This window comes from Kitasatospora phosalacinea, assembly GCF_000717185.1.
GTDB classification, from domain to species: domain Bacteria; phylum Actinomycetota; class Actinomycetes; order Streptomycetales; family Streptomycetaceae; genus Kitasatospora; species Kitasatospora phosalacinea_A.
In genome coordinates, this window is record NZ_JNYE01000012.1 from 56310 (window position 1) to 113241 (window position 56932).

Here is a 56932-nt window from a genome sequence, read left to right on the forward strand (position 1 = left end):
GCGCGCCGACGTGCTGGGCCCGACCGCCACCCCCGGAGCCTGCACGACCGGCTACGCCTGCGGGTACGTCCGCGCGCTGATGGCGCCGGAGAAGCGCTGCCCGGCCGACGACGCGATCACCGACGAGGAGCGCCGGGCGGCGACGGGGGACCCCCGGTGCGTCGCCATGCGGAGCCTGCCCGACGAGCTGACCAGCATGTTCGGCGACGTCCTGGTCGGCGACCCGGCACTGCTGCACAACCTGCTCGACCTGCACGACCCGGCCGCCGAACAGGCCCTGGCCGCGGGCAAGGCCCTGGTGCTCCGCCACGACCGGGTGACCGGCGGCAAGGTCACCCTGCGGGCCGAGGAGGAGCCGACCAAGGCCCAGATCGACGCGGGCGACTACCGGGGCACCACCCGGGACGTCGACGTGGCGGCCGTCGAGGTGGACGCGCCGCTCCCGTTCGCCACCGTCGTGATGAGCCGGGAGGCCGCGCAGCGGGCCGGACTGGGCGTGCGCTCCCTGGGCTCGCTGTGGCGACCCGCCGCGGCGCCCTCGGACGGCAAGGTCCAGAAGACCAGCGACCACCTCGGCAAGCTCGACGACACCGTCTACCTGGACGTCGAACGGGGCTTCCAGGCCGAGCGGAGCGTCAAGATGGTCGGCCTGACCGCCTTCGCCGCCCTGGTCGCCCTCGGCGCGGCCGGCATCGCCACCGGCCTGGCCGCCGCCGACTCCCAGCAGGACCTGGCCACGCTGGCCGCGGTCGGCGCCTCCGGCGGCATCCGGCGACGGCTGTCCGGCTTCCAGTGCGGGGTGATCGCCGCGATGGGATCGGTGCTCGGCCTGCTCTGCGGGACCGTCCCGGCGGTCGCGCTGCGCCTGCTGGAGGCCCGCAACACGCAGGTCTGGGTCAACGGCACGCCGGTCGGGCACGAGGACGCGGTCATCGCCGTCCCCTGGGCCGACCTGGCCGCCCTGCTGGTCGGCCTGCCGGTGGTGGCGGTCCTGCTGGCCGCGCTGCTCACCCGCTCCCGGGTCGGGCTGACCCGCCGGGCCGGCTGACCCGCCACCGCGGCGGGAGCGGTTCGCCGGGGGAGCGGTTCGAGGGGGAGCGGTTCGAGGGGGAGCGGTTCGAGGGGGAGCGGGGCGCGGCGGGTGACCGTGCTCACGGCCGGGGGAGGCCGTGGGCACGCACCCACCCGGGCGAACTAAAGTCGTCCGTATGACGAAAACGCCGGACAGCGCCGTCCGCTCCTTCATCGACCAGCACGAGGACGCCTTCCTGGCCGACCTCGCCGACTGGCTGCGCATCCCCTCGGTCTCCGCCGACCCGGGCCGGGCGGGCGAGGTCCGCCGCTCCGCCGAGTGGCTGGCCGACAAGCTGCGCGCGACCGGCTTCCCGGTGGCCGAGGTGTGGGAGACGGACGGGCTGCCCGCGGTGTTCGCCGAGTGGCCCTCCGGCGACGAGGGCGCGCCGACCGTGCTGGTCTACGGCCACCACGACGTGCAGCCCGCCGCCCGCGAGGACGGCTGGGACACCGACCCGTTCGAGCCCACCGTGGTCGGCCGCCGGCTGTACGCGCGCGGCGCCGCCGACGACAAGGGCCAGGTCTTCTTCCACACCCTGGGCCTGCGCGCCCACCTCGCCGCCACCGGCCGCACCGCGCCCGCCGTCAACCTCAAGCTGCTGGTCGAGGGCGAGGAGGAGTCCGGCTCGCCGAACTTCGCCGCCCTGGTCCGCCGCGAGGCCGGGCGGCTGGCCGCCGACGTGGTGATCATCTCCGACACCGGCATGTGGTCCGAGACCACCCCGACCGTGTGCACCGGCATGCGCGGCCTGGCCGACTGCCAGATCGACCTGTACGGCCCGGACAACGACATCCACTCCGGCTCCTTCGGCGGCGCCGTCCCCAACCCGGCCGACGCGGCCGCCGCCCTGGTCGCGGGCCTGCACGACGCCGACCGCCGGGTCGCCGTCCCCGGCTTCTACGACGGCGTGGTCGAACTCACCGACGAGGAGCGGGCGCTCTTCGCCGAACTGCCCTTCGACGAGGCGCAGTGGCTGAAGGTCGCCAAGTCGTACGGCACCCAGGGCGAGGCCGGCTACACCACCCTGGAGCGGGTCTGGGCCCGGCCGACCGCGGAGGTCAACGGCATCTGGGGCGGCTACACCGGCCCCGGCGGCAAGACCATCGTCCCCGCCGAGGCGCACCTGAAGCTGTCCTTCCGGCTGGTCGCGGGTCAGGAGGTGGAGAAGGTCCGGGAGTCGGTGGCCGCCTGGGTTTCCGCGCAGGTCCCGGCGGGCATCCGGTACGAGATCGTCTTCCCCGGCGCGACCCGCCCCTGCCTGACGCCGCTGGACCACCCCGCCCTCCGGTCCACCGTCCGCGCGATGGAGCGGGCCTTCGAGCAGAAGGTCCTGTTCACCCGCGAGGGGGGCTCCGGCCCGGCCGCCGACCTGCAGGACGTGCTGGGGGCGCCGGTGCTGTTCCTGGGCATCTCGGTACCCTCGGACGGCTGGCACTCGATCAACGAGAAGGTGGAGCTCGACCTGCTGCGCAAGGGCGTCGAGACCTCCGCCCACCTGTGGGGAGACCTCGCGGAGAACTTCCGGCGATGACCGTTCCTCATTGCCACCACAGCCGCATCGAACGCGAAAGCGAACGGGGATGGACGAGTTGAGCAGCGCACCCGACACCAAGCACCTCGCGCTGGCCCGCGCCGGGGTGGACCGGGCGGCGCACCGCCGGCTGGACGAGCCGTGGCTGGCCGCGGCCTGGAGCCACCCCACCACCCGGGTGCTGCCGATCGCCGGGGGCGAGGCCTTCGTGGTGGACACCGCCACCGGCAGCGAACTGGTGCTGCTGCCCTCCTTCGAGGCCCCCGAGACCGGCCACCGGTACTTCCTGGGCACCGACGAGGACGGCATCCACTACTTCGCGCTGGACTGCGAGTCGCTGCCCGGCCGGCTCGACGGCGACGCCCGCCCGGCCGGCCTGCGCGAGGTCGGCGGCACGCTCAGCGTCCGGGACGCCGGGCTGCTGGTGCACGCCGTCGCGCTGGAGCACTGGCACCGGCTGCACTCGTTCTGCTCCCGCTGCGGCCACCCCACCGAGAAGGCCGGGGCCGGCCACCTGCGCCGCTGCACCTCCTGCGCGGCCGAGCACTACCCGCGCACCGACCCCGCGGTGATCATGCTGATCACCGACGGCGAGGACCGCTGCCTGCTGGGCCGCCAGGCGCTCTGGCCGGAGGGCCGCTGGTCCACGCTGGCCGGATTCGTCGAGCCCGGCGAGTCCATCGAGCAGACCGTCGTCCGCGAGGTGTGGGAGGAGGCGGGCGTCCGGGTCGGCGAGGTCGAGTACGTGGCCAGCCAGCCCTGGCCGTTCCCGTCCAGCCTGATGCTCGGCTTCTTCGGCCGGGCGCTGCCCGACGGCACCGGGATCACCGTGGACGGCGAGGAGATCTCCGAGGCCCGCTGGTTCAGCCGGGAGGAGATGCGGGCCGGGATGGCCGCGGGGGAGATCCTGCCGCCGTCCGGCATCTCGATCGCCCGGCACCTGGTCGAACTCTGGTACGGCGAACCGCTCCCGGCGGCCACCCGCTGGTGACCGACCGCCGGTGACCGCCCCACGACGGGGGCGCGCGTAGGTGTTCCGCGCGCCCCCGTCGTGCGTCGGCCGGTCGGCGGGTCGCGGACGGCCGCGGGGGCCGGGCGGGGCCCGGGGAGCGGCCGGGAGGCGGCGGCGGGGTTTCCCGTGCCCCGAACCCGGGCCGGGTTGGCGGATTCCGCTGAAACCCCGCGAACCCACTGGCTACATTCGCTCGCGTGACGATCCACCGCGGCGGCACCGCCCACCAGCCCAAGTACCAGCGGCTCGCCACCGACCTGCGCCGCCGCATCGAGTCCGGCGAGTGGACGGGCGGCGGCCGGCTCCCGGTCGAGACCGAACTGGAGGGGCAGTACGGCGTCGCCCGCAACACCGTCCGGCTCGCCGTGGACGTGCTGGTCAACGAGGGCCGGGTGGTGCGCGTCCAGGGCAAGGGCACCTACCTGCGCGAGCCCTCCCGGCACGACCACCGGGTGCACTCCCGCCCGCCCCGCCCCGCCCGCCGCGGGCCGCTCACCCCCAGCGCCGAGGTGTACGCCGCCGAGGCCGAGGCCGCCGGGCGGCAGCTCACCGTCGACTTCCAGGTCGCCGCCGTCCGGGCCCGCCACGACATCGCCGCCTGGCTCGGACTGCGCCCCGAGGAGACCGTCATGATGCGCCGTCAGCTCTGCCGGGTCGACCAGGAGCCGTACGCCATCGAGGAGAGCCACTACCGGGCCGGGCTGGCCGCCGGGACGCCGCTCATGCAGGACCAGCCGGTGCCCGGCGGCGACGAGCGGATACTGGCGCAGCTCGGCCGGACCGAGACCGCCGCCACCGACCACCTGACCGCCCGGATGCCCGACCCGGCCGAGGCCGCCTGGTTCGGCCTCGGCCCCGGCGTGCCGCTGCTGGTCAACACCCGGATCAGCAGCGACCGGCGCGGCCCGATCCGGGTGGTGGAGACCCGCTACGCCGCCGACCGGGCCCGGCTGCTCTACGAGCTCGGCGACGGCGCCCCGGCGCCCGACTGAACCGGGCGGTCGGCCGTCCCCGGGCCGACCGTCCCCGGGCTGACCGGGCCCTTCCGGCCGACCGGGCCCTCCCGACCGGCCGCGGGCCGGTCAGACCAGCGCGGACTGGACCTGGCGCAGGCTCGGGTTGGTCATCACGCTCTGCTCGCCGGAGGCGGAGACCACCACGACCGTCGGAACCGTCTGGTTGCCGTCGTTGACCGACTCCACGTACGAGGCCGAGGCCGGGTCCTGCTCGATGTTGATCTCGGTGTAGGCGATGCCCTCGCGGTCCAGCTGGCCCTTGAGGCGGTTGCAGTAGCCGCACCAGGTCGTGCTGTACATCGTGACGGTGCCGGACATGGCGAGGTGCTCCTTCGGTCGACGGACGGTGGCCGGGCGGCCGCCCGGTGCAACGTCCGGCGGCCCGGGCCCATTCCGGGACGGGTGTTGGTGTGACGATCCGACCATCACAGGCCGCCTGTGGACAAGCCCGTCCGAACTGTCCGGAGCGCCTGCGAGGATGGAGGGCATGCAGGAAGACCTCCTCGGGTTCGACGACCCGCACGCGCAGTACGGCCACGCCCCCGTCGGAGCGGACGCGGTGCTGGCCGGGCTGGATCCCGAGCAGCGCGCCGTGGCCACCGCCCTGCACGGCCCGGTCTGCGTGCTGGCCGGGGCCGGCACCGGCAAGACCCGCGCGATCACCCACCGGATCGCCTACGGCGTGCGCAGCGGCGTCTACCACCCCGCCCAGGTCCTCGCCGTGACCTTCACCGCCCGCGCGGCCGGCGAGATGCGCGGCCGCCTGCGCCAGCTCGGCGCGGACGGCGTGCAGGCCCGCACCTTCCACTCCGCCGCGCTGCGCCAGCTCCAGTACTTCTGGCCGCGCGCCGTCGGCGGCGAACTGCCCCGGCTGCTGGAGCGCAAGGTCCAGCTGGTCGCCGAGGCGGCCGGCCGCAGCGGCCTGCGCGTCCAGCGCACCGAACTGCGCGACCTGACGGCCGAGATCGAGTGGGCCAAGGTCACCCAGGTCGTCGCCGACGACTACCCGGCCGCCCTGGCCAAGTCCGGCCGCGAGGCCCCGCGCGACCCGGCGGAGATCGCCCGGGTCTACGCCGCCTACGAGGCCGCCAAGCAGCAGCGCAACGTGATCGACTTCGAGGACGTGCTGCTGCTCACCTCGGCGATCCTGGAGGAGCGCCCGGAGATCGCCGAGCGGGTCCGCTCCCAGTACCGGCACTTCACCGTCGACGAGTACCAGGACGTCTCCCCGCTCCAGCAGCGCCTGCTGGAGCAGTGGACGGGCGGCGACGGCGGCGCCAGCCTCTGCGTCGTCGGCGACGCCAGCCAGACCATCTACTCCTTCACCGGCGCCACCCCCGACCACCTGCTGAACTTCCGGCACCGGCACCCCGAGGCCACCGTGGTCAAGCTGGTCCGGGACTACCGCTCCACCCCGCAGGTGGTCCACCTGGCCAACGGGCTGCTCTCGCAGGCCCGCGGCCAGGCCGCCCAGCACCGGCTGGAGCTGGTCTCCCAGCGCGAGGCGGGCCCCGAGCCGGTCTACCGCGAGTACCCGGACGAGCCGACCGAGGCCGAGTCCACCGCCCGCCTGATCCGCGACCTGCTCGGCACCGGCGTGCGGGCCAGCGAGGTCGCCGTGCTGTTCCGCACCAACAGCCAGTCCGAGGTGTACGAGCAGGCCCTCGCCGACCTCGGCATCGCCTACCAGCTCAAGGGCGCCGAGCGGTTCTTCGAGCGCCCCGAGGTCCGCGAGGCCGGCGTCCTGCTCAAGGGCGCCGCCCGGGCCGCCGACGACCCGCTGACCTCCGGTGCGCCCGACCTCGCCGCCCAGGTCCGCGCCGTGCTGGCCACCCGCGGCTTCGCGCCCACCCCGCCGGCCGGCTCCGGCGCCGTCCGCGAGCGCTGGGAGTCGCTGAACGCGCTGGTCCGGCTCGCCGAGGAGTTCGAGGCCGCCCGCACCGCCGCGGGCGAGAGCGCCGACCTCGCCGCCTACGTCGCCGAGCTGGACGCCCGGGCCGCCGCCCAGCACGCCCCCGCCGTCGAGGGCGTCACGCTGGCCTCGCTGCACGCCGCCAAGGGCCTGGAGTGGGACGCGGTCTTCCTGGTCGGCCTGAGCGAGGGCACGCTGCCGATCATCTACGCCAAGACCGACGAGCAGGTCGAGGAGGAGCGCCGCCTGCTGTACGTCGGCGTCACCCGGGCCCGCCGCTTCCTCACCCTCTCCTGGTCGCTCTCCCGCTCCCCGGGCGGCCGCGCCTCCCGCAAGCCCACCCGCTTCCTGGACGGGCTGCGGCCCGGCTCCGGCAGCTCCGGCGCGCGCACCCGCGGCGGGCGCGGGGGCGTCGAGCCGGGCGCGGAGCGCTCCGCCGCGCGCCGGGCGCGCGGCCCGGTCAAGTGCCGGGTCTGCGAGCGGACCCTGACCGACGCCGTCGAGCGCAAGCTCCGCCGCTGCGAGGGCTGCCCGTCCACGATGGACGAGGCGCTGTACGAGCGGCTGCGCGAGTGGCGCTCGGTCAAGGCCAAGGAGCAGGGCGCCCCGGCCTACGTGGTGTTCACCGACGCCACCCTGACGGCCATCGCGGAGGACGTGCCGGGCAGCCTCGCCGAGCTGTCCCGGATCTCCGGGGTGGGCGCCATGAAGCTGGACAAGTACGGCTCCGACGTGCTGTTGTTGTGTGCGGGGGAGAGTCCGGAGCCGGTGGGGGAGACCGACCGGGAGCCGGAGCCCGCCCCGTCCGAGGGCGAAGCCGAGATCCAGGCTGAGAACGAGGCCGAGAACTCGCCGGAAAAATAGTTTGCGCGCCGCGTGTACGGCGCAATAGCCTGCCGGAGCGGTCAAGGGGACGAGGCCGCGAAGCTCGCAGAGGGCTTGTTTCTGCGTGCGCTGACCATCAACCAGATATCGGAGCCCGGGCGACCGGGCACCGCGAGACGCCGAGAGGAGGCGAGTGCAGTGGAGACCAAGATGATCACCAAAGTGACCGACCTGATGACCACCCTCGCCATGCCCTCGCGCGTCAGCGCGTCGGTTCTGGGTCTTGGCACGGCCGGCGGCAACGCCGGAGTCCAGCTGTCCGAGCACTGCCTTGTCAGTGATCTGGGCAATGCTGAGGGCACCCGTGTCGAGGCAGGTCTCTCCCGTGACTGGGCGCTGTTCGTCGACGGCATTTCGCTGTCCGACGAGCGACCGACCCAGGCACCGAAGGCAGTAGCGGCAGAAGCCCGGCATGGGCGCTATGCGGCCGCCGTCGGTGCCGGAACCAACAAGCAGGACCAGCAGATCTCCCTGGCCGAGGCCGCCGTTCGCGGCGCCGGAGCCGGTAGGAAGCAGGCTTTCCGCGGGCCTGGACCCTGGAGCGAACGACCCTGACTGAACCAGTCACGGGCGGTGCCTCCAGGGCCGCGGAAACCCAGCAACCGGGTTCCGCGGCCCTTCTGTTTTGTCCGGTACGCAAGACCCACCCAGGCCCCCCGGGGCCTCCGGACCGATCCGAACAACGGAACGGCCGGATCCACATCGAAGACGAGGAAGACGCCCACAGTGTCCACGGTCATCACACCGCCGCCCCTCCCGTCCGTACCGACCGACAAGACCGTCAAGGCCAACCAGGCCGACCCCCCGGAGGTAACACTCATGCAGCTCACCGCCATCGACGAGGCTGACTCGCTCGGGCTCCCGATCCCGTGCCGGGCCTTCGACCCGGAGGTCTTCTTCGCGGAGACCCCCGCCGATGTCGAGTACGCCAAGTCCCTGTGTGGCACCTGCCCCGTGAAGGCCGCCTGCCTCACCGGCGCCATCGAGCGCCGCGAGCCGTGGGGCGTCTGGGGCGGCGAGCTCTTCGTCCAGGGCGTCGTCGTCGCCCGCAAGCGTCCGCGTGGCCGTCCGCGCAAGACCGAGGTCATGGCGTGAACCCCGCAGCCACGGCCGACCGCAGCGGCACCGGAGCCGTCCGCAGGGGAGAGCAGCCCCCGCTGGACGCCGCTCTGCGCCACTCGGTACGCATCGCGGCCGCCAAGGCCGACGCAGAACTGACCCGTCCCTTCCCGAGCACGCACCACGAGCAGGACCACCACATGAACCCCGCCGGCATCGACCCGACCGTCCGCTCCGAGCAGACCACTGAACTCCAGATCCAGAACAGGACGCTTGAGATGAATCTCCTGCAAGAATCCCTGGCGCGCGCGCATATGCAGCAACGCCTCCACGAGGCCGAGGAGCAACGCCTCGGCCTGCGGGTGATGCGCGCGGCGCGACTGCGCCGCAAGGCCGAACGTGCCTCCCTGCGCGCCCGCAAGGCCCTCGCCGTCGCCCTGATGTGACGGACGCACCACCCCGCCGGCCGGCCGCGAGGCCCCGCCGGTGACCCACCCCTGAACGCCGACGGCCGACTCCCCGCCCCCGGGGAGCCGGCCGTCGGCGCGTTCCGGCACCGCCGTTCCGGCCGCCCGCCGGGCGGGTGCGGAGCGGGACCGGAACGACCCCTGGGCGAACCCGGGCACCGTCTGCCCCGTTCCGTCGCATTCATTCCCCCGCCCCAAGACCGCACTTGCGCACGGCTGTTCGCCACTCGAACTGATCGTGCAAGGATGGGCGCCATGTGGCCCTCCCTCCCGCTCGGCGAGAAACTGCGCACCGCCCTCGGCCCGCCGCGCAAGGTCCGCCGCCTGGTCAGCAGCCCGCGCTCCCGGGTCTGGCGGGCCGAACTCTCCGGCCGCTCCGTCGTGGTGAAGCAACTCGTCGACTCGCCCGGCGCCGACCAGCGCTACGCCCGCGAGGCCGCCGCGCTGGCCCTCGCCGCCCGGCCCGGCCGCCCCGGCCGACCGGTGGTGCCCGCGCTGATCGCCACCGACCCGGCCAACCGGCTGCTGGTGCTGGAGCGCCTGGAGGACCGCACCCCCGGCCCCGGCTGGCAGGCCGACTACGCCACCGCGCTCGCCGGGCTGCACGCGAGCGCCCCCGCCGACCTCGACGACCTCGCCGGGACGGCCCCCGGCACCGACCTGCCCACCTGGACCGGCCCGACCGAACGCGACCTCGGCTGCTTCATCGCGCTGGCCCGGATCCTCGACGTGCCCGCCCCGCCCGGCGCCCGCGCCGAGGCCGAGGCCCTGGTCGACCGGCTCTCCGCCACCCCCGCCCGGCACGCGCTGCTGCACGGCGACCCCTGCCCCGGCAACGACCTGCACACCGCCGACGGCGTCCGGTTCGTCGACTTCGAGCAGTCCGCCCTCGGCCCCGGCGCGGTCGAGTTCGCCTACCTGCGGGTCGGCTTCCCCACCTGCTGGTGCTCCACCACCCAGCCCGCCGCCGCCCTGGCCGAGGCCGAGGCCGCCTACCGCACCGCCTGGCGCGCGGCCACCGGCACCGAAGCGGCCGGCGCCGCCGAGCTCGCCGACGCCTGCGCGGGCTGGCTGATCCGCGGCGACGCCCTCGTCCCCGCGGCCGAACGCGGCACCGCCGACCACCTGGCCCGGCTCCACCACGGCGACTGGACCTGGGGCAACGCCACCGCCCGCCGCCGCCTCCTGCACCGTCTGCGGGTGGTCGCCGAACTGGCCGACGCCGACACCGCCCTCCCGGTCTTCGGCCGCTTCTGCGCCACCCTCGCCGCCCGCGCCCGCACCACCTGGCCCACCGCGGGCCCACTCACCACCGAACGGACCTGACGGCCCTGGCCGGTCAGGCCCGGACGACCGTCACCCCGTGCTGCTCCAGCATCCGGGCCAGCTCCTCCGGGTAGCCGAGGCCGGTGGCCGGGTCGCGTTCCGCTGCCAACTCCCTTTCGGTGGCGGCGAAGTCGTGCCAGTGCAGGGTGAACGGCGGGACGACCCCGAAGCCGCCGCCCAGGCAGTCGCGCAGGCCGTTCCACTCCCGCCCGTAGTAGCCGCCCGGGCCGTTCACCGCCTCGCCGAGCGCGCAGTGCAGGCCCGTCCCGTCCTCCACGCCCCTGCCGTCCAAGTGGTACTCGCCGCCGGAGCGGTCCGGCCCGGGCTCGCGGAGGTACAGCGCCAGCGACTGCCAGGCTTCCTTGGCGGCGGTGCTCAACCCGCGCCAACTGCCCGGCCGCTGCGGAGGCCCGGCCTGCCAGCTCCGCCAGACCCCGCGGGCCGCCGATCCCGGCAACTGCTCCGGGGATACCGACAGTTGCACGTCCAGCAGCCCGCCGCCGAGCACCGACGGGCCGGTCCGTTCGACGGCCAGCCCGGTGGAGACGCGGTCCAGCACCCGCCCGCCGTCGTCCAGCGCCCACAGCTCGGTGTACGCGGGCCAGTTCCGGTGACCGGCGGCCAGCCGGGCCCGCAGCGCTTCGGCGAGCTCGCAGCCGACCAGCCGCACCGGCAGTGGCCGCGGCGGCTCGCGGTCCACCAGCAGCCCCGTGACCTCCGAACACGCCGCCAGCAGCTCGTCGGTGGGCCGACTCGTCGTCAGCTCGAAGCGTTCGCAGGGGTGCTGCGCCAGCCGGAAGGCGTCCACCGCGCCGATCGCCGCCCCGACCACCACGTCGACCAGCGCCGGATCGGCGGCGTGCGGCCCGACCGCGAGCACCTCAGCGTCCAGGAGCTCCCACCAGTGGCTCCGCCCGGAGCCGGTCCGCCCCTCGATCCAAGCCGCCCCGACCCAGCCGGCCACCACCCCGGGCGCGCAGCCGCGCATGACCAGCACCTCCCGCGGCGGCGGGGGCGGGTCGGCGAACAGTCCCTCGACGGCCGCGCACCGGCCCAGCAGCAGTTCGCCGCCGCCCTCGTCCTCGGCTTCCCCGACGACCAAGTACCGCACCGGGAAAGCCCGCTCCCACCGGGCGTGGTCCTCCGCCCGCACGTGGTCCACCCACACCTGGTCCGACAACTGCGGCCCCCCTTCGAGGACCTCAGCGTGCACCGGGTGCCCCGGCCAGGGCAAAGGGTTTCGCGGGCCGGGGCGCCCGGACTCAGTCGGCCTCCGGGTCGGCGAAGCCCGGCAGCCAGCGGACCAGCTCCTCGTGCAGGCGGACGGTGGCGCCGAGCTGGCAGAGGACGCCGATGGTGGAGAGGGTGACCCGGTGGATCAGCAGGTAGGAGGGCGGGAGGTTGAGCCGCTTGCCGAGGTTGTAGGCGGGGGAGCGCGGGTCGGCGATCCGGGCGGCCTGGGTGCGCATCCAGTCGCGGCTGAAGGTGAACTGCTCGGCGCGGGTGGGCTCGATGATCGGGAGCAGGTAGTCGAGCACCGCGTCCGGGTCGAGGGTGATGCCGGAGCGGATGAAGTTCTCCTGCCGGAGCAGGTCGTGCACCGCCGTCGCGTCACCGGCCAGGGCCAGGCGCAGCGAGGTGCCGATCGGGAGGGGCAGGCCGCCGGGGAGGCGGTCGACGGTGCCGAAGTCGAGCACGCCGAGCTTCCAGCTCGCCGCGGTGCGGCCGGTCTTGACCAGGCGGAAGTTGCCGGGGTGCGGGTCGGCGTGCAGCAGGCCGGTGCGGCTCGGGCCGGCGAACAGGAAGCGGGCGAGCAGCTGCCCGGCCCGGTCGCGCTCGGCGCGGGTGCCGTCCGAGACGACCTGGGAGAGCGGCTTGCCCTCCAGCCACTCGGTGACCAGCACCCGCCCGGACTGGGCGACCACCCGCGGCACCAGGATGTCGGCGTCCCCGGTGAACTCCTCGGCGTGCAGTTGCTGGGACTCCGCCTCCAGCCGATAGTCGAGCTCCTCGGTGACCCGTTCGCGCAGTTCGGCGATCAGCGGCTTGATGTCCACGCCCGGGATCAGCGGGCCCAGCACCCGGGCCAGCCGGGAGAGTTGGCCGAGATCGCTGAGCAGGGCCTCGCCCGCGCCCGGGTACTGGATCTTGACCGCGACGTCCCGTCCGTCCTTCCAGACGGCGCGGTGCACCTGGCCGATCGAGGCGGCGGCGGACGGCTGGTCGGAGAAGGACCGGAAGCGGTCGGCCCAGTCGGCGCCGAGGTCGTCGGCGAGCACCGCGTGCACGGTGCGGGTCGGCATCGCCGGTGCGGACTCCTGGAGCTTGGTGAGCGCGGCCCGGTAGGGGCCCGCGACGTCCTCCGGGAGGGCGGACTCGAAGACCGACATGGCCTGCCCGAACTTCATCGCACCGCCCTTCAACTTGCCGAGGGTCGCGAAGAGTTGCTCGGCGGTCTGGGCCTGCAGCTCGGCCGCGACCTCCTCCGCGGGCCGCCCGCCCAGGCGCTTGCCCAGGCCGAGGGTGGCCCGCCCGGCGAAGCTCAGCGGCAGGGCCGCCAGCCGGGCCGTCCGGGAGACCGCCTTGCGGGGCATCTCAGACATCCGCCGCCCCCGCCCGGTCGGTGCGGCCGGTGACGGCCGGGGCCGCCCCGGCACGCGGGCGGGCGACCGGCCGTGCCGTGCCGGTTCCTGCCTTGCGCGGTAGATCGCTCACCGGACCTCCTGATCCTCCGGACCGACCGGCGCCCCGCCGGCGGTCGGTACAGCGGCGTCCCGGAGCCCGCCCGGCGCCCGGCGACCTCCGCCGGGCGCCGCCGCCCGATCCGGGGGCGGTGCCCCGGGCGGGCGGTGGCGGGCGGATCGGTCGTGGACCACCGGACGGGCTCACGGCTCGTCCTAGGCCATTGTGCCCGCTCGCCCCGGCGCGGAGGACTGCCACAGGCAACCGCAGTCCGGGTGACTGCGCAGCCGCAGCCGCCGCACCATGCCGTCGGCGGCGGACAGTTCGCACCAGCCGTCCACGCTCGGCGGCGGCGCCCCGTCCAGGTACAGCTGGACGTGCAGGGCGGCGAGTCCGGCGACCGCGGCCGCGACCGCGCCGTCGCAGGCCGGGAGGCGGGCCCGGCCGGGGCCCTCGTCGATCAGCTGGGCCAGCAGCCGCGGCCAGGCCTCGTCCTCGTCCCGCCGGGCCAGGGTGGCGCAGCTGCCGCAGGCGGAGGCGCCCGGGACGACCAGCGGGCCGACCACGCCGAGGTGTTCGAGCACCCCCGTGTACAGGTGCGGGATGCCGGCCCGCATCAGCTCCTGGGCGTCGACGGCGGCCCCCGTGTACGCGGCGGAGCCGTCCCGCGGGGCGAGCACCACCAGGGCGGGCGGCGGTGGCGCGCAGCCGCCCGATGTCGCCCGGCGGGAGGCCGCCGGGCGCGCAGTCCCGGGCGGTGACCCGGCCGCGGTCCAGCACCGCGACCTCGCCGATCCCGCCGGCCGCCAGCGCGGCCCCGACGGCGGCTCCGATCCGCCCGGCGCCGCGCACCTCGACCCGGGCCCGGGCCCGCCCGTGCAGCACGGCCGCGGCCTCGCCCGGTGCCGGGTGCACCAGGGAGAGCGAGGCCAGGTCGGGGCCGAGCAGGTCGCGCCGGGCCGGCGGGTACAGCTCCAGCACGTCCCGCAGGGCCTGGGCGTCGTCCAGCAGTTCGCTGCTGCCGAGCGAGTCGAGCACCGCCCGGCAGTACTCGGCGCCCAGGCCGAGCTTCTGCCCGGCGGCGATCACCGCGGGGCCGTCCCGGCTGCCGTCGATCAGGTCCAGGAAGTCGGCCAGCCTGCGGTCGACGCCCTCGATCAGCCGGGCGTGCCGCCGCACGGTGCCGAACTGCAGGGTCTGCTTCTCCCGCCAGAGCCGGGACAGGGCGGGCTTGATCACGGGGCGCATGCGGGTTCCTCCCAGGGTCGGGCTCCCGGCGTCGGGACCGCCGGTGACCGCAGCTTGCCCGCCCGTCCGGAAGCGCGGAAATCCGTTGTCCACAGCCCCGGTAGGACGATCGGCTCATCACTGTGCACAGCCTGTGGACAACGCGCCCGGGTGGTCCCGCGGGCCGCGCCGCCCCGGTGCCGGACTTCTGTCACGGGGACGGGGTAACGTCCTGTGCCATGGCAGCCGAACGGGACTCCCACCGGTCGGCGTCGCGTCGGCGCGTCCGGGCAGCCTCCGGACCGGCGGCCGCGGCGCCGGGTGCGTACGCCGGCACCGAGGCCGACTGCGAGCACACATCCGACCGCGAGCACGCGTCCGACCCGTGCCACGCGTCCGACCCGCGCCGCACCCCCGGTCCGACCCGCACCTCCGGTCCGAGCCGCGCGCCCGACCAGGCCCGGGCGCCCGAGCGCGCCGCCGTCGACCGCAGCAAGGTCGAGGTCCGCCGCAGCGCCCGCCGCAGCCGCACCGTCTCCGCCTACCGCGAGGGCGACCGCACCGTGGTGCTGATCCCGGCCCGGATGTCGCACGCCGAGGAGCAGCGCTGGGTGGCGCAGATGCTCGACAAGCTGGCCGCGCAGGAGAGCCGCCGGACGCTCGGTGACGAGGCCCTGCAGGCCCGGGCCCGCGAGCTCTCCCTGCTCTACCTGGACGGCCGGGCCGTCCCCGAGCAGGTCCGCTGGGTCACCAACCAGAACTCCCGCTGGGGCTCCTGCACCCCCAGCGAGCGCACCATCCGGCTCTCCCACCGGCTCCAGGGCATGCCCGAGTACGTGGTCGACTACGTGCTGCTGCACGAGCTGGCGCACCTGCTGGTCCCCGACCACGGCCCCCGGTTCTGGGCCCTGCTGGACGCCTACCCGCGCACCGAACGGGCCCGCGGCTACCTGGAGGGCGTCGCCTCCGCGGCCCGGCTGCCGCACGTCCCGCCCGCCCGCGCGACCTGAGCCCTCGCCCGGACGACGGACGAGGCCCCGGACGACGGACGAGGCCCCGGCCGCCCTCCCAGGAGGGCGGCCGGGGCCTCGCGGCGCACCGGGAACGGCGGGTCAGAGCAGCGTGCGGGCCCGTGCCACCAAGTCGCGCACCGAGCGGTCGGTGTCGGCGGGCAGCTCGTCCCAGCCGAACCAGCGCAGGTCGAGCGACTCCTCGCTGATCAGCTCGCGCGCCCCGGCCGGGGCCAGGGCCACGTACTGCACGTCCAGGTGGGTGTTCTCCGGCCGGTCCTTCCCGGCGCAGCGGACCTGGTGCCGGTCCAGCTTCACGGGCGCGGTGCGGCCGTCGGTGGTGAGCAGCGCGAGGTCCGCGATGCCGGACTCCTCGACGGCCTCACGGAGTGCGGCCGCGGCCAGCGTGGCGTCGCCGGGCTCGCAGTGGCCGCCCATCTGCAGCCACCGCCCGACCTTCGGGTGCAGGGTGAGCAGCACCCGCCCGCCCTCCGGGTCGACCACCAGGGCGCTGGCGGTGACGTGCCCGGGCAGGCAGGCCCGCCACATGCCGTCGGGGCGGTCGGCCAGGTGGGCCAGGTAGTCCCGGCGCAGCTCGTCCTGGCCGGCCCCGTCGGGCGTCCAGTCGGTCAGGGCGCGGACGGCGTCCTCGTGCAGCGCGGTCACTTGGCGGTGCCCTCCGGCCCCTGCTCGCCGTCCTTGCCCGCGTCCGAGTCCTCACCCGAGCCCGAGCCCGCGTCCTTGTTCGAACCCGAGTCCGAGTCCGAACCCGAGTCCGGAGCGTCCTCGTCCGGGGCAGCGTCCGACGAGGTGCCCGACGGGGCGTCCTTGCTCAGGTCCGTCTTGCCGCCGCCGCTCGTGCCGCCGCTCGCGCCCCCGCCCGCCGCCTCGCCGAGCAGCTTGTCGAGCGCGTCGAAGTCGAAGCCGCCCTCGGCCACCGGCGCGGTGTCGCGGTGCACGAAGCCGTCCGGGTCGTCGAGGTCGGCGGCGGTGGGCAGCATGTCGGGGTGGCTCCACAGCGCGTCCCGGCCCTCGACGCCGCGGGCGTCGGCGAGCGAGGCCCACAGGCGGGAGGCGTCGCGCAGGCGGCGGGGGCGCAGTTCGAGGCCGACCAGGGTGGCGAAGGTCTGCTCGGCGGGGCCGCCGGAGGCGCGGCGGCGGCGGAGCGTCTCGCGCAGGGCGGCGGCCTGCGGCAGGTGCGGGGCGGCGGCGGTGTGCACCACGGCGTCGACCCAGCCCTCGACCAGGGCCAGCGCGGTCTCCAGCCGGGCCAGGGCGGCCTTCTGCGCGGGGGTGTCCTCGGGCTGGAGCAGGCCGCCGGCCAGCGCCTCCTGGAGGGCCTCGGGGTTGGCCGGGTCGATCTGGCCGACCAGCTCCTCCATCCGCGAGGTGTCGACCTTGATGCCGCGGGCGTAGGCCTCGACGGCGCCGAACAGGTGCGCCCGCAGCCACGGCACGTGGGCGAACAGGCGCTGGTGGGCGGCCTCGCGCAGGGCGAGGTAGAGCCGGACCTCCTCGGCGGGCACGCTCAGGCCCTCGCCGAACTCGGCGACGTTCTGCGGCAGCAGCGCGGCCTTCCCGGCGGGGGCGAGCGGCAGGCCGACGTCGGTGGAGCCGACCACCTCGGCGGCGAGCGCGCCGAGCGCCTGCCCGATCTGGGTGCCGAACATGGCGCCGCCCATCGAGCGCATCATGCCCATCAGCGGCCCGGCCATGGCCTGCATCTCCTCGGGCAGCACGCCGCCCATGGCGTTGCCGACCCGCTCGGCGACCGGGTCGACCAGGTCCTTCCAGACCGGGAGGGTGGCCTCGATCCACTCGGCGCGGCTCCAGGCGACCGCGGCGGAGGAGGTGGAGGGGAACTCGGTGGCGGAGTCCAGCCAGAGGTCGGCGAGCCGGACGGCCTCGGTGACGGCGGTGCGCTCGGCCGCGCCGACCGAGCGGTCCTTGGACCTGCCCTCGGGCTGCTCGGCGACGACGGTCTGCCGGGCGATGTTCTTGGCGAGCTCCCAGTTCACCGGGCCGCCCTCGAACGAGAGCATCTGCCCGAGCTGCTGGAACGCGGCGCCGAGGTCGTTGGGGTTGAAGCCGCCCATCATCGCGGCGAACGGGTTGTCCCCGCCCTGCCCGCCGCCGGGGCCGCCCGCGCCGAAGAGCGCCCCGAAGGGGTTGCCGGTGCCGAAGCCGAAGGGCGGCTGCGGGGTCGAGTCGCCCTGCTCGCCGTCCTTCTTGCCCTTGTTCTCGCCGTCCTCGGGCTCCTCGGGGGGAACGCCGAATCCGAAGGGGAGGTCGCTCACGGGGTCCTCGATCTGATCGGCCGTCACGCGGGTGGTGTGGCGGGAAAGTCTGCCGCCCGGGGGCTCCGAGCGGTTTCAATGGTCTCGCGGCGACCGCGCCGGGTGCACCGCCGGGGCCGAGCCTCGGGCAGGATGGTCGAGTGCGTGACACTCGTACGTCCGCACTTAAGCTAACCGTGGAGGATGGCCGGTGAGTTCCCCGCCTTCGGACGTTCGCTCTGGGCTGACCGAGGGCGAGGACGCGCCGACCGACGCCGGATCGCCGACTCCAGCCTACGGCGGCAGGCCGCTGACCGTGGCCGTCACCGGCGCGGCGGGCGTGCTCGGCGAGCGCGTCGCGCAGCGGCTGGTGGACTCGCCGCACGTGCGCCGGGTGCTGGCGCTGGACGAGCGGCGCGGCGAGGTGCCCGGCGTGCAGTGGCGGGTGCTGGACGTGCGCGACCCGGCGGTGGCCGAGCGGCTGGCCGGGGTGGACGTGGTGGTGCACCTGGCGATGGACCTGGGCATGGAGTCCGACCCGCGCACCCGCAGCGCGTACAACGTGCGCGGCGCGCAGACCGTGGTGACCGCCGCCGCGGCCGCCGGGGTGCAGCGGGTGGTGCTGTGCACCTCCGCGATGGTCTACGGGGCGCTGCCCGACAACGAGGTGCCGCTGGCCGAGGACTCCGAGCTGCGGGCCACCGAGGAGGCCTCGCTGGTCGGCGACCTGCTGGAGATCGAGCGCCTGGCCCGCCGCGCCCCGCGCGCCCACCCGGGGCTGCAGGTCACCGTGCTGCGCCCGGCGGTGGTGGTCGGCCCCGGCATCGACACCGTGCTGACCCGGCACTTCGAGGCCCCGCGGCTGCTGGTGGTGGCGGGTTCCCGGCCGTGCTGGCAGTTCTGCCACCTGGACGACCTGGCGGCGGCGCTGGAGTACGCGGCGCTCGGGCTGGTGGAGGGCGAGGTGACGGTCGGCTGCGACGGCTGGCTGGAGCAGGAGGACGTCGAGGAGCTGTCCGGGATCCGCCGGATGGAGCTGCCGGCCTCGCTGGCCCTGGGCACCGCGGCCCGGCTGCACCGGCTGGGCCTGACCCCGGCCCCGGCCGGGGACCTGGCGTACACCATGTACCCGTGGGTGGTCTCCGGCAGCCGCCTGCACGAGGCGGGCTGGCGGCCGCGGCACACCAACGAGGAGGTGCTGGCCGAGCTGCTCGCCCAGGTGTCGGGCAAGCACGCGGTGGCCGGGCGCCGGCTGGGCGGCAAGGAGGCCGCGACCAGCCTGGGCGCGGCGGGGGCGACGGTCGCGCTGATCGGCACCGCGGCGCTGGTGCGGCGGGCCCGCAGGCACCGGCGGATCTGATCACCTTCTTTTCGCATGGCGGAATTACCGCATCGTGATACGAAAATCCTTGCGGCCGGTCGACGGGCATGCGGAATGATGGTGGGCATGTCCGAGAACCACGACCCGATCCGCCTGCTCGCCGTCCGCGAGGCCCCGCTCTCGCTGGACGAGGTCCACGCCGCGGTCGGCGACGACGCGGCCGGCGGCACCACCCTGTTCGTCGGCACGGTCCGTGACCACGACGGCGGCAAGCCGGTCGCCGCGCTGGAGTACAGCGCCCACCCGACCGCCCTGCGCGAGCTGCGCCGGATCGCCGAGGAGGTCTGCGCGGACTTCCCGGTCCAGGCGCTGGCCGCGGTGCACCGCACCGGCCGGCTGGAGATCGGGGACGTCGCGGTGATCGTCGCGGTGTCCTGCCCGCACCGCGGCGAGGCGTTCGCGGCCTCCCGGCGGCTGATCGACGACCTCAAGCACGGGGTGCCGATCTGGAAGCACCAGGTCTTCGCCGACGGCGAGGAGGAGTGGGTCGGCGCGGGCTCCTGCTGAGGCCCCGTGTCCCCGCGGGGCGGCGCTCGTTGCCCGTTCGGCGGTACCCCGTCGTGGTGAAGACCGGGCCCGTCCCGTAACCCGGATGCCGCGCGCGCCGTTCCCCCTACAGGCGGTTAATCTGCTGATACACATGACGAGCCTGTGGGGAGTTCGAAGATGGCTGCGCTCGCCTGGTTGATCATTCCTGTGGTGGCCGGGGTCCTGGCCGCGGTCTGGGCCACCTGGGCCGCCCGCCCGCCCCGTGCCATGACCGACCCGACCTCGCTCGCCGAGCACGAGCGCTTCCGCGCCGCGATGGAGCGCAGCACCGGCGTCCGCGACTGACCGCGGAGGGCCTCCCGGGCCGGTGTCCGCACCGGTCCGGGGCCCTTCCCCGATCGGCGGTGCGGGCCGCGGCCCAGCGGTACACCCCGCCCGGCACTTCCCGTACTGTCGTGGCATGCCACGCCGATCGGCGACGATGCTCGCCGCCACCCTGCTGCTGATAGGCCTGCTCTGCGCCTCGGTCCTGTTCAAGGTGCCCTTCACCGAGATGAGCCCCGGGCCGACGTACAACACCCTCGGCGTGCAGGACAAGACGGGCACCCCGGTGATCACCATCACCGGGCACGAGACCTACCCGACCAGCGGCCACCTGAACATGACCACCGTCCAGGTCACCGGGGCGAACTACCAGCCCAGCCTGGTCTCGGCGATCGTCGGCTGGATCCGGGACGACGTGCTGGTCGTCCCGCACGACAACGTCTACCCGCAGGGCCAGACCGACCAGGAGGCCCAGCAGGAGAACGCGGAGCAGTTCGCCTCCTCCGAGGACAGCGCCAAGACCGCGGCGCTCAAGCAGCTGGACATCCCGGTCGGCACCGAGGTCATCGTCTCCGCGGTGACCGCGGGCGGGCCCTCCGAGGGCAAGCTGCACGCCGGTGACCAGATCGTCGCGGTGGACGGGGTCGCCATCACCGACCGGGCGCAGGTCGCCGAGCAGGTGACCAGGCACCAGCCCGGCGAGACCGTGGTCTTCACCGTCGTCCCGCACGCCAAGGCCAGTGCGACGCCGGACCCGGCGGACGAGGTGCAGGTGCCGGTGGTCACCGCCAGGTCCGAGGACGACGGCCCCGAGCGGGCGGTCGTCGGGATCACGCCCAGCGTCGACCACGTCTACCCGTTCAAGATCGACATCGGCCTGCAGGACGTCGGCGGCCCCAGCGCCGGGCTGATGTTCGCGCTCGGCATCGTCGACAAGCTGACCCCCACCGACCTCACCGGCGGCAAGTTCGTGGCGGGCACCGGCACCATCGACGACGACGGCGCGGTCGGCCCGATCGGCGGCATCCAGATGAAGCTGATCGCCGCCCGCGACAAGGGCGCCGAGTACTTCTTCACCCCCGCGGACAACTGCGCCGAGGCGAGCAAGGGCACCCCGTCCGGCCTCACCCTGGTCAAGGTCGAGAACCTGGACGGCGCGGTGAAGGCGCTCGACAGCATCCGCAGCGGCGACGGGGCGGCCCTGCCGAGCTGCGGCAAGTAGCACCCGCGACGGCGGAGGGCCCCCGGCCGGGGGCCCTCCGCCGTCGCGGTGCGGGGCCGCGGGACGCTCAGGAGAAGGTCGCCAGTAGGGCGTCGGTCAGGTTGGGGACGAGCTCCGGGCCGGTGAGCACCTCGCGGGCGACGTCCTTCTCGCGCAGGCGCAGGGCGACCTCCTTCGCACCGTCGCGCAGCACGGCCGCGGTGATCCGGACCTCCTGGCGCTGCGGGTGGGTCGCCACCCACTCGTTGATCTCCTGCTCGGTGGCGTTCTTCGGCCGGGAGGCCTCCGCGCCGGGCGGGAGCATCAGCCGCTCGACCACCAGGGCGCAGCCGACCACGCCGTCGGGCCAGGCGATGGTGCCGAGGAAGCGGTCGAGCTCGGTGCCCGGGGGGATCTCCTCCTGCTCGACCGGGGTGAGGCCGGTCGGGTTGTCGTCCAGGCCGAGCTGCGAGGCGAGCCGCGGGTTGGCCTTGCGCATCTGCGCGTTGTCGACCAGGGCGAACAGGCGGGCGGGGAGGTCCCAGCCGAGGGTCGCGGCGTGCTCGTCGATCTCCAGGGCGGCCCGGGTGAGGGGGGTGGCCGCGGGGAGGCCGGAGGCGGCGGCGGTCAGGTCAGGGGAGTCGGACATGGGCCAATCCTCACATGCCCGGGGGGCCCCTCTCCAACTCCGACGCAGCCGCCGGGAACTCAGGTAAAGACTGATGAAGTTGCATGGGAGACCGCTGTCCGCCATGGTGCGGCGGCACGCAACTCCGACGACGACAGCTGAGGTGGCGCCTTGACCTTCCAGATGCCGGACCGCTCAGGTCCGGGTACCCGAGCGAGAGTCGGGCCGCCGTCGCGCCGGACGAAGGTGCTGCTGCTGACGCTCGGCGTGCTGGCGGCGCTGTTCCTGCTGTTCGTGATGTTCGCGGGGCTGTGGACCGACTGGCTGTGGTTCGACTCGGTGCACTACGGCTCGGTGTTCACCTCGCAACTGGCCGCCAAGACCGGCCTGTTCGCGGTGTTCGGGCTGCTGATGGCGCTGGTGGTCGGCTTCAACCTGTGGCTGGCGCACCGGCTGCGGCCGCCGCTGGCCGCGATGTCGGTGGAGCAGCAGAGCCTGGACCGCTACCGGATGGGCGTCGCGCCGTTCCGCAAGTGGCTGCTGGTCGGCCTGTCGCTGCTGGTCGGCCTGGTGGCGGGCGCCGCCGCGGGTGCCCAGTGGCGGACGTGGATGCTGTGGGTGAACGGCACCCCGTTCGGGGTCAAGGACAGCCAGTTCCACAAGGACGTCTCGTACTACGCGTTCAAGCTGCCCTGGTACGAGTTCGTGCTGGGCTTCGCGTTCAGCGCCGTGATCGTCTCGCTGCTGGCCGCGACGGCCGTGCACTACCTGTACGGGGGCCTGCGGCTGCAGGGGCCCGGGCGGCGGGCGAGCGCCGGGGCGCAGGGCCACCTGGCCGTGCTGCTGGGCGTGTTCGTGCTGCTGAAGGCGGTCGCGTACTGGCTGGACCGGTACGCGCTGGTGGTGAAGAGCGAGTCGTACAAGAACGTCGACGGCTGGACCGGCCTGCGCTACGTGGACGCGAACGCGTTCCTGCCGGCCAAGACGATCCTGTTCTTCGTGGCGGTCATCTGCGCGCTGCTGTTCTTCCTGACGCCGATCCGGCGGACGTGGGCGCCGGCGCTGATCGGCTTCGGGCTGATGGCGCTGTCGGCGATCCTGGTCGGCGGGGTCTACCCGGCGCTGGTGCAGCAGTTCCAGGTCAAGCCGAACGAGCAGGCCAAGGAGACCCGCTACATCCAGCAGAACATCGACGCGACCCGGCAGGCGTACGGCATCGCGGACGCGGCCGAGCAGCAGTACGCGCCGACCGACTCGACCGACGCCGGGAAGCTCGAGCAGGACGCGCAGACCATCGCCGACATCCGGCTGCTGGACCCGAACGTGGTCATGCCGACGTTCCAGCAGAACCAGGCGCTGCGCAACTACTACGCCTTCCCGAAGACGCTGGACGTGGACCGGTACGGCAAGCAGGACACCGTGCTGGGCGTGCGCGAGCTGGACATGGCGGGCGTGCAGCAGCGCAACTTCATCAACGACCACTTCAAGTACACCCACGGCTACGGCGTGGTGGCCGCCAAGGGCAACCAGGTCGACCAGAGCGGCAACCCGGTCTACACCGAGCAGTCGCTGCCGACCACCGGCGACCTGGGCACCTACGAGCAGCGGGTGTACTACGGCGAGAAGACCACGATGTACTCGGTCGTCGGCCCCGGCATGGACGAGATCGACTACACCCGGGACGGCCAGCCCGACCAGACCTCCCAGTACGGCGGCGGCAGCGGCGTCTCGATGGACAACCCGCTGACCAGGGCCGCGTACGCGGTGAAGTTCGCCGAGCCGCAGCTCCTCTACTCGGGGGCGATCAAGGACGGCGCGAAGATCCTGTACGACCGCACCCCCAAGGAGCGGGTCGAGAAGGTCGCGCCGTGGCTGTCGATCGACGCCGACCCGTACCCGGTGGTGCAGGGCGAGCGGCTGGTGTGGGTGCTGGACGGCTACACCACCTCGGACGGGTACCCGTTCTCGTCGAAGACCACCTTCGGCGACGCGACCAAGGACTCGATGACCGACCAGCGCGGCCGCACCCTGACCGCCGCCAACCAGGTCAACTACATCCGCAACTCGGTGAAGGCCACCGTGGACGCGTACACCGGCGAGGTGACGCTCTACCAGTGGGACGAGGCCGACCCGGTGCTGAAGACCTGGATGAAGGCGTTCCCGGGCACGGTGAAGGCGAAGGCGGACATCCCGTCCGCCCTGCTGCCGCACCTGCGCTACCCGCAGGACCTGTTCAAGGTGCAGCGCGACCTGCTCGGGCAGTACCACATGACCGACGCCACGGCGTTCTTCAACGGCACCGACATCTGGGAGGTGCCGGAGGACCCGACGGTCAACACCCACGAGGTGCAGCCGCCGTACTACCTGACGGTGCGGATGCCGGACGCGCCGGAGGCCAGCTTCTCGCTGACCACCTCCTTCGTGCCCTCGGGGCGCAAGAACCTGGCCGCGTTCATGGCGGTGGACGCCGACCCGGGCCCGGACTACGGCAAGCTGCGGATCCTGCGGATGCAGTCCGGCTCGGGCGCGCTCGGCCCGGCGCTGACGCAGGCGAAGTTCAACTCCGACTCCGAGGTGGCCCGGCAGCTGACCCTGCTGAGCAACGGCGACGACTCGGGCCTGGTCTACGGCAACCTGCTGACCCTGCCGGTCGGCGGCGGCATCCTCAACGTGGAGCCGGTGTACCTGGTCGCCCGCGGCGCCAAGGTGCCGGTGCTGAAGAAGGTGCTGGCGGTGTACGGCGACCGCAACGTGGCGCTGGCCGACACCCTGGACGAGGCGCTGGCCAAGGTGCTCGGCAGCGCGGCGGCCGGGGCCACCACGCCCACCGCCCCGGCCCGGCCGGAGACCCCGGGCAGCCCGGACCAGCCGACCACCACGCCCACCGCCCCCGCCACCCCGACGCCGGAGAGTCCGGAGCTGCAGAAGGCGCTCGCGGACGCCCAGAAGGCCTTCGACGACGGCCAGGCTGCCATGAAGAACGGCGACTGGGCGGCGTACGGCAAGGCCCAGGAGGCGCTGAAGAAGGCGATCGCCGACGCGATGGCCGCCGAGCAGCAGGGCGGCGGGAGCGGCGGCGGCACCCAGCCGGGCGCCTCCCCGTCCGCCTCGCCGCCGGCCTCCCCGCCCGCTTCGCCGACGGCCCCGCCCACCGGCTGAGCTGCGGGAACCGGTTTGTTGGTCCACCCCGTGATCGTGATACAGTGGTTTCACCGACGCGGGGTGGAGCAGCTCGGTAGCTCGCTGGGCTCATAACCCAGAGGTCGCAGGTTCAAATCCTGTCCCCGCTACTCAGTAGCGAAAGGCCCGGAGGCATCAGCCTCCGGGCCTTTGCCATTCCTTGGGTCTCCGGGTGATTGACACCCCATGTGGTCCAGTCCAATCTGAGTCATGCCCATGACGGGCGGCCCCCACCGCCCGTCCTGATGCGCTGCAACTCGCATGCCAGAAACGAGAGTTGATCACGTTCTGGCTCCGTCTGTCGCTCTCCCCGACCGGGTGTCGGACGGCGTTCCTGCATCCCCACGTGACAGGAGAGAGGCACATCCGCATGCATCGCAACAACCGCAGGGCCTGGGCCGTCACGGCCGTGGCCGCCACGCTGCTCGCCGGGGCGGTGTCGCTGCTGGGAGCCCCCAGCGCGAGCGCCGGACCGGGCAACACCACCGGGGCCCCCGCCACCAGCGGCGGCATGAAGGTCGCGTACTTCGACCAGTGGTCGATCTACTCGAACGCCTTCTACCTGAAGAACGTCGACACCAACGGCATGGCCGGGAAGCTCGACTACCTGCTCTACGACTTCGCCAACATCGACCCGAACAACCTGACCTGCTTCGAGCCCAACTCGGCGGCCTCCCAGGACGAGAACAACCCGAACGCGGGCGACGGCGCGGGCGACTACTACGCCGACTACGCGAAGACCTTCGCCAACGGCAACAGCGTCGACAACACCACCGACACCTGGAACCAGCCGCTGGCGGGCAACTTCCACCAGCTCCAGGAGCTGAAGGCGAAGTACCCGAAGCTCAAGGTGCTGATGTCGATCGGCGGTTGGACGTACTCCAAGTACTTCTCCGACGTGGCCGCCACCGACGCCGCGCGCAAGAAGTTCGTCTCCTCCTGCGTCGACATGTTCATCAAGGGCAACCTGCCCGCGCAGGGCGGCTACGGCGGCCCGGGCACCGGCAAGGGCATCTTCGACGGCTTCGACATCGACTGGGAGTACCCGGGCGGCGGCGGCCACCTCGGCAACCACGCCTCGCCGAACGACAAGCAGAACTTCACCGCCCTGCTGGCCGAGTTCCGCAGCCAGCTCAACACCCAGGGCGGCGCCGACGGCAAGACCTACGCCCTGAGCGCGGCGCTCCCGGCCGGCCAGGACAAGATCCAGTACATCGAGACCGACAAGATCGGGCAGTACCTGACCTTCGCGGACCCGATGACGTACGACATGCACGGCGGCTGGGAGGCGCAGGGCCCGACCAACCACCAGACGCCGGTCTACGAGAACCCGAACGACCCGATGAACGACGTGCCGCCGGGCGACGCCAAGTACTCGATCGACGAGGCGGTCAGGGCGTACACGGTCGGCGACCCCTCGTACGGCATCCCCGGCGGGTTCCCGGCGAACAAGCTGAACATGGGCGTCCCGCTGTACTACCGCGGCTGGACGGGCGTGGCGGCGGGCGCCAACCACGGGCTGTTCCAGCCCGCCAGCGGGCCGGCCCAGGGCGCGCCGAACTCCGGCAACGTCAACGGCGTGCGGATGTACAAGGAACTGCTCGGCACGGTGGACAACCCCAACTACACCTACTGGGACCCTGCCTCGCAGGCCGCGTACTTCTACGACGGCAACAACTTCTGGTCCGGCGAGAACGCCAGGTCGATCCAGGCCAAGATGGACTACGCGCACTGCAACGGCCTCGGCGGGTCCTTCGTGTTCTCGCTGTACGACGACCCGAACGCGGCGCTGCTCAACCCGCTGATGACGGCCACCAACGGCTCGGCCGCCTCCTGCCCGGCCCCGCCGACCGGCTCGCCCAGCGCCAGCGCCTCGCCGACGAAGTCCTCCTCCCCGTCGCCGTCGACCAGCCCGTCGACGAGCCCGTCGACCTCGCCGTCCACCAGCCCGTCCTCCTCGCCCAGCTCGCCCGGCGGCATCGTCGCCAACCCGGGCCTGGAGTCCGGCGCGCTCAGCCCGTGGACCTGCGCGGGCAGCGGCGGCGCGGCGGTCAGCGGCGGCCACACCGGCTCGTACGCCCTCCAGGGCAACGTCAGCGCCGGGGACACCGCCCAGTGCCAGCAGGTGGTGACGGTCAAACCGAACACCACCTACACGCTGTCCGCCTGGGTCAAGGGCAACTACACCTACCTGGGTGTCACCGGCTCCGGCGCGGACAGCTCGACCTGGACCCCCGGCGGGAGCGCGTGGACGAAGCTGTCCACCAAGTTCACCACCGGCTCCTCGGTCACCTCGGTGACGGTCTGGGTGCATGGTTGGTACGGACAGGGTGCTTACCAGGCCGATGACTTCAGCGTCAGCTGAGCCTGCGTCAACCCTGTTTTAAGGAAGGCCCGGAGGACTCCGTCCCCCGGGCCTTCGCCCTTGCGGGCGCGCGGAGTTGATCGACTCCGGTACGATGCGTGGCCGGGGTTTGTGGGGCTCAAGTGTCGGGAAATCGACAAAGAGCCGAAGCGATCTCGCCGCGCTTCGGCCCCGCTCCGCCAAAACGGACGGAGCAGGTGTACGCGGTGTGCGGGTGATGCGACGATGGACCACGAGGGGGACGCGGCACGGCCACTGACGGGCCGTCCGCTGCGACGTGCCCCCGGGGGGACGCGCCCCCGGCCGACGGCCCGGGGCGGATGCCGCGACACTCGGGGGGAGCGGGAGTCGGCATGAAGCTCATCGGCAACAGCGGGACGGGAGAACGACTGGCGGCCGGCACCACCGCGGACACCGACACCGGCGTCCGACCCACCGACCAGTCCACCGGCAACCTGCCCGCCCAGCGCACCACCGCGGGCGGGGACGTCGACGTGACCGGGTACGGCCCGGAACGCCTGGTCCACCTGACGGCCGACCGGGTCGCCGCCGCCTCCACCCGCGACCTCGCCGACCCGGCGGACCCCGCCGACGGCACCGACGGCACCGGGGACAGCTTCGAGACCGCCCTCGCCGCCCGCGAGCAGGCCGCCCTCGAAGCCCGCCACCGCGGCTCCGCCGACGCCGGCGACCCCAACGCCGCCAGCCAGCTCGGCGCCCTCCTGCTGCGCCGCGGCGACCTGCGCGACGCCGAACCGTACCTGCGCTCCGCCGCCGCCGCGGGCCTGCGCGCCGCCGCCAACAACCTCGGCGTCCTGCTCCACCAGCAGGGCCACCGCACCGAGGCCGCCCAGTGGTGGCGCCAGGCCGCCGTCGCCGGGTCCGCCCCCGCCGCCCACGCCCTCGGCCTGCAACTGCGCGACCAGGGCGAGGAGGAGGCCGCCGAGTACTGGCTGCACTTCGCCGCCGAACAGGGCCACCCGCTCGGCGCCTACGCCCTCGGCGACCTCATGGAGCACCGCCGCGACGTCCGCGCCGAACGCTGGTTCAAGGCCGCCGCCGACTCCGGCCACCGCGAGGCCGCCTACCGCCTCGCCCGGATGCGCGAGGCCGCCGGGGACAAGGACACCGCCGAGACCTGGTACCGCACCGCCGCCGCCCGCAGCCACGCCCGCGCCGCCCTGCGCCTCGGCGTCCTGCTCGAAGCCCGCGCCGACCTCGACGAGGCCGCCCGCTGGTACCGGCAGTCCGCCCAGAACGGCGAGGCCCGCGCCGCCTGCGCCCTCGGCTTCCTGCTCCGCGACACCGGCGACCTCTCCGCCGCCGCCGAGTGGTGGCAGGAGGCCGCCGAAGCGGGCGACGGCACCGCCGCCAACGCGCTCGGCGCCCTGCACGCCGGCCGCGGCGAGAACGCCGTCGCCGAACGCTGGTACCGCGCCGCCCTCGACGCGGGCGACCACAACGGCGCCTTCAACCTCGGCCTGCTGTGCGCCGGAGCCGGCCGCGAGGCCCAGGCCGAGCAGTGGTACCGCCGCGCCGCCTACGCCGGGCACCGCGAAGCCTGCAACGCGCTCGCGATCGTCCTGCTCCAGCGCGGCGACGAGTCCGGCGCCGAACCCTGGTTCTCCAAGGCCGCCGAAGCGGGCTCCGTCGACGGCGCCTTCAACCTCGGCGTCCTGCACGCCGGCCGCGGCGAGACCCGCCAGGCCCAGGAGTGGTACGCCCGCGCCGCCGCCGAGGGCCACGGCGAGGCCGCCCTGCAACTCGCCGTCGCCCAGGAACAGCGCGGCAACCTCGCGGGCGCCCTCGAACGCTACCGGCAGGCCGCCGACGGCGGCTCCGCGGAGGGCGCCTTCCGGCTCGCCTCGCTGCTCGACCGCCGCGGCGACGCCGACACCGAGGCCGAGCACTGGTACGCGACCGCCGCCGACGCCGGACACCGCCGCGCCCAGGTCCGGATGGGCGTCCGCGCCGCGGAGCGCGGCGCCCTCCAGATCGCCGAGAGCTGGTACCGCCGCGCCGCCGAGGGCGGCAGCCGCAGCGCCGCCTTCAACCTCGGCCTGCTGCTGGCCCGCCAGGACAGCGAGGCCGAGGCCATGCTCTGGTACACCCGCGCCGCGGACGCCGGCCACGGCCGGGCCGCGCTCCGGCTCGCCCTGCTGGCCCTGCGGCGGGGCGAGGCCGTCCAGGCCGAGAACTGGTGCAAGCGCGCGGCGGAGTACGGCCCGGCGGAGGTCGCGGAACGCGCGGGGCGGCTGCTGGGGGCGCTCGACGCGGAGCTCTCCGCGTAGCGCTGCGCTCGGCGGGAATCGCACGTCAGCAAGATCGCGGGATAGTGCAAGTGCGTGTCCTGCGTCGCGATCTTGCTGTGCGTGCTGGGTCGGCCGCGCAGTTCCCCGCGCCCCTGGCGGTGCGCTTCCCGGCGGTGCGCCCTACACGCTGAGCGAGCGCAGCGCGGCCTCGTGGAGGACGCCGTTGGTGGCGACCGCGTCCGCGCCGGTGGGGCCGTCGATGCCGTCGAGGCCGGTGAAGCGGCCGCCGGCCTCCTGGACGATGACGCAGGGGGCGGCCATGTCCCAGAGGGAGAGCTCGGGTTCGGCGGCGATGTCGACGGCGCCCTCGGCGACCATCATGTAGGACCAGAAGTCGCCGAAGGCGCGGGTGCGCCAGCAGATCCGGGTGAGGTCGAGGAAGGCGTCGAGGCGGGCGCGCTCCTCCCAGCCGCTGATCGAGGAGAAGGAGAGCGAGGCGTCGGCGAGGCGGGAGACCTTGGAGACGTGGATGCGCTGGGCCTTGGCGAGGCTGCGCCCGGCGAACGCGCCGAGGCCCTTCGCGGCCCACCAGCGGCGGCCGAGCGCCGGGGCGGAGACGATGCCGACCACCGGGACGTGCTCGCCGTCGGGCTGCTCCTCCAGCAGGGCGACCAGGGTGGCCCAGACCGGGACGCCGCGGACGTAGTTCTTGGTGCCGTCGATCGGGTCGATCACCCAGCGGCGCGGCCCGGAGCCCTGGAGGCCGTACTCCTCGCCGAGCACCGCGTCGCGCGGGCGGGCCCGCTGCAGGACGGAGCGGACGAGTTCCTCGGCGGCCTTGTCGGCGTCGCTGACCGGGGTCAGGTCGGGCTTGGTCTCGATCTTGAGGTCGAGCGCCTTGAAGCGCTCCATGGTGATCGAGTCGGCCGAGTCGGCGAGGACGTGGGCGAGTCGGAGGTCGTCGTGGTAGTCGGCCATGCACGGAACCCTAGCGGACTCAGTGTCCCGAGCCGCTGAGCTGCAGACCGATCACTCCGGCGATGACCAGGGAGACGGAGACCAGCTTCAGGGTGGAGGAGGACTCGCCGAGGAAGACCATCCCGTACACCGCGGTCCCGGCCGCGCCGATGCCGGTCCACACCGCGTAGGCGCTGCCGACCGGCAGGGACTTCAGGGAGAGGGTGAGCAGCCCGAAGGAGCCCAGCGCGAAGAGCGCGAAGCTGATGGTGGGCCAGAGCTTGGTGAAGCCGTGGCTGAGCTTGAGGTTGACCGCGAATCCCGTTTCCAGCAGACCGGCGAGGATCACCATGGCCCATGCCATCGGGTTGACTCCCTGTCAGGTAGGAAGGTGTGACCTTCCTATCGTTACCCAGCGAATCGGCCCCAGCGACTCGTGATCGCGCCGAATCTCAGTCCCCCTCGGAGGCCTCCCTGGTGGCCAGCAGGCGGCGCAGCGAGTAGAGCCGGGCCGGGTCGGCACGGCCGTCGGCGACCCAGGCGTCCAGCGCGCAGTCCGGCTCGTCGTGCGAGCAGGCGCGCGGGCAGTCCTCGGTGCCGGGCTCCAGGTCGGGGAAGGCGTGGATGACCCGGGACGGGTCGATGTGGGACAGGCCGAAGGAGCGGAAGCCCGGGGTGTCGATCACCCAGCCGGGGTCGAGCGCCTTCTTCGAACCCGGCTTGGCGCCGGGCGGCGGCGGCAGCCGCAGGGCCAGCGCCGAGACGGTGGTGTGCCGCCCGCGGCCGGTGACCGCGTTGACCCGGCCGGTGCTCCGCCGGTGCTCCGGCACGAGCGCGTTGACCAGGGTGGTCTTCCCGACGCCGGAGTGCCCGATGAACACGGTGGTGCGCCCCCGCAGGTGCGCCCGGACGGCCTCGGCGCCGGCCGTCCCCAGCTCGTCCGCCCGGGTCACCACGTAGTCGATGCCGAGCGCCGCGTACGACTCCAGCAGCGCGTCGGCCGGCGCCAGGTCCGACTTGGTGAGCACCAGCAGCGGCTCCATCCCGGCGTCGTACGCGGCCACCAGGCAGCGGTCGATCAGCCGGGGCCGCGGCTCGGGGTTGGCCAGCGCGGTCACGATGGCCATCTGCTGGGCGTTGGCGACCACGATCCGCTCGTACGGGTCGTCGTCGTCCGCGGTGCGGCGCAGCACCGAGCTGCGCTCCTCGACCCGGACGATCCGGGCCAGGGTGTCCGGCTCGCCGGACAGGTCGCCGACCACGCTGACGGTGTCGCCCACGACCACGCCCTTGCGGCCCAGCTCGCGGGACTTCATGGCGACGACCTGGCGCTCGTCCTTCGTACCGCCGTCGACCAGGCAGGTCATCCGGCCCCGGTCCACGGTGAGGATCATCGCCTCGGCGGCGTCCTCGTGCTTGGGCCGGATCCGGGTGCGGGGGCGGGAGCCCCGGCGGCCCGGGCGGCTGCGGATGTCGTCCTCGTCGGCGTTCTTGTCGTAGCGGCGCATGCTGTCCTTCCCCCGTCAGCCGCGGCCGAGGAGGTCGGCCCACATCTGCGGGAAGTCCGGCAGGGTCTTGGCCGTGGTCGCCACGTTCTCCACCAGCACGCCGTCGACCGCCAGGCCCAGGACGGCCGCCGCGGTGGCCAGCCGGTGGTCCTCGTAGGTGCGGAAGACGCCGCCGTGCAGCGGGCGGGGCCGGATCCGCAGGCCGTCCTCGGTCTCCGAGACGTCGCCGCCCAGGGCGTTGACCTCCCGGGCCAGCGCGGCCAGCCGGTCGGTCTCGTGCAGGCGCAGGTGCGCGATGCCGTACAGGTGCGACTCGGAGTCGGCCAGCGCCGCCACCGCGGCGATCACCGGCGTCAGCTCGCCGACGTCGTGCAGGTCCGCCTCGATGCCGTGGACCTTGCCGGTGCCGGTGAACCGCAGCCCGTCGTCCGTGAACTCGCAGGAGCCGCCCATCGCGGTGTAGATCTCGCGCAGCTGGTCGCCCGGCTGGTACGTGTGCTTCGGCCAGTCCCGGACGGTCACCCGGCCGCCGGTGACCAGCGCCGCGGCGAAGAACGGGGCCGCGTTCGACAGGTCCGGCTCGACCACCAGGTCGCGGCCGATCAGCGCGCCCGGGGTGACCCGCCAGACGTCCTTCTCGCCGCCGTCCTCCGGCGCGTCGACCTGGCCGCCCGCCTTGCGGACCATGTCCACGGTCATCCGGATGTGCGGCAGCGAGGGCACCGGCCCGCCGGTGTTGCGGATCTCCACACCGTGGTTGAACCGGGCGCCGGAGAGCAGCAGCGCCGAGATGAACTGCGAGGAGGACGAGGCGTCCACCTCCACCGCGCCGCCGTCCAGCGCGCCCGCGCCGTGCACGGTCAGCGGGAAGCCGCCCCGGCCGCCGTCCTCGATCCGGGCGCCCAGCGCGCGCAGCGCGTCGATCACGCCGTGCTGCGGGCGCTCGTGGCTGCGCGGGTCGCCGTCGAAGTGCACCGGGCCGTCCGCCAGGGTCGCCAGCGGCGGCAGGAAGCGCATCACCGTCCCCGCGTTGCCCACGTCCACCTGCGCCGGACCGCGCAGCCGCTCGGCCGGGATGACCCGCCAGGCCTCGCCGCCGCCGGTGCCGCCGGACGCCGCGTTCACCGTCTCCTCGACCGTCACGCCCAGCGCCCGCAGGCCGTCCGCCATCAACTGCGAGTCGCGGCTGCGCAGCGGGCGGCGCACCCAGCCCGGGCCGTCCGCGAGGGCGGCCAGCACCAGCGCGCGGTTGGTCGCGGACTTCGAGCCGGGGATGGTCACGGTCGCGTCCACGGCGGCGGTGGCGACGGGAGCGGGCCAGAGGGAGTCGGTCATGGCGCCAGTCTATGAGGCGCACCGCCGCTACCGGGGCAGCAGCCAGGCCGCCCCGAGCCCCAGGCAGGCCAGCGCCACCGCCAGGAACACCACCACCCACAGCGCCCCCGGCACGCCCGTCAGCCGCGCCAGCTGGTCCGCGTCCGAGCCGGGCGCGCCGCCGCGCCGCCGGGTCACCCACAGCTCCAGCATCGGGCGCACCCCCGCCAGCAGCAGGAACCACACCCCCAGGTAGGCGAACGCCCCCTGCCATTCGGCCGTCCCGTACCAGGACACCGCGACGAACGCCCCGCCGGTGACCAGCACCGCCGCCACCCCGAACAGGTTGCGCAGCGTCAGCAGCATCGCCGCCAGCAGCGCGATGCCGATCCACAGCAGCGCGGTGATCCGCCCCGCCGCGAGCAGCGCCGCCCCGCCCAGGCCCAGCAGCGAGGGCGCCGGGTACCCGGCCGCGGCGGTCAGCACCATGCCCGGGCCGGTCGGCCGCCCGGAGGAGACGGTCAGCCCCGAGGTGTCCGAGTGCAGCCGGATCCCGGACAGCCGCCGCCTGGTCAGCAGCGCCGTCAGCCCGTGCCCGCCCTCGTGCGCGATCGTCACCACGGTGCGGGTCCACGTCCACACCGGGCGCACCGCCACCGCCAGGAGCGCCGCCGCCGCCGTGCCCCACACCAGCCAGTGCGGAGGGTCCGGCTGTACGGCCGTCACCCGGTCCCACAGTTGCGCGAAGTCCATCGCCGCCGACCTCCGATCACCGTCGCTTCCCCCGCCCGGGGCGGGCAGCCTCCCACGGGAGGACGGGTCGCCGGTAGCCGGTGGTTCTGGTCCGCCGCGCTCTGGCAAGCTGGGCCCCATGTGCGGACGCTTCGCCTCCTCCACCGACCCCGCCGAGCTGGTCCGCCTGTTCGGCGTCCAGCAGTGGGACCCGACCGAGACGATCGCCCCCAGCTGGAACGTCGCCCCCACCGCCCGGACGTACGCCGTCCTCGACCGGGCCCCGCGCGGGCAGCGCCGCCCCGTCCGCCAACTGCACGTCCTGCGCTGGGGCCTGGTGCCCGGCTGGGCGGGCAGCGCCGAGACCGCGGTCAAGATGATCAACGCCCGGGCGGAGACCGTCCACGAGAAGCCCGCCTACCGCCAGGCCTACGCCTCCCGGCGCTGCCTGATACCCGTCGACGGCTACTACGAGTGGCAGACCGCCCCCACCGACGACGTCTCCCGCCCGCCCCGCCGCCCCTACTTCGTGCACCGCGCCGACGGCGCCCCGCTCGCCCTCGCCGGGCTGTACGAGTTCTGGCGCGACCGCGAGCGCCCCGGCGGCCACCCCGAGGCCTGGCTGGTCACCTGCACCATCGTCACCACCGCCGCCGAACCCCTGCTCGCCCCCGTCCACGAGCGGATGCCCCTCTACCTCGGCCCCGACCGCTGGGACGCCTGGCTCGACCCGCACGCCGAGACCGCCGACCTCACCCCGCCCCCGCCCGGCGACCTGCGCATCCACGCCGTCCCCGACGAGGTCGGCAGGATCCGCAACAACCACCCCGGCCTGACCCGGCCGCTCACCGAGGACGACCGCACCACGCTGTTCTGAGACCGCGCCCCGGGGGCGCCCTCCGGGCGGGCTGCACCGGGGCCGTGGGGGACGCGTCCTCCGGGGGCCGCGGTGGCGGGGCGGTGCCCCTCTATACGCTCTGCGGCATGCAGCGGATCGTCGACACCCCTGCCGGGGACGCCCGGCTCCACTGGTTCCGGGCCGTCGGGCCGCGGGCCGTCCTGCTCCTCGGGCACGGGGCGGGCGGCGGCGTCGAGGCGCAGGACCTGCGGGCGCTCGCGGCCGCGCTGCCGGCCGTCGGGGTCAGCGTGGTGCTGGCCGAGCAGCCCTGGCGGGTGGCCGGGCGGAAGCTGGCCCCCGCCCCGGCCGCGCTCGACGCCTGCTGGCCCGCGCAGTTCGCCGCCGCGGCCGAGGAGGGCCTGCCGGTCTACGCGGGGGGCCGCAGCGCGGGCGCCCGGGTCGCCTGCCGGACCTCCGCGGCGCTCGGCGCGGCGGGCGTCCTGGCGCTGGCCTTCCCGCTGCACCCGCCGGGCAGGCCGGAGCGGACCCGGGCGGACGAGCTGCTCGGCACCGCCCTGCCCACGCTGGTCGTCCAGGGCGGCGCCGACACCTTCGGCACCCCGTCCGAGTTCCCGGCGCTCCCGGACGGCCACCGCCTGGTGGAGGTCCCGCACGCCTCGCACGGCTTCAAGGTCCCGAAGCGGGCCCCGCTGACCCAGGAGGCCGCCCTGGAGCTGGTCACCGCCGCGGTCGCCGACTGGATTCCGCGGTCCGGCGGGTGAGTCGCGCCCCGGGGCGGTGCCCCGGGAATGCGGGGGCGGTCCGCGGGGTTGCACGAGGCGTCAGAACATGCCCCCGGTGGAAAGGCAGCGTCCATGGGTTCGATCGCGTGCCGCGAGCGGCCGGAAGAGCGGGCTGCGCAGTCTGCGCTCCTGCCCGATTGGTCGGAGTGGGTTGTCGCGGGCGAGAAGCCGGTCAGCCCGATATCCTCGCTTGCGGGTCGGCCCGAGGTGGGCCGTGTGCAGGTTTCCGAGGAGGTGGGTCCGGTCGTCGGGACCGATGACGCGGCCGTGTCGGGCGCTGCTGGCGCCGACCAGGGCCGACCGGAGGGCGAACAGCTCACCGGCGACGAACTGGCCGAGGCGATCGGCGAGGACACCTTCCGGGTGTCCGAGAACGAGAGCGAGGAGGCCAGGCGCGAGCGCTTCGAGCGCGACGCGCTCGGCTTCCTGGAGCCGATGTACTCGGCGGCGCTGCGGATGACCCGCAACCCGGCCGATGCGGAGGACCTGCTCCAGGAGGCGTTCGCCAAGGCGTACGCGTCGTTCCACCAGTTCCGCGAGGGCACCAACCTCAAGGCCTGGCTGTACCGCATCCTCACCAACACGTTCATCAACTCGTACCGCAAGAAGCAGCGCGAACCCCAGCGCACCGCGGCCGAGGAGATCGAGGACTGGCAGCTGGCGCGCGCCGAGTCGCACATGTCGACCGGCCTGCGGTCGGCCGAGACGCAGGCGCTCGACCACCTGCCGGACAGCGACGTGAAGGACGCGCTGCAGGCGATCCCGGAGGAATTCCGGATCGCGGTGTACCTCGCGGACGTCGAGGGCTTTGCGTACAAGGAGATCGCGGACATCATGGGTACACCCATCGGTACGGTGATGTCCCGACTGCACCGTGGCCGCCGTCAGTTGCGCGGCATGCTGGAGGACTACGCCCGCGAGCGGGGGCTGGTCCCGGCCGGTACCGGCGCAGGGCAGGAAGCGAAGGGCACGGGCTCATGAGCTGCGGAGATCCGCACGAGACCGAGTGCGGCGAGGTGCTCGACCACCTCTACGAGTTCCTCGACAACGAGATGGCCGAGGGCGACTGCGCCAAGCTGCGGGTGCACTTCGACGAGTGCTCGCCCTGCTTGGAGAAGTACGGCCTGGAGCAGGCGATCAAGGCGCTGATCAAGCGCTCCTGCGGGTGCGACGACACCCCGACCGACCTGCGGGCCAAGGTGCTGGCCCGGATCGACTCGATCCGCACCCAGCGGTCCGGGGAGGTGGACACCTCGGTGATAGAGGTGTCCGCGGTGAGCGTGGAGGTGACGGTCGAGGGGGCGGCCGGGCACGGCTCGGCGGTCGCGACCGCCGAGTAGCGCTCACCCGATCGGGTGAGCTGTCGCTGCTCCGGCTGCGGTGATGCGCGATCGTGCGCCGCGTCCGTCCGGGCGGGCCCTATTCTCTGACGAGTCCTCACGTCGGAGGGCCCGGGACGGGCGGGGGAGGCCGAGATCGCCAGCGAGAGCGAACGCGAGCACCGCGCCGTCCTGCCGGGGCGGGCCTTGGGCTACCTGGCCGTCGTCCTGGTGGCCGCGTTCGCGGTGCTGCTGCCGCTGGCCGTGACCGGGCCGCGGCCGGACTGGCCGCGGATCGGGCTGCTGGCCCTGCTGCACCTGTGCCTGGAGTCGCTGGCGCAGGGCGCCCGCACCCCGTGCGCCCGGGTCTGGCGCTGGCTGCGCGGCCGCGGCGTCGACGAGGGCGCGGCCGACCCGCGGGGCAGCGGTTTCTTCCCGGTGCTGTTCGCGGGCGTGCTGATGCTGCCGCCCGCCGCGGCGGCGCTGGTCGCACTGCCGGGGGCGCTGCTCGGGCCCGCCGCGCACCCGCGCGGGCTGCGCCGGGTGTGGAACGCCGCCCAGTTGGCGCTGGCCGCGGCCGCCGCCGCGGAGGTGTTCCGGCTGCTCGGCGGGGCCCGGCTGCTGCTCGGCACCCGCTTCCCCGGGGCGGCGTACGGCGCGCTGGCCGCGATCCTGACGTTCTGCCTGGTCAACGGCGTCCTGGTGGCCGGGATGATCCGGCTGAGCTGCGGCACCGCGGGCCCGGGCGCGCTGCGCGGGCTGCGCCGGGCCGCACCCGCGGCGCTGCTGCACGGCGCGGGCGGGCTGATGATCGCCGTGCTGTGGCAGGGCCCGTACGGGGCGTTCGCCGCGGTGCTCGGGCTGCTGCCGCTGACCATCACCGCCTGGCTGTCCGCGCAGGGCCACCGCGAGCGGGCCGCGCACCGGGCCACCGTGCAGGCACTGGTCCAGGCCGTGGAGATCAAGGACGCGTACACCCGCGGCCACAGCGAACGGGTCGGCCGGGCCTCGGTGCTGATCGCCCGCCAGCTCGGCCTGGCCGAGGACCGGGTGCGCACCCTGCACTTCGCCGGGACGCTGCACGACGTCGGCAAGCTCGCCGTGGCCACCGAACTGCTGCGCCGCAACGGGCCGCTGACCGACGCGGAGCGGCGCGCGGTGGAGGTGCACCCGGTGTTCGGGCACGAGCTGGTGCGGCAGCTGGACTTCCTCGGCGAGGGCCGGGACGGCATCCTGCACCACCACGAGCGGATGGACGGCCGCGGCTACCCGTACGGGCTGGCGGGGGAGCGGATCCCCGAGTTCGCCCGGATCATCTCGGTCGCGGACGCCTTCGACTCGATGACCTCGACCCGTTCCTACCGGCGCGGCCGCCCCGTCCCGGAGGCGGTGGCCGAACTGGAGCGGTGCGCGGGCAGCCAGTTCGACCCGGTGATGGTCACGGCGCTGGTCGCGGCCGTCGCCGAGCACGGCTGGCAGCCCGAGCCGCCGCCGCCCGGCGGCTGGGACGGCGAGGTGCCCGACATCCCGCTGGGCGTGCCCGAACCGGCCCGGCTGCCGCAGCAGTCCGGCACCGGCCTGCCGACCGGGGGAGCGGCGTGAGCACCCGCCGCCGACCGGTCCCGGCCGACCTGCTGCTGGCCGCGGCCGTCGCGCTCGGCGCCGCGGGCCTGCTGCACGCCCTCGCCGACGGCGTCGCCCAGCGCGGCGTGGCGCTGGCCTTCGCCGGGCTGGTCGCGCTCGGCCAGTGCGCCGGGCCCGCGCTGCCCGGCGACCGCGAGCCCGCGCCGGTCGCCACCGCCGTCGCGCTCGCGTACGCGCTGCTCGGCCCGCTGCACGGGCTGCCCACCACGCACGGGGTGCTGCAGGTGGTGGCCGTCACCGCGGGCGGCACGCTGGTCGGCCTGGCCGTGCAGCGCACCGGGCAGGCGGCGCTGGCCGCGGCCCGGCACCGGCCGCGCGCGGGGCGCCGGACGGCGCCCCGCCCGGCCGGGCGCCCGCGGCCGCGCACCCTCCCCGCCGGTCAGCCCTTCGACGCGGCGGCCCGGCGGCTGGTCACCGTCGGGTTCGCCGCGCTGCTGTTCCAGCCGCTGTACAACGCGGGCGTCACCGACCGGCTGCCCGGCCCCGCGTACGGGGGCCTGCTGGCGGGGGTGGCGGCGCTGGCCGCGCTGGGCGACGCGGTGCTGGCGGCCGCCCAGCAGTGCACCAGGACCGGGCTGCGGTACGCCGCCGCACTGGACGACCAGCTGCACGCGCTGCTCGGCATCGGTTCGGCGCAGGTCGCCACCGGGCTGCTGCTGAGCCTGCTCGCCGGGGAGGCCGGGCTGTGGGCGCTGCCGGTGTTCTGCCTGCCGCTGCTGCTGGCGCAGGCCTCGTTCCGGCGGGCGGTCGCGGTGCGGGCCACCACCGGGCAGACCATCGAGACGCTGGCCCGGGCCACCGAGATCGCCGGGTACACCACCCCCGGGCACGCCCGCCGGGTCGCCGACACGGCGTGCGCGCTGGGGCGCGAACTCGGGCTCGGCAGCCGGGAACTGACGCTGCTGGAGTACGCCGCGCTGATGCACGACATCGGGCAGCTGTCGCTGGTCGAGCCGGTGCCGGGCGGGGCGACGGCGCTGCTGCCGGAGGGCGAGCAGCAGCGGATCGCCCGGCTGGGCAGCGAGGTGATCCAGCGCACCGGGGTGCCCCGGCAGGTGTGGCAGCAGGTCGCCCGGCTGGCCGACCCGTGCCGCCTCGCCGACGGCCGGCACGACCCGACGCTGCCGCTGGCCTCCCGGATCATCCGGGTCGCCAACGCCCACGACGACCTGCGCACCGCCGCCGCCGACCGCCCCCGGGCGGGAGCCCCGGGCGCGCTGGACCCGCTGGAGCACCTGCGGCTGGACGCCGGGCACGGCTACGACCCGGTGGTGCTGGACGCGCTGGCCCGGCTCGGCCGCCGCGGCCACCGGGCGGCGGCTCCCCGCCGGGCCGCGGGCCGCCCGGCGGCCTGAATGGCCGCGCGGGGCGCGCGGCCGGGGGCGGGCGTGGTTGGATGCGGTCGTGGCGGGAAGACCCGGAGGCGGGGCGACCCGGTGACGACCGACGGCAAGGGACCAACGTGAGGATCTTCCACCGCGCACGGCACCGTCCGTCGGCGACCTGGCGGCAGACCACCGACCGTGCGTTCACGCTGATCGGCGACGGCCGCTACGAGGACGCCGGGGCGCTGCTGGTGATGGCCGCGGACCTGGAGCCGTGGCTGTCCGACTCCTGGTTCAACCTGGCGCTGCTGCACAAGTTCCGCCGCGACTGGGAGCAGGCCCGCTCGGCCGGCCTGCGCGCCGTCGCGCTGCTCGACCGCCAGCACGGCGCCCCGGACTGGTGGAACCTCGGCATCACCGCCACCGCCCTGCAGGACTGGCCGCTGGCCCGCCGGGCCTGGCAGGCGTACGGGCTGCGGCTGCCCGGCGGGCCCGCGCTGAACGGGCCGATCGAGCTCGACCTGGGCACCACCCCCGTGCGGCTGTCCCCGGACGGCGAGTCCGAGGTGGTGTGGGGGCGGCGGCTGGACCCGGCCCGGATCGAGGTGCTGTCCATCCCGCTGCCGTCCTCCGGCCGCCGCTGGGGCGAGGTGGTGCTGCACGACGGTGCCCCGCACGGCGAGCGGGTCGCCGACGGCGTCGCCTACCCGGTCTTCGACGAGATCGAGCTGTGGGCGCCCTCGCCGGTGCCGACCTGGGTGGTGCTGCTGCAGGCCGCGACCGCCGCGGACCGGGACGCGCTGGAGAAGACGGTCGCCGACGCCGGGTACGCGGCGGAGGACTGGACGTCCTCGGTGCGGCTGCTGTGCCGCACCTGCTCGGAGTCCCGGATGGCCATCGACGACGGCCACACCGCCCACCACGACCCGCACGACGACGGCGACCCGCTGCACCCCGGCCACCTCAGCCACCTCAGCCAGGGCTCGGCGGGCGGCCCCTGGCAGGTCGAGCGCGAGTGCGGGATCGCCGCGCCCGCGGGCCTGGTCCGGTCGCTGCTGGAGCGCTGGGCCGCGGCCTCCCCGGGGACCCGCGCCTACCGGGACCTCGAAGAGGTCTGCTGACCGCCGCCGGGCCGCGCCCCGTACCCTGGACCGGTACACCAGGCGGATGCGGACGAAAGCGGAACCGAGCGATGGCCGAGCAGCACGACCACGAGCACGACCACGGACACGACCACGCGCACGAGGACACCGAGCCCCAGCGGGTGGTCGGCGAGGAGCCCGACCTGTCCAAGGGCACCGCGCGTCCGATCACCGTGGTCGGCAACCCGGTGCTGCACCGCGAGGTGCGGACCGTCACCGCCTTCGACGGCGAGCTGTCCGCGCTGATCGACGACATGTTCCAGTCGATGTACGCGGCGGAGGGCGTGGGCCTGGCCGCGAACCAGATCGGCGTGGACCTGAAGGTGTTCGTCTACGACTGCCCCGACGACGAGGGCGTCCGGCACATCGGGCACGTGGTCAACCCGGTGCTGGAGGAGCTGCCTGCCGGCCGCCGGGTGCTGGACGACGGCCAGGAGGGCTGCCTGTCCGTCCCGACCGCGTACCAGGAGCTGGCCCGCCCCGACTACGCGGCCGTCACCGGCCAGGACAAGGACGGCAACCCCGTCCGGGTCGAGGGCACCGGCTTCTTCGCCCGCTGCCTGCAGCACGAGACCGACCACCTGTACGGGTACCTGTACATCGACCGGCTCTCCAAGCGCGACCGCAAGGACGCGCTGCGGCAGATGGCCGACGGCACCCCGAAGTACGCGACCGTCCCGAACGACTGACGGGCGCGCACGGCGGAGGGCCGCACCCCCGAGGGGGGGCGGCCCTCCGCCGTGCGGCGGGGCGGCCTAGAACTCGTCGTCGAAGGAGACCGAGCCCTCGACGGCGATCTGGTAGGCGGAGACCCGGCGCTCGAAGAAGTTGGTCAGCTCCTGCACGTTCTGCAGCTCCATGAAGCCGAACGGGTTGGTGGAGCCGTACCGGACCGGGAGGCCGAGGCGGGCCAGGCGCTGGTCGGCGACGGCCTGGAGGTACTCGCGCATCGACTCGGTGTTCATGCCGGGCAGGCCCTCGCCGCACAGGTCGCGGGCGAACTGGAGCTCGGCCTCGACGGCCTCCTCCAGCATCTCGGTGACCTGCCGGGCCATCTTGTCGTCGAAGAGGTCGGGCTCCTCCGCGCGGACGGTGTCGACCACCGAGAACGCGAAGTCCATGTGCATCGACTCGTCGCGGAACACCCAGTTGGTGCCGGTCGCCAGGCCGTGCAGCAGGCCGCGGCTGCGGAACCAGTACACGTACGCGAACGCGCCGTAGAAGAACAGGCCCTCGACGCAGGCCGCGAAGCAGATCAGGTTGAGCAGGAAGGCCCGGCGGTCCTCCTTGGTCTGCAGCGACTCGATGTGGTCGACCGCGTTCATGTACTTGAAGCAGAACTGCGCCTTCTGCGCGATGGAGGGGATGTTCTCCACCGCCGCGAAGGCCGCGTTGCGGTCCTCCGGGTCGGGCAGGTAGGTGTCCAGCAGCGTCAGGTAGAACTGGACGTGCACGGCCTCCTCGAACAGCTGCCGCGACAGGTAGAGGCGGGCCTCGGGGGAGTTGATGTGCTTGTAGAGGCTCAGCACCACGTTGTTCGCGACGATCGAGTCACCGGTGGCGAAGAACGCGACCAGCCGCCCGATCATGTGCCGCTCGCCCTCGGAGAGCTTCGCGAGGTCGGCGACGTCGGAGTGCAGGTCCACCTCCTCCACCGTCCAGGTGTTCTTGATCGCGTCCCGGTACCGGTCGTAGAACGACGGGTAGCGCATCGGGCGCAGGGTCAGCTCGAAGCCCGGGTCGAGCAGCATCTTCTTCTGGTCTTCGGAGCTCATTACTGGCAGGCCTCGCAGGACTCGGGGTTCTCCAGCGAGCAGGCGATGGCGTCCTGCTCGGCCTGGGAGAGGGCGGGGGACTGCACCGGGACGGGGGCGGCGGTGCGGGCGGCTCCGGGCGCGGCCTGGGCGATCCGGGTCGCCGGGCGGGAGCGCAGGTAGTAGGTGGTCTTCAGACCGACCTTCCAGGCGTAGGAGTACATCGAGGAGAGCTTGCCGATGGTCGGCGCCGCCATGAACAGGTTCAGCGACTGGCTCTGGTCGACGTACGGCTGCCGGGCGGCGGCCAGGTCGATCAGCGCGCGCTGCGGCAGCTCCCACGCCGTGCGGTACAGCGAACGGACCTCCTGCGGCAGCCAGTTGAACTCCTGGATGGAGCCGTTGGCGTCGCGCAGCGCGTCCCGGGTCTGCTGGTCCCAGACGCCGAGCTCCTTGAGCTCGCGCACCAGGTACGGGTTGACCTGGAGGAACTCGCCGGAGAGGGTCTCGCGCTTGAACAGGTTGGAGACCTGCGGCTCGATGCACTCGTACACGCCCGCGATGGACGCGATGGTCGCGGTCGGGGCGATCGCCAGCAGCAGCGAGTTGCGCAGGCCGACCTCGGCGATCCGCTCGCGCAGCGCGTCCCAGCGGCCGGTCCACTGCGGGTTCGCGGACTCGAAGTGGTCGACGTGCAGCTGGCCGCGGGCGGCCCGGGTCTCGCCGTACGCCTCGTGGCGGCCGAACTGCTCGGCCAGGTCGGCGGAGCGCTCGTACGCGGTGAGCATGATGCGCTCGGCGATCAGGGTGGAGAGGGCCTTCGCCTCGGCGGAGTCGAAGTCGATCCGCAGCTGGAAGAAGACGTCCTGCAGGCCCATCACGCCCAGGCCGACCGGGCGCCAGCGGGAGTTGGACGTCCCGGCCTCGGTGGTCGGGTAGAAGTTGATGTCGATCACGCGGTCGAGGAAGGTCACCGCGGTGCGGACGGTGGCGTCCAGGCGGTCCCAGTCCATCGCGCCCGCCAGGTCGGCGGCGGTGGCGCCGGGGGCGACGTGCGCGCCCAGGTTGACCGAGCCGAGGTTGCAGACCGCGGTCTCCGAGTCGTCGGTGACCTCCAGGATCTCGGTGCACAGGTTCGAGGAGTGCACCGTGCGGCCCGGCAGCGCGGTCTGGTTGGCGGCCCGATTGGAGGCGTCCTTGAAGGTCATCCAGCCGTTGCCGGTCTGCGCCAGGGTGCGCATCATCCGGGCGTACAGGGTCTGCGCGGGGATGGTGCGCACCGCCTTGCCCGCCAGCTCGGCCTTCACGTACGCCTCGTCGAACTCGGCGCCCCACAGGTCGACCAGCTCCGGCACGTCCGCCGGGGAGAACAGCGACCAGTCGGCGTTGGCGTTGACCCGGCGCATGAACTCGTCCGGGATCCAGTGGGCCAGGTTCAGGTTGTGGGTGCGCCGGGCCTCCTCGCCGGTGTTGTCGCGGAGCTCCAGGAACTCCTCGATGTCGGCGTGCCAGGTCTCCAGGTACACGCAGGCCGCGCCCTTGCGCCGGCCGCCCTGGTTGACCGCCGCCACGGAGGAGTCCAGGGTGCGCAGGAACGGCACGATGCCGTTCGACTTGCCGTTGGTGCCGCGGATCAGCGAACCGCGCGAGCGGATCCGCGAGTAGGACAGGCCGATGCCGCCCGCGTGCTTGGACAGCCGGGCGATCTGGGCGTACCGGTTGTAGATCGAGTCCAGGTTGTCCAGCGGCGAGTCCAGCAGGTAGCAGGAGGACATCTGCGGGTGCCGGGTGCCGGAGTTGAACAGCGTCGGCGAGCTGGTCAGGTACTCCAGGCGGCTCATCAGGGTGTACAGCTCGGCGACCTCGCGCACCGACTCCTCGGTGGTGCCGACCGCCAGGCCCGCCGCCACGCGGAGCAGGAAGTGCTGCGGGGTCTCCACCACCTTGCGGGTGATCGGGTGGCGCAGCAGGTAGCGGGACTGCACGGTGCGCAGGCCGAAGTACTCGAAGCGGTCGTCGCCCGCCTCGTCGATCAGCGAGTCGAACAGGGCGGCGTGCTCGGCCACGAACGCGGCGGTGGCGTCGCCGATCAGGCCCTCGGCGTGGCCCACGGCCACCGAGGAGGAGAACGAGGTGACCTGCTGGGTGGCGGCCTCGTCGCGGATCTCCAGCGCCAGCAGGCGGGCGGCCAGCTTCGAGTACTGCGGGTCCTCGGCGATCATCGACGCGGCGGCCTCCACGGCCAGCCCGCGCAGCTCGGCGAAGTCCGAACCGGCGTGGCGGCCGCGCAGCGCGGCGGCGGCGACGTGGCCGGGGTCCACCTGGGGGAGGTCGGTGCTGCGGTCGGTGAGCAGCCGGAGCAGCGCCGCACCCGGGTCGGTGAAGGCGCTGGGGGCACCTCCCGGCCGAAGGCTGGGGGAGGATCCCTGGGACGGCAGGGTGACTGAGGCGGCGACGGTCAAGGCGCACTCTCTCCTGTGGCGGCGGACGTGGCTCTCTGGTGTCCGGCACCGCACGCGGCCAGGGGGAGGCGGCACGAAGGAACGACGACGCGTTCCGGCGCGCGGAAGACCCACCCCCGGTCCGCCCGCGAGACCGGACGGCAAAGCTGTGCTGCATGGCGTCTGCGGGGATGCCGTGTCGCACACCGTCAGCAGGTCCTCGGACTGCGCGGGCGTCGCTGCAGCCCGCTCACCGTTGCGGGGCAGCCCCGGACTCTCACCGGGTTCCCCTGCGTCGACAGCGAGAGTGAGCATACATGTAGTGGCGGCTGGAGCTGGAAGCACCAGATGTAGTAGCGCGTGTCGCGTCGGCGGCGCCGCGCGTAGACAACGGAAACGGGCCGCACGGCCCCTGAGGGACCGTCGGCACCGTGCCCGCCACTGTCGGGGGCGGCCCCGGCGAAGCGGGCGACCGAGGGGGAGAACGGGGAACGGGGCGGGGATGTTTCCGATCGGCCGGAGAAAAACCGGGGAGTCCGCCCGGACGGCCCCGGGACCTCAGAAGCGCATCGTGTAGACCAGCAGGTCCGTGCCGGGGGCGGGCGACCAGTCCCGCTCGGGCGCGCGGACGAAGCCCAGGGCGTCGTAGACCCGGTGCGCGGCGGTCATCGCCGGGCGGGTGGAGAACGCCATCCCGGCCAGCCCCAGCTCCCGGCTGCGGCCGACCGCCGCCGTCACCAGCGCCCGGCCGACACCGCGGCCGCGGGCCGCCGCGCCGACCGCCAGCATCCGGATCTCGCCCTCGCCGGGCCGGGCGACGTCCGCCCACGCGGTGCCGCCCGGCGCGAAGGTCACGCAGCCGAGCACCGCTCCGGCGCCGTCGACGGCGACCAGGAGTTCGGCCTCCCGGTTGCGGCGGGCGGCGTCGCGCAGGAGGTCGGTGTACGGCGAGCCGGGGCGGGTGTGGCCGTCGCCGACGAAGGCCTCGACGCTGACCTCCCCGGCTCCGGCGAGGTCGCGGCCGAGGGCGCGGCGGACGGTCGGGGGCTGCATCCGGACAGTGTGCCGGACGGGCTGCGGCGCCGGTCCGCCAGGTCCGGGTCGAACGGGTAGCCGGTCGGGCGGTGCGCGTTGTCGCGGCCGTGGCGGCCGTTGCGGTCCAGGTCGCGGCCGACCAGGACGCCGAGGAGTCCGAAACTGCCGATGAGGCCCAGCAGGGCGAGCGCGGTGGTCATGCCTCCACTGTGCTGCGGCCGGGCGGCCGGAACGAGTGGCAGGAACGCACCATTGCCACGAAATCCTGCCAGTGCCATCCTGTCGGCATGCGGAAGCTGGACAACGTCGTCGTCGTGGTGCTGGAAGAGGTCCACCCCTTCGAACTGGGCGTGGCCTGCGAGGTGTTCGGGCTGGACCGGAGCGAATCCGGCCTGCCGGTCTACGACTTCGCCCTGGTCGGCGACCGCCCCGGGCCGATGCGCACCCACGCGGGCTTCACCGTCGACGTCCCGCACGGCCCCGAGCGGATCGCCGAGGCCGACCTGGTGATCGCCACCGCCACCGGCGTCCGCGCGCACTACCCCGAGGAGCTCTGCGCGGCGCTCCGGACCGCCCACGACCGCGGGGCCCACCTGCTGTCGATCTGCTCCGGCAGCTTCCTGCTCGGCGCGGCCGGACTGCTCGACGGCCGCCGCTGCACCACCCACTGGCGCCACGCCGCGCTGATGGCCGAGCGCTTCCCGCTGACCACCGTCGAACCCGACGTGCTGTACGTCGACGACCACCCCGTCATCACCTCGGCCGGCACCGCCGCGGGCATCGACGCCTGCCTGCACCTGGTCCGCAAGGTGCAGGGCGCCGAGGTGGCCCGGGAGATCGCCCGCCGGATGGTGGTCGCCCCGCACCGCGACGGCGGGCAGGCCCAGTTCATCAACCGCCCGCTGCCCGAGGCCGACGGCGAGTCGCTGGCCGGGGTGCTGGAGTGGATGCGCCGCCACCTCGACCGGGACACCGGCGTCGAGCAGCTCGCCCGGCTCGCCCACATGTCGCCGCGCACCTTCGCCCGCCGCTTCCGGCAGGAGACCGGCACCACCCCGCACCGCTGGCTCACCGGCCAGCGGGTGCTGCTCGCCCAGCGCCTGCTGGAGTCCACCGCGCAGAGCGTGGACGCGGTCGCCGCCCGCTGCGGCTTCGGCAACGCCGCCGCGCTGCGGCACCACTTCGCCCGCCGGCTCGGCACCACCCCGCAGGCCTACCGGCGGGCGTTCGGCGGCCCGCGGCCCGCCGAACGGCACCTGGACGCCTGACCCCGCGCGGGCGGGGCGGGGCGGGAGGTCAGTCGGGCGGGCGGTCAGTCGGGCGGCAGGCGGCGCCCGGTGCGCGGCCGGTCAGGTCGACAGGTGGCCGGTCTGGTTCCAGCCGGCCGGCCGCAGCCGCCCCTCGCGGGCCCGCCAGACGCTGGTCGAGCAGTTCGCCACCGGGTCCAGCGCCAGCAGCTCCTGCTCGCCGAGGCGGTCCAGCACGTGCCGCAGCATCAGCACCGTGCAGTCGTGCGCGACCAGCAGCACCGGCCGTCCGGCCTCCTCCTCGCCCAGGTCGCGCAGCAGGTCGCGGACCCGCAGCGCCACGTCCAGCCAGGACTCGCCGCCCGGCGGCCGGTAGTACAGCTCGCCCATCCGCCGCCGCCGCTCGGCCTCCGCCGGGTGGTCGCGCTCGATCGCGGCCTTGGTGAGCATCTCCAGCACGCCCAGTTCGCGGTCCCGCAGCCGCTCGTCGTAGCGGACGGCCAGGCCCACCGGCACCGCGCCCAGCCCGGACGCCTGGGCCAGCGCGATCCGGGCGGTCTCCGCGGTGCGCAGGTACGGGGAGCACCACACCGAGCGGGGCCGCTCGGCGGGCGGCCGCTCGGCCCACCAGCGGCCCAGGTCGCGGGCCTGGTCCTGGCCGTGCAGGGAGAGCGGGATGTCGGCGTCCCGGCAGGTGATCGGGACGGACAGCGCCCCGCTGGCGTCCGCGTGCCGGAACTCCACGTTGGCGGTCGACTCGCCGTGCCGGGTGGCGACCAGCACGGAGGGCAGCCGCCGCGCCCCCTCCGGCTGCTCGGCCTCGGGGCGGTGCCCGTTGCGTACCGTGGTGAGGTCGGTCATGGCGGTGGCTCCCCGTGGTCGGTGCGTGCGGTGGGTGTCGTCTCTCCCGGTCTCTCCGGCGAACGGCCAGTCATAACGGACGACCGCGCCGCCACCCCAGTGTCGATCGGGGCGACGGCGCGACCACAGGGCGCACGGCGCGATCGTGCGCGCCCCTGGTGCGTCAGTGCGCCGCCGCGGGCTGCGGGGCGCGCTCCACGGTCCCGTCGCCGGCCTCCGCGGAGTAGTCGGCGCGGGCGGTCTCGTCGGCGCCCTCGGGGGCCCTCAGGGCCCGCAGGGCCGGCGTCAGGACCGCGGCGACGGCCAGGTTCAGCACGAACGCGGTCAGGCCGACGTAGCCGGTCTCGCCGAGGCCGGGGACCTCCGCGCTGTTCCCGCCGAAGTGCTTGGTGGCGGGGGAGGCGATGCCCCAGGCCGTCCACGTCCCGTAGGCCATCCCGACCGCCCAGCCCGCGAGCAGCGCCCAGCGGTGGAACCAGCGGGTGAACAGGCCCGCGACCAGGGCGAGCGCGGTCTGCAGGATCCACAGCCCGCCCAGCAGCTGGAAGTTGATCGCGGCCTGCTTGTCCATCACCAGCACGAACGCCAGCGCGCCGACCTTCACCAGCAGCGAGGCGAGCTTCGCCACCCGGGTCTCCTCGGCCGGGGTGGCGTCCGGCTTCAGGAACTCCCGGTACACGTTGCGGGTGAACAGGTTCGCCGCCGCGATCGACATGATCGCCGCCGGGACGAGCGCCCCGATCCCGATCGCCGCGAACGCCACCCCCGTGAACCAGGACGGGAACATCTGCGCGAACAGCTGCGGCACCGCCAGCTGGCTGTTGAAGCCCGGCACGCCCGCGCCCACCCCCGCCGCGATCGCCAGGAACCCCAGCAGCGCCAGCAGCCCCAGCACCAGCGAGTACGCGGGCAGGATCGCCATGTTCCGGCGCACCGTGCCGCGCGACCCGGACGCCAGCACGCCCGTCACCGTGTGCGGGTACATGAACAGCGCCAGCGCCGAGCCGAACGCCAGCGTCGCGTACGTCCACTGCCCCGGGGCGCCCAGCAGCAGCGAGCCGCCCGGCCCCCCGTGCGGCCCCGGCGCCGCGAACTTCCGCGCCGCCGCCGCGAACACGCTCCCGTAGCCGCCCAGCCGCAGCGGGATGTAGACCACCGCCACGACGATCACCACGTACACCAGCGCGTCCTTGACGAACGCGATCAGCGCCGGGGCCCGCAGTCCCGCCGAGTAGGTGTACGCGGCCAGCACGCCGAAGGCGACGAACAGCGGCAGGTCCCGGACGAACCAGTTGCCGCTGCCGCCCACCCCCAGGGTGTCCAGCACGGCCTGGATGCCGACCAGTTGCAGCGCGATGTACGGCATGGTGGCCAGGATCCCGGTCAGCGCCACCGCCACCGACAGGCCGCGCGAACCGTAGCGCCCGCGCACGAAGTCCGCCGGGGTCACGTAGCCGTGCACCCGCGACACCGACCACAGCCGGGGCAGGAACAGGAACACCAGCGGGTACGCGATCACCGTGTACGGCACCGCGAAGAACCCCGCCGCCCCCACCGCGTACACCGCCGCGGGCACCGCGACGAAGGTGTACGCGGTGTACAGGTCGCCGCCGAGCAGGAACCAGGTCACCCAGGTGCCGAAGTTCCGCCCGCCCAGGCCCCACTCGTGCAGGTGCGCGGCGTCCTCGGCGCGGCGCCAGCGCGAGGCCAGGAAGCCCATCACCGTCACCAGGACGAAGAACAGCAGGAACACCGCCGTCGCGGTCCCGTCCGCGTGCCTCACGCCCGGCCCCCGTCCTTCGGGGCGGGCAGCACCGGCACCCCGGCGGAGGCCCGGCGCACCGCCTCGTCCCGCCGCACCAGCAGGTACGCGGTGCCGGTGAACAGCGCCGACACCGGCACCCACAGCAGCTGGTACCAGTAGAAGAACGGGATCCCGCCCAGGGCGGGGGCGAGCCTGTTGTAGGACGGCACCCACAGCATCACCACGACCGGCACCAGCAGGCACAGCCCGGCCAGCACCCGGGCGGCGGAGACCGCGGGAGGCGCGCCGGCGGCGGGCGCGTGGGGGGACGGGGACGGCACGGGGCGGCTCCGGGGGACGACGGGGAGTCACCTCGGCGGCACCCCCGGTGATCGGAAGGTCCCTCGCGAGACTAGGGCAGCGGAGTGACCCCTGTCACACCGCCGTCAACCCGATCGCGGGCACCACCCGGACGCGCCGACGTGCCGACCGCCGCCACGCCGACCCGCCCGTTACGCGGGCCGCCGTCACCCGGACCGCCGTTACGCGGGCCGGTTCAGTCGGGTGATGAACTTGTAGCGGTCGCCGCGGTAGATCGAGCGCACCCACTCCACCGGCGCGCCGTCCGCGTCGAAGGAGTGCCGGGACAGCTGCAGCATCGGCAGGCCCAGGTCGGAGCCGAGCAGGCCGGCCTCGCGCGGGTTGGCGAGGGTGGTCTCGATGGTCTCCTCGGCCTCCGCGACCGTCACCCCGTAGACCTCGCGCAGCGCGGTGTACAGCGAGTTGTGCTTGGCCAGGTTGCGCCGCAGCGCGGGGAAGCGCTTGGCGGACAGGTGCGCGACCTCGATCGCCATCGGGTCGCCGTTGGCCAGGCGCAGGCGCTCGATCCGCAGCACCCGGCCGCCGGGCTTGATGTCCAGCAGCGGGGCGAGCCGCTCGTCCGCGGAGATGTAGGCGACCTCGACCAGGCGGGAGGTCGGCTCCAGGCCCTGGGCGCGCATGTCCTCGGTGTACGAGGTGAGCTGCAGGGCCTGCGCGACCTTCGGCTTGGCGACGAAGGTGCCCTTGCCCTGGATGCGCTCCAGGCGGCCCTCGACGACCAGCTCCTGCAGGGCCTGCCGGACGGTGGTGCGCGAGGTGTCGAACTGGGCGGCCAGCGCGCGCTCCGGCGGTACCGGCGTGCCGGCCGGCTGGGTCTCGGTCAGCTGCAGCAGGTGCCGCTTGAGGCCGTAGTACTTCGGGACCCGGGCCGTGGCGGTGGCAGGGCCGGTCTGGATCGGCACGGTGGAGCCCTCGGCGAGCGCCGCCGTGTCCCTGTCGCCACTCATGGCAGCTCTCACTCCTCGTTGGAGGCGGTCCCTTAACGGACCCCTAAGTCCTATGTAACAGCACATGTTTGCACGCGCGGGAGAACAAGCGTGAGCCCCGGGCCGCATTCGAAGCGGCCCGCCGGGCACGCGACGGGCCCGGGACGGGGCGCCTGGCACCCGTCCCGGGCCCGTCCCGAGTGTCTCAGCCGGCCCTGGCGGCCGTCACCGCGAGCCCCGCGAGGGCTTCCGCCGCGGCGATCGCGCAGACCCGCGAGCCGCCGTAGGTGGCCAGCGTGGTCACCCCGCGGGGGGCGAACAGCCCGGCCACGCCGTGGGCGGTGCCCATCTCCACCACCACCGCGTCCGGCCGGTGCTCGACCAGGGCCAGTGCGGCCCGGCGCATCCAGGCGTGCCGGTGGACGTCGCGCACCACCAGCACCAGCGGGCGGCCGACGGCCGCGCCCGCCAGCGGGGCGGTGTCGATCTCGACGTCGTGGGCGGCGACCTCGACGTGCAGCAGGCCGGAGCCCTCGGTCACGGTCGCGGGCGGCGCGACCCGGGTGGAGGTGGTGCCGGGCACCAGCTCGCCCAGCGGACCGGCCACGCCCCAGGGGGTCTCGTCGCCGACCGCGATGTTCGCGGCCGGGGAGAACTCGACCACGTGCGGGACGCCGCCCAGCGGGCGGAGCTCGCCGCTGATCCGCAGCGCCCGGCGGGCGGCGGTCAGGCCGACGCCGACCTCGGCCTGCTTGCCGACCAGCGCGGCCCGCACCCCGGCGGACCAGCGGGCGACGGCCCGGTTGCGCTCGGCGGCCTCGTGCAGGCGCTCGGCGGGGAGCCGGCCCTCGCGGACCGCCCAGACCAGGGCGTCGCGCAGGTAGACGAAGGCGTCCTCGTCGTCCAGGCCGCCGCCGACGCAGATGGTGTCGGCACCGGCCGCGACGGCCCGCACCGAGCCGGCCGCGACGCCGTGGGTGCCGGAGATGGCGCCCATCTCGATGCCGTCGGTGACGATCAGCCCGTCGAAGCCGAGCTCCTCGCGGAGCAGGCCGGTGAGGATGCGCTGCGACATGGTCGCGGGCAGCTGGGCGTCGTAGGCGTCGAACAGGATGTGCGCGGTCATGATGCTCTTCACGCCGGCCGCGATGGCGGCGCGGAAGGGCAGCAGGTGCTCGGCGAACTGGTCCAGGCCGAGGTCGATCCGGGGCAGGCCCAGGTGCGAGTCGCCGGCCGTGTCGCCGTGGCCGGGGAAGTGCTTGGCGCAGGCCGCGACACCGGCGGACTGCAGGCCGCGGACGTACGCGGCGGTGTGGCGGGCGGCGAGGTCGCCGTCGCCGCCGAAGGACCGGACGCCGATCACCGGGTTGTCCGGGTTGGAGTTGACGTCCGCGTCGGGCGCGTAGTTGAGGTTCACGCCGACGCTGGACAGGTCGAACCCGATGGAGCGGGCGACCCGCTCGGTGAGGTCGGTGTCGTCGACCTCACCGAGCGCCAGGTTCCCCGGGTAGGAGGAGCCGCTGGCCACCTCGAGGCGGGTGACGTCGCCGCCCTCCTCGTCGGTGGCGACCAGCAGGTCGCCGTTGAGCGCGTACAGCTCCGAGGTCAGGGCGGCGACCTGCTGCGGGGTGCGGATGTTGCGGCCGAACAGGGCGACGCCGCCGAGTTCGCCGTCGCCCAGTCTGCGACGCAGCCACTCGGGCGCGGTCAGACCGGCGAAGCCGGGCTGCAGGACCGCTCCGGCGTCGCGGAGGAGAGCGGCGCTTTCCGTACCGGGCATCGCCTTGTTTCCTTCCCTGGAGGTGAGAGGTGTTTCAGGTGCAGTGAGGGGTGAGGAAGGGGCTCAGCCCTTGACCGCACCGGCGGTGAGACCCGCCGACACCTTCTTCTGGAAGAACACGAACAGGATGATGACGGGCAGCGAGACGAGCAGGCCGCCGGCCATCTGCGAGCCGTAGTCCGCGGCGCGGGTGGGCGTGGACGAGTAGAACGTCAGCCAGGTCATCGAGGTGTTCTTGCCGTTGGTGGCCATGAGGGTCTTGACGACGATGAACTCGTTCCAGGCCTGGATCCAGCTGTAGACCGCGGTGGTGACCAGGCCGGGCATGGTGAGCGGCAGGATGATGCGGAAGAACGCGCCCCACTGGGTGCAGCCGTCGACCATCGCGGCCTCGTCCAGCTCGGACGGGATGTTCACGATGAACGAGCGCAGCGTCCAGATCACGTACGGGACGGTGAAGACCAGGTAGGCGAGGATGACGCCGACGATGGTGCCGGTCATGTTGATCTCGTTCATCAGCACGAACAGCGGGATGAGGATCGCCATCAGCGGCACCATCTGGACCACCAGCATGGTGACGATGAAGAAGTTGCGGCCGCGGAAGTTGAACCGGGCCACCGCGACGGCGGCCAGGAAGCCGACCGCGACACCGAGGACCACGGCGCCCAGGGTCAGCAGCACGGTGTTCTGCAGCGACGGCAGGAAGTCCTTGTCGTCGAAGATCGTCTTGTAGCTGTCGAGCGAGAACGTGGACGGCCAGAACGTCGGGTTCTGGGAGATCAGGTCCTTGTTCGTCTTGAAGGTGGTGAGGACCATCCAGTAGATCGGGAAGGCCATCACGACCGCGACGAGCAGCGCGATGGTGTTCCAGACCCAGGTCATGACGCCGCTGCGGCCGACCTCGGTCTCCTTGGACTTCTTCGGCTTCTTGACCGGCGGGAGCGGCTGCTGGGTCTCCGGGGCGGGGGAAAGGACGTCGCTCATCGCTCGTTGGCTCCGATCTTGAGCATCTGGCGGATGTAGAACACGAGCGCCGCCAGCATCATGATGATCATGATGATCGAGATCACCGAGGCGTCGCTGTACCGGGACGGGACGATGCCCTCCATGTACAGGTAGGTGCCGATGGTCTGGTAGCCGGACTCGGGCGAGGAGTTGCGCAGCGCGTAGATCTGCGCGAACACCTGGAAGTCCCAGATGAAGCTGAGCGCGGCACTGATCATCAGGAAGGGCCGGATGACCGGGATGGTCACGTGGAAGAAGGCCTGGAGGCCGTTGGCGCCGTCCAGCTTGGCGGCCTCCATCAGCTCCTTGGGCACCTGGGTGAGCGCGGCGTACAGGCCCAGCACCAGGAAGGGCAGCGCGCCCCAGATGACGACGGCGGCACCGACCACGTACAGGCCGACGGTCGGGTCGGCGAACCAGTCGTAGTTCTTCCAGGTCTCGTCACCGGTGATCAGGTAGGCGACGTAGTCGACCACGCCGCCGTTGGAGGCGAACAGCCAGCGGAAGACCTGGCCGTTGACCAGGGCCGGGATCGCCCAGACGAACATCATCACGGTGAAGACCGTGACCCGGACCCAGTTCGACACCCGGTTGAGCAGCAGCGCGATCAGCATGCTCAGCACCATGGAGAGGATGACCAGCTCCGCGGTGAAGTAGATCGAGCGGAGGATCACCTCCCAGAAGGTGTCGTCGTGCAGGATCTTGTCGAAGCCGTCGAGGCCGATGTACTTGGCCTTCTCCGGGTGCTTCAGGTAGGCGAACTTGTTGACGTTCTGGAACGCCAGGTCGAACAGCCTGTAGATCGGGTACACCAGGACGCCCAACAGCACGATGACCGCGGGCAGCAGGAGGGTGTAGGGAATGTACTGGCCGCCCGCGAAGACGCCGCGGCGCTGCAGCTTCTTCACCGGGGCGGGCCCCTGGTTCTCGGACCGCGTCACGGTCTCGTCGGTGGTCACACTCATCAGGGTCCTTCCCGGGCCCGCGGATCTGGTCGGTCCTGGCGCACGGGTGGGCAGTCCGCGTGATCGCGGACTGCCCACCCCCTAACCTGCGCTCAGTGCGGTGGTCCGCCCGAGGCGTTCCGGACTCCCCGGACGGACCTGCGTGTTCAGCCGGTCGGTCAGCCGTTCAGGCCCTTGATGACGTCGGCCTCGGCCTTCTTGAGCTCGGCGGCCGGGTCGCCACCGGCGGCGATCGCGCTGAGGGCGTTCTTCAGCGCGGTCTCGTTCGAGCCGGACCACATCGGGGAGTTCGGGATGAACCAGGTCTTGCCCTCGGCGGCGGAGCCGGCCGCGACGTTCGCCGGGTCGGCCTGCTTGTAGGCGGCGACCAGGTTCTTCGCGTTCGGGATCGCGTGCTTGGCGAGCGCGGTCTGCTGCGCGGTGTTGGTGAAGATCTGCAGGAAGGTCGCGCCCAGGCCCGGGTTCTTGGCGTTGGACGGGACGGCCAGGTCGGAGCCGCCGAGGAACGCCGGGGTCGGGTCGCCGGCCGCCGCGCCCGGGAGGGCGATGGTGGCGAGCTTGTCCTTGAGGGCCGGGTTGCCGTTCTTCTCGTCGATGACCGAGCCGACCTCCCAGCCGTTGCCGATGATGGCGGCGATGTTGCCCTTGGCCATCAGCGCGTCCTGGTCGGTCTCGTCAGCGGTGGTGCCGCCGACCGAGAACTGCTTCTGCAGGTCGTTCCAGGTGGAGATGCCTTCGACGAACTTCGCGTCCGAGAGGGTGCTGGACCAGTTGTCGCCGTCCTTCTTGGCGATGACGTTGTCCACGCCGAAGGAGCCGGCGCCGAAGGAGACGGCGGTGTACCAGTTCTTGCCCGGCAGGTACAGGGCGGAGAAGTTGGCGGTGCCGGCGTTGGCGGCCTTGACCTTCGCCAGGGCGTCCTTCAGCTCGGCCAGGGTGGTCGGGGCCTGGGCGACACCGGCGGCCTCGAACAGGTCCTTGCGGTAGATCATGACGCGGGCGCCGGCGTAGTACGGGACGGCGTAGGTCTTGGAGTGGTCGGCCGACTGGCCGGAGGCGGCCAGGGAGTCCAGCCACTTGTCCGAGTTGTCGAACTTGCTCTTGACCGAGGTCAGGTCGACGAAGGACTCGGCGTCGATGTACTTCGCGGCCTGGGTGTTGCCGATCTCGATCGCGTCGGGCGCGTTGTCCGAGAGCATGGCGGTGTCGAGCTTGGTGGTGTAGTTCGACCAGGTCTGCCACTGGATCTCGACGTCGGCGCCGGTCTCCGCCTTGAACTGGGTCTTGGCGGCCTCGACCACGTCGTTCCACTGCTTCTGGGCGTCGTCCATCAGCCAGACGGTGATCTTCTTGCCCTTGCCGTCCTTGCTCAGGACCTCGCCCGACTTGCTGCCGCTGTCGGACGAAGAAGACGACGAGCAGGCCGAGGCGACGAGCACGGTGGCGATAGCGGCCACGGCTGCGATCTTGCGGTTCAAACCATCCTCCAGAGGGATGAGCAAGGTAGGGCACCGGGCTGCTGGGCCGACTGGCCTGGAGCTGCGTTGTGCCGTATGGGGGAACGTCACCGAATGACACGGACACGAACTGCCGTCTCCGGCGGGCCGATCCGTGAGGTGGAGTAGACCATTGGTTTAGACCAACGCCTGGAGGTTGGCATGGACCAATGACGAGCGTCAAGGGCTCGAAGAGCGGTTGCACAAGCCGTTATCAACGCTTGACTCGGCCGTGTTGGACTGGACCAACGTGGGGAGGAAACGGGACCTATCGGGGCACCGGGCCGTTACCTCCCGGCGTCGCGGGCCGCGTCCGCGGCATATTTGTGAGGCCATGTCAAGAACGGGTACCGGCCACCGCGCGAGGGTCGCGCGCAAGGGTGGCGTCCCTCACGGCCCGCTGCACGGCCGCGCTGC

Annotated in this window: 49 protein-coding genes, 1 tRNA gene and 1 riboswitch (1 of these 51 running past the window's edge); of the genes, 27 read left to right on the forward strand and 23 right to left on the reverse strand. The window is 73.7% G+C overall.

The window, feature by feature from the left end; all coding sequences use genetic code 11:
• From OO57_RS07215 to OO57_RS07230, 4 genes are all read left to right on the forward strand, one after another.
• A protein-coding gene (locus tag OO57_RS07215; protein WP_033251459.1) for an FtsX-like permease family protein crosses the window boundary here: on the forward strand, window positions 1-1048 show its 3' portion. It extends 1781 nt beyond the left edge of the window; the window shows 1048 of its 2829 coding nt (coding positions 1782-2829); its start codon lies off the left edge, out of view; its stop codon occupies window positions 1046-1048.
• A gap of 160 nt (window positions 1049-1208) precedes the next feature.
• The gene (locus OO57_RS07220) at window positions 1209-2606 is read left to right on the forward strand and encodes a dipeptidase (protein WP_033251460.1); all 1398 of its coding nucleotides are present in this window, start codon (window positions 1209-1211) and stop codon (window positions 2604-2606) included.
• A gap of 49 nt (window positions 2607-2655) precedes the next feature.
• Window positions 2656-3597, forward strand: coding sequence for an NAD(+) diphosphatase (nudC, locus tag OO57_RS07225; RefSeq protein ID WP_033251461.1), 942 nt, complete (start codon window positions 2656-2658; stop codon window positions 3595-3597).
• A 218-nt stretch (window positions 3598-3815) separates the two neighbouring features.
• Window positions 3816-4610: a GntR family transcriptional regulator gene (locus tag OO57_RS07230; protein ID WP_033251462.1), complete on the forward strand. Its 795-nt coding sequence runs from the start codon at window positions 3816-3818 to the stop codon at window positions 4608-4610.
• A 90-nt stretch (window positions 4611-4700) separates the two neighbouring features.
• On the opposite strand, the gene OO57_RS07235 is transcribed toward OO57_RS07230, so the two are convergent.
• Window positions 4701-4952, reverse strand: a complete 252-nt coding sequence (locus OO57_RS07235) for a mycoredoxin (RefSeq protein WP_033251463.1) — start codon at window positions 4950-4952, stop codon at window positions 4701-4703.
• Between the two features lie 169 nt (window positions 4953-5121).
• Here OO57_RS07235 and OO57_RS07240 point away from each other — a divergent pair, with 169 nt between their 5' ends.
• The 5 genes from OO57_RS07240 to OO57_RS07260 all read left to right on the forward strand — a co-directional run bounded on the left by OO57_RS07240 (window position 5122) and on the right by OO57_RS07260 (window position 10283).
• Window positions 5122-7410: an ATP-dependent DNA helicase UvrD2 gene (locus tag OO57_RS07240; protein ID WP_081973510.1), complete on the forward strand. Its 2289-nt coding sequence runs from the start codon at window positions 5122-5124 to the stop codon at window positions 7408-7410.
• 159 nt (window positions 7411-7569) lie between these two features.
• Window positions 7570-7986 (forward strand): hypothetical protein, encoded by a 417-nt coding sequence (locus OO57_RS07245; protein WP_033251465.1) that lies wholly within the window; start codon window positions 7570-7572, stop codon window positions 7984-7986.
• Between the two features lie 171 nt (window positions 7987-8157).
• Window positions 8158-8526 carry a WhiB family transcriptional regulator gene (locus OO57_RS07250; RefSeq protein ID WP_106973923.1) on the forward strand — a complete coding sequence of 123 codons (369 nt, stop codon included), beginning with the start codon at window positions 8158-8160 and terminating at the stop codon, window positions 8524-8526.
• Window positions 8527-8690: 164 nt separating this feature from the next.
• Window positions 8691-8936 (forward strand): hypothetical protein, encoded by a 246-nt coding sequence (locus OO57_RS07255; protein WP_033212161.1) that lies wholly within the window; start codon window positions 8691-8693, stop codon window positions 8934-8936.
• A gap of 276 nt (window positions 8937-9212) precedes the next feature.
• On the forward strand, window positions 9213-10283 hold the full coding sequence (locus OO57_RS07260) for a phosphotransferase (protein WP_033251466.1): 1071 nt from the start codon (window positions 9213-9215) through the stop codon (window positions 10281-10283).
• A 13-nt stretch (window positions 10284-10296) separates the two neighbouring features.
• Here the strand turns inward: OO57_RS07260 and OO57_RS07265 are convergent, their stop codons facing one another.
• The 3 genes from OO57_RS07265 to OO57_RS39195 form a co-directional block, all read right to left on the reverse strand.
• Complete coding sequence (locus OO57_RS07265; RefSeq protein ID WP_051776799.1) at window positions 10297-11463, reverse strand: barstar family protein; 1167 nt, start codon at window positions 11461-11463, stop codon at window positions 10297-10299.
• Window positions 11464-11545: 82 nt separating this feature from the next.
• Window positions 11546-12886 (reverse strand): ABC1 kinase family protein, encoded by a 1341-nt coding sequence (locus OO57_RS07270; protein ID WP_033251467.1) that lies wholly within the window; start codon window positions 12884-12886, stop codon window positions 11546-11548.
• Between the two features lie 294 nt (window positions 12887-13180).
• Entirely contained in the window at window positions 13181-13648 is a 468-nt protein-coding gene (locus OO57_RS39195) for a hypothetical protein (protein WP_158715045.1), read from the reverse strand.
• A gap of 783 nt (window positions 13649-14431) precedes the next feature.
• On the opposite strand from OO57_RS39195, the gene OO57_RS07280 reads away from it, so the two are divergent.
• Complete coding sequence (locus OO57_RS07280) at window positions 14432-15202, forward strand: M48 family metallopeptidase (protein WP_324606768.1); 771 nt, start codon at window positions 14432-14434, stop codon at window positions 15200-15202.
• A 102-nt stretch (window positions 15203-15304) separates the two neighbouring features.
• On the opposite strand, the gene OO57_RS07285 is transcribed toward OO57_RS07280, so the two are convergent.
• On the reverse strand, window positions 15305-15868 hold the full coding sequence (locus OO57_RS07285; protein WP_033251468.1) for an NUDIX hydrolase: 564 nt from the start codon (window positions 15866-15868) through the stop codon (window positions 15305-15307).
• Window positions 15865-17499, reverse strand: coding sequence for a zinc-dependent metalloprotease (locus tag OO57_RS07290; RefSeq protein WP_033251469.1), 1635 nt, complete (start codon window positions 17497-17499; stop codon window positions 15865-15867). The genes OO57_RS07285 and OO57_RS07290 overlap by 4 nt, the downstream gene beginning before the upstream one ends.
• A 190-nt stretch (window positions 17500-17689) precedes the next feature.
• Between OO57_RS07290 and OO57_RS07295 the strand changes: the two genes are divergently transcribed.
• The 4 genes from OO57_RS07295 to OO57_RS07305 all read left to right on the forward strand — a co-directional run bounded on the left by OO57_RS07295 (window position 17690) and on the right by OO57_RS07305 (window position 20894).
• The gene (locus tag OO57_RS07295) at window positions 17690-18838 is read left to right on the forward strand and encodes an NAD-dependent epimerase/dehydratase family protein (protein WP_033251470.1); all 1149 of its coding nucleotides are present in this window, start codon (window positions 17690-17692) and stop codon (window positions 18836-18838) included.
• 87 nt (window positions 18839-18925) lie between these two features.
• Complete coding sequence (locus tag OO57_RS07300; protein WP_234337247.1) at window positions 18926-19366, forward strand: molybdenum cofactor biosynthesis protein MoaE; 441 nt, start codon at window positions 18926-18928, stop codon at window positions 19364-19366.
• A 159-nt stretch (window positions 19367-19525) separates the two neighbouring features.
• Entirely contained in the window at window positions 19526-19693 is a 168-nt protein-coding gene (locus OO57_RS44615; protein WP_199811220.1) for a hypothetical protein, read from the forward strand.
• Between the two features lie 115 nt (window positions 19694-19808).
• Window positions 19809-20894, forward strand: coding sequence for a PDZ domain-containing protein (locus OO57_RS07305; RefSeq protein ID WP_033251472.1), 1086 nt, complete (start codon window positions 19809-19811; stop codon window positions 20892-20894).
• Window positions 20895-20961: 67 nt separating this feature from the next.
• Here the strand turns inward: OO57_RS07305 and OO57_RS07310 are convergent, their stop codons facing one another.
• Complete coding sequence (locus OO57_RS07310) at window positions 20962-21522, reverse strand: PPA1309 family protein (RefSeq protein ID WP_033251473.1); 561 nt, start codon at window positions 21520-21522, stop codon at window positions 20962-20964.
• Window positions 21523-21684: 162 nt separating this feature from the next.
• Here OO57_RS07310 and OO57_RS07315 point away from each other — a divergent pair, with 162 nt between their 5' ends.
• The 4 genes from OO57_RS07315 (at window position 21685) to OO57_RS07330 (ending at window position 29337) form a co-directional block, all read left to right on the forward strand.
• Window positions 21685-24660, forward strand: coding sequence for a UPF0182 family protein (locus OO57_RS07315; RefSeq protein ID WP_081973514.1), 2976 nt, complete (start codon window positions 21685-21687; stop codon window positions 24658-24660).
• 57 nt (window positions 24661-24717) lie between these two features.
• Window positions 24718-24791, forward strand: a tRNA-Met gene (locus OO57_RS07320).
• Window positions 24792-25051: 260 nt separating this feature from the next.
• Window positions 25052-27046: a glycosyl hydrolase family 18 protein gene (locus tag OO57_RS07325; protein ID WP_033251474.1), complete on the forward strand. Its 1995-nt coding sequence runs from the start codon at window positions 25052-25054 to the stop codon at window positions 27044-27046.
• A 353-nt stretch (window positions 27047-27399) separates the two neighbouring features.
• Window positions 27400-29337 (forward strand): tetratricopeptide repeat protein, encoded by a 1938-nt coding sequence (locus tag OO57_RS07330; protein ID WP_033251475.1) that lies wholly within the window; start codon window positions 27400-27402, stop codon window positions 29335-29337.
• Between the two features lie 141 nt (window positions 29338-29478).
• Here the strand turns inward: OO57_RS07330 and hisN are convergent, their stop codons facing one another.
• The 5 genes from hisN to OO57_RS07355 all read right to left on the reverse strand — a co-directional run bounded on the left by hisN (window position 29479) and on the right by OO57_RS07355 (window position 33830).
• The gene (hisN, locus tag OO57_RS07335) at window positions 29479-30276 is read right to left on the reverse strand and encodes a histidinol-phosphatase (RefSeq protein WP_033251476.1); all 798 of its coding nucleotides are present in this window, start codon (window positions 30274-30276) and stop codon (window positions 29479-29481) included.
• A gap of 19 nt (window positions 30277-30295) precedes the next feature.
• Window positions 30296-30619 (reverse strand): DMT family transporter, encoded by a 324-nt coding sequence (locus tag OO57_RS07340; RefSeq protein ID WP_033251477.1) that lies wholly within the window; start codon window positions 30617-30619, stop codon window positions 30296-30298.
• An 88-nt stretch (window positions 30620-30707) separates the two neighbouring features.
• Window positions 30708-31763: a ribosome small subunit-dependent GTPase A gene (gene rsgA / locus OO57_RS07345; protein ID WP_033251478.1), complete on the reverse strand. Its 1056-nt coding sequence runs from the start codon at window positions 31761-31763 to the stop codon at window positions 30708-30710.
• 15 nt (window positions 31764-31778) lie between these two features.
• Window positions 31779-33098, reverse strand: coding sequence for a 3-phosphoshikimate 1-carboxyvinyltransferase (gene aroA, locus OO57_RS07350; protein ID WP_033251479.1), 1320 nt, complete (start codon window positions 33096-33098; stop codon window positions 31779-31781).
• Between the two features lie 27 nt (window positions 33099-33125).
• The gene (locus OO57_RS07355) at window positions 33126-33830 is read right to left on the reverse strand and encodes a M50 family metallopeptidase (RefSeq protein ID WP_033251480.1); all 705 of its coding nucleotides are present in this window, start codon (window positions 33828-33830) and stop codon (window positions 33126-33128) included.
• 118 nt (window positions 33831-33948) lie between these two features.
• On the opposite strand from OO57_RS07355, the gene OO57_RS07360 reads away from it, so the two are divergent.
• From OO57_RS07360 to def, 8 genes are all read left to right on the forward strand, one after another.
• Window positions 33949-34686: an SOS response-associated peptidase gene (locus OO57_RS07360; RefSeq protein ID WP_033251481.1), complete on the forward strand. Its 738-nt coding sequence runs from the start codon at window positions 33949-33951 to the stop codon at window positions 34684-34686.
• Window positions 34687-34793: 107 nt separating this feature from the next.
• Window positions 34794-35429: an alpha/beta family hydrolase gene (locus OO57_RS07365; RefSeq protein WP_033251482.1), complete on the forward strand. Its 636-nt coding sequence runs from the start codon at window positions 34794-34796 to the stop codon at window positions 35427-35429.
• A 288-nt stretch (window positions 35430-35717) separates the two neighbouring features.
• Entirely contained in the window at window positions 35718-36431 is a 714-nt protein-coding gene (locus OO57_RS46695; protein ID WP_081973515.1) for a sigma-70 family RNA polymerase sigma factor, read from the forward strand.
• The gene (gene rsrA, locus OO57_RS07375) at window positions 36428-36790 is read left to right on the forward strand and encodes a mycothiol system anti-sigma-R factor (protein WP_033251483.1); all 363 of its coding nucleotides are present in this window, start codon (window positions 36428-36430) and stop codon (window positions 36788-36790) included. The genes OO57_RS46695 and rsrA overlap by 4 nt, the downstream gene beginning before the upstream one ends.
• A gap of 186 nt (window positions 36791-36976) precedes the next feature.
• Entirely contained in the window at window positions 36977-38371 is a 1395-nt protein-coding gene (locus OO57_RS07380; protein WP_033251484.1) for an HD-GYP domain-containing protein, read from the forward strand.
• Window positions 38368-39768: an HD-GYP domain-containing protein gene (locus OO57_RS07385; RefSeq protein ID WP_051776805.1), complete on the forward strand. Its 1401-nt coding sequence runs from the start codon at window positions 38368-38370 to the stop codon at window positions 39766-39768. The genes OO57_RS07380 and OO57_RS07385 overlap by 4 nt, the downstream gene beginning before the upstream one ends.
• A gap of 107 nt (window positions 39769-39875) precedes the next feature.
• Complete coding sequence (locus OO57_RS07390; protein ID WP_033251485.1) at window positions 39876-40859, forward strand: tetratricopeptide repeat protein; 984 nt, start codon at window positions 39876-39878, stop codon at window positions 40857-40859.
• A 71-nt stretch (window positions 40860-40930) separates the two neighbouring features.
• Window positions 40931-41569 (forward strand): peptide deformylase, encoded by a 639-nt coding sequence (def, locus tag OO57_RS07395; RefSeq protein ID WP_033251486.1) that lies wholly within the window; start codon window positions 40931-40933, stop codon window positions 41567-41569.
• A gap of 66 nt (window positions 41570-41635) precedes the next feature.
• Here the strand turns inward: def and OO57_RS07400 are convergent, their stop codons facing one another.
• From OO57_RS07400 to OO57_RS07410, 3 genes are all read right to left on the reverse strand, one after another.
• On the reverse strand, window positions 41636-42655 hold the full coding sequence (locus OO57_RS07400) for a ribonucleotide-diphosphate reductase subunit beta (RefSeq protein WP_033251487.1): 1020 nt from the start codon (window positions 42653-42655) through the stop codon (window positions 41636-41638).
• Entirely contained in the window at window positions 42655-44997 is a 2343-nt protein-coding gene (locus tag OO57_RS07405) for a ribonucleoside-diphosphate reductase subunit alpha (protein WP_234337255.1), read from the reverse strand. Before OO57_RS07405 ends, OO57_RS07400 begins: the two co-directional genes overlap by 1 nt.
• A 271-nt stretch (window positions 44998-45268) precedes the next feature.
• Window positions 45269-45407, reverse strand: a riboswitch (cobalamin riboswitch).
• Window positions 45408-45633: 226 nt separating this feature from the next.
• Window positions 45634-46128: a GNAT family N-acetyltransferase gene (locus OO57_RS07410; RefSeq protein WP_033251489.1), complete on the reverse strand. Its 495-nt coding sequence runs from the start codon at window positions 46126-46128 to the stop codon at window positions 45634-45636.
• A 269-nt stretch (window positions 46129-46397) separates the two neighbouring features.
• Between OO57_RS07410 and OO57_RS07415 the strand changes: the two genes are divergently transcribed.
• Window positions 46398-47378 carry a helix-turn-helix domain-containing protein gene (locus OO57_RS07415; RefSeq protein ID WP_033251490.1) on the forward strand — a complete coding sequence of 327 codons (981 nt, stop codon included), beginning with the start codon at window positions 46398-46400 and terminating at the stop codon, window positions 47376-47378.
• An 81-nt stretch (window positions 47379-47459) separates the two neighbouring features.
• On the opposite strand, the gene OO57_RS07420 is transcribed toward OO57_RS07415, so the two are convergent.
• The 8 genes from OO57_RS07420 to OO57_RS07455 form a co-directional block, all read right to left on the reverse strand.
• Window positions 47460-48218, reverse strand: coding sequence for a histidine phosphatase family protein (locus OO57_RS07420; protein ID WP_051776807.1), 759 nt, complete (start codon window positions 48216-48218; stop codon window positions 47460-47462).
• 163 nt (window positions 48219-48381) lie between these two features.
• The gene (gene mctP / locus OO57_RS07425) at window positions 48382-50001 is read right to left on the reverse strand and encodes a monocarboxylate uptake permease MctP (RefSeq protein WP_033251491.1); all 1620 of its coding nucleotides are present in this window, start codon (window positions 49999-50001) and stop codon (window positions 48382-48384) included.
• Window positions 49998-50303, reverse strand: coding sequence for a DUF3311 domain-containing protein (locus tag OO57_RS39205; protein ID WP_051776809.1), 306 nt, complete (start codon window positions 50301-50303; stop codon window positions 49998-50000). The genes mctP and OO57_RS39205 overlap by 4 nt, the downstream gene beginning before the upstream one ends.
• A gap of 201 nt (window positions 50304-50504) precedes the next feature.
• Window positions 50505-51290, reverse strand: coding sequence for a GntR family transcriptional regulator (locus tag OO57_RS07435; RefSeq protein WP_033212033.1), 786 nt, complete (start codon window positions 51288-51290; stop codon window positions 50505-50507).
• A gap of 184 nt (window positions 51291-51474) precedes the next feature.
• Window positions 51475-53049, reverse strand: coding sequence for a glycoside hydrolase family 3 protein (locus OO57_RS07440; protein WP_033251492.1), 1575 nt, complete (start codon window positions 53047-53049; stop codon window positions 51475-51477).
• 63 nt (window positions 53050-53112) lie between these two features.
• On the reverse strand, window positions 53113-54033 hold the full coding sequence (locus OO57_RS07445) for a carbohydrate ABC transporter permease (RefSeq protein ID WP_033251493.1): 921 nt from the start codon (window positions 54031-54033) through the stop codon (window positions 53113-53115).
• The gene (locus OO57_RS07450; RefSeq protein WP_234337248.1) at window positions 54030-55019 is read right to left on the reverse strand and encodes a carbohydrate ABC transporter permease; all 990 of its coding nucleotides are present in this window, start codon (window positions 55017-55019) and stop codon (window positions 54030-54032) included. Before OO57_RS07450 ends, OO57_RS07445 begins: the two co-directional genes overlap by 4 nt.
• Window positions 55020-55177: 158 nt before the next feature.
• A complete protein-coding gene (locus OO57_RS07455; RefSeq protein WP_234337249.1) occupies window positions 55178-56476 on the reverse strand; it encodes an extracellular solute-binding protein in 1299 nt (432 codons plus the stop codon).
• Window positions 56477-56932 lie beyond the last annotated feature (456 nt).

What these genes read in the sequence shown, in the direction of transcription:
- OO57_RS07220 (WP_033251460.1), top strand. Translation starts at nt 1,209, where the DNA reads ATGACGAAAACGCCGGACAGCGCCGTCCGCTCCTTCATCGACCAGCAC.
- nudC (WP_033251461.1), top strand. Translation starts at nt 2,656, where the DNA reads ATGGACGAGTTGAGCAGCGCACCCGACACCAAGCACCTCGCGCTGGCC.
- OO57_RS07235 (WP_033251463.1), bottom strand. Translation starts at nt 4,952, where the DNA reads ATGTCCGGCACCGTCACGATGTACAGCACGACCTGGTGCGGCTACTGC.
- OO57_RS07240 (WP_081973510.1), top strand. Translation starts at nt 5,122, where the DNA reads ATGCAGGAAGACCTCCTCGGGTTCGACGACCCGCACGCGCAGTACGGC.
- OO57_RS07255 (WP_033212161.1), top strand. Translation starts at nt 8,691, where the DNA reads ATGAACCCCGCCGGCATCGACCCGACCGTCCGCTCCGAGCAGACCACT.
- OO57_RS07260 (WP_033251466.1), top strand. Translation starts at nt 9,213, where the DNA reads ATGTGGCCCTCCCTCCCGCTCGGCGAGAAACTGCGCACCGCCCTCGGC.
- OO57_RS07270 (WP_033251467.1), bottom strand. Translation starts at nt 12,886, where the DNA reads ATGTCTGAGATGCCCCGCAAGGCGGTCTCCCGGACGGCCCGGCTGGCG.
- OO57_RS07280 (WP_324606768.1), top strand. Translation starts at nt 14,432, where the DNA reads ATGGCAGCCGAACGGGACTCCCACCGGTCGGCGTCGCGTCGGCGCGTC.
- OO57_RS07300 (WP_234337247.1), top strand. Translation starts at nt 18,926, where the DNA reads ATGTCCGAGAACCACGACCCGATCCGCCTGCTCGCCGTCCGCGAGGCC.
- OO57_RS44615 (WP_199811220.1), top strand. Translation starts at nt 19,526, where the DNA reads ATGGCTGCGCTCGCCTGGTTGATCATTCCTGTGGTGGCCGGGGTCCTG.
- OO57_RS07305 (WP_033251472.1), top strand. Translation starts at nt 19,809, where the DNA reads ATGCCACGCCGATCGGCGACGATGCTCGCCGCCACCCTGCTGCTGATA.
- OO57_RS07310 (WP_033251473.1), bottom strand. Translation starts at nt 21,522, where the DNA reads ATGTCCGACTCCCCTGACCTGACCGCCGCCGCCTCCGGCCTCCCCGCG.
- OO57_RS07315 (WP_081973514.1), top strand. Translation starts at nt 21,685, where the DNA reads ATGCCGGACCGCTCAGGTCCGGGTACCCGAGCGAGAGTCGGGCCGCCG.
- OO57_RS07325 (WP_033251474.1), top strand. Translation starts at nt 25,052, where the DNA reads ATGCATCGCAACAACCGCAGGGCCTGGGCCGTCACGGCCGTGGCCGCC.
- OO57_RS07330 (WP_033251475.1), top strand. Translation starts at nt 27,400, where the DNA reads ATGAAGCTCATCGGCAACAGCGGGACGGGAGAACGACTGGCGGCCGGC.
- hisN (WP_033251476.1), bottom strand. Translation starts at nt 30,276, where the DNA reads ATGGCCGACTACCACGACGACCTCCGACTCGCCCACGTCCTCGCCGAC.
- OO57_RS07340 (WP_033251477.1), bottom strand. Translation starts at nt 30,619, where the DNA reads ATGGCATGGGCCATGGTGATCCTCGCCGGTCTGCTGGAAACGGGATTC.
- rsgA (WP_033251478.1), bottom strand. Translation starts at nt 31,763, where the DNA reads ATGCGCCGCTACGACAAGAACGCCGACGAGGACGACATCCGCAGCCGC.
- aroA (WP_033251479.1), bottom strand. Translation starts at nt 33,098, where the DNA reads ATGACCGACTCCCTCTGGCCCGCTCCCGTCGCCACCGCCGCCGTGGAC.
- OO57_RS07355 (WP_033251480.1), bottom strand. Translation starts at nt 33,830, where the DNA reads ATGGACTTCGCGCAACTGTGGGACCGGGTGACGGCCGTACAGCCGGAC.
- OO57_RS07360 (WP_033251481.1), top strand. Translation starts at nt 33,949, where the DNA reads ATGTGCGGACGCTTCGCCTCCTCCACCGACCCCGCCGAGCTGGTCCGC.
- OO57_RS07365 (WP_033251482.1), top strand. Translation starts at nt 34,794, where the DNA reads ATGCAGCGGATCGTCGACACCCCTGCCGGGGACGCCCGGCTCCACTGG.
- rsrA (WP_033251483.1), top strand. Translation starts at nt 36,428, where the DNA reads ATGAGCTGCGGAGATCCGCACGAGACCGAGTGCGGCGAGGTGCTCGAC.
- def (WP_033251486.1), top strand. Translation starts at nt 40,931, where the DNA reads ATGGCCGAGCAGCACGACCACGAGCACGACCACGGACACGACCACGCG.
- OO57_RS07400 (WP_033251487.1), bottom strand. Translation starts at nt 42,655, where the DNA reads ATGAGCTCCGAAGACCAGAAGAAGATGCTGCTCGACCCGGGCTTCGAG.
- OO57_RS07410 (WP_033251489.1), bottom strand. Translation starts at nt 46,128, where the DNA reads ATGCAGCCCCCGACCGTCCGCCGCGCCCTCGGCCGCGACCTCGCCGGA.
- OO57_RS07415 (WP_033251490.1), top strand. Translation starts at nt 46,398, where the DNA reads ATGCGGAAGCTGGACAACGTCGTCGTCGTGGTGCTGGAAGAGGTCCAC.
- OO57_RS07420 (WP_051776807.1), bottom strand. Translation starts at nt 48,218, where the DNA reads ATGACCGACCTCACCACGGTACGCAACGGGCACCGCCCCGAGGCCGAG.
- OO57_RS07435 (WP_033212033.1), bottom strand. Translation starts at nt 51,290, where the DNA reads ATGAGTGGCGACAGGGACACGGCGGCGCTCGCCGAGGGCTCCACCGTG.
- OO57_RS07440 (WP_033251492.1), bottom strand. Translation starts at nt 53,049, where the DNA reads ATGCCCGGTACGGAAAGCGCCGCTCTCCTCCGCGACGCCGGAGCGGTC.
- OO57_RS07445 (WP_033251493.1), bottom strand. Translation starts at nt 54,033, where the DNA reads ATGAGCGACGTCCTTTCCCCCGCCCCGGAGACCCAGCAGCCGCTCCCG.
- OO57_RS07450 (WP_234337248.1), bottom strand. Translation starts at nt 55,019, where the DNA reads ATGAGTGTGACCACCGACGAGACCGTGACGCGGTCCGAGAACCAGGGG.